57 protein-coding genes, 1 tRNA gene and 1 riboswitch (1 of these 59 only partly in view) are annotated in these 54,870 nt (G+C 71.1%); of the genes, 35 read left to right on the top strand and 23 right to left on the bottom strand.

What is annotated here, in order from left to right; genetic code table 11:
* Positions 1-411 precede the first annotated feature (411 nt).
* Together I4J89_RS38485 and I4J89_RS38480 are read right to left on the bottom strand one after the other, a co-directional pair.
* Positions 412-1,248 carry a DUF1206 domain-containing protein gene (locus I4J89_RS38485; protein ID WP_196419120.1) on the bottom strand — a complete coding sequence of 279 codons (837 nt, stop codon included), beginning with the start codon at positions 1,246-1,248 and terminating at the stop codon, positions 412-414.
* A 774-nt stretch (positions 1,249-2,022) separates the two neighbouring features.
* On the bottom strand, positions 2,023-2,490 hold the full coding sequence (locus I4J89_RS38480) for a hypothetical protein (protein WP_196419119.1): 468 nt from the start codon (positions 2,488-2,490) through the stop codon (positions 2,023-2,025).
* A 553-nt stretch (positions 2,491-3,043) separates the two neighbouring features.
* Between I4J89_RS38480 and I4J89_RS38475 the strand changes: the two genes are divergently transcribed.
* Positions 3,044-5,146, top strand: a complete 2,103-nt coding sequence (locus tag I4J89_RS38475) for a sensor histidine kinase (RefSeq protein WP_196419118.1) — start codon at positions 3,044-3,046, stop codon at positions 5,144-5,146.
* 214 nt (positions 5,147-5,360) lie between these two features.
* Here the strand turns inward: I4J89_RS38475 and I4J89_RS52085 are convergent, their stop codons facing one another.
* Positions 5,361-6,383, bottom strand: a complete 1,023-nt coding sequence (locus tag I4J89_RS52085) for an IS5 family transposase (protein WP_373688192.1) — start codon at positions 6,381-6,383, stop codon at positions 5,361-5,363.
* A gap of 138 nt (positions 6,384-6,521) precedes the next feature.
* Between I4J89_RS52085 and I4J89_RS38465 the strand changes: the two genes are divergently transcribed.
* The 3 genes from I4J89_RS38465 (at position 6,522) to I4J89_RS38455 (ending at position 8,470) form a co-directional block, all read left to right on the top strand.
* Positions 6,522-7,229, top strand: a complete 708-nt coding sequence (locus I4J89_RS38465) for a TRM11 family SAM-dependent methyltransferase (RefSeq protein WP_196419117.1) — start codon at positions 6,522-6,524, stop codon at positions 7,227-7,229.
* A 249-nt stretch (positions 7,230-7,478) separates the two neighbouring features.
* Complete coding sequence (locus I4J89_RS38460; protein WP_196419116.1) at positions 7,479-8,063, top strand: recombinase family protein; 585 nt, start codon at positions 7,479-7,481, stop codon at positions 8,061-8,063.
* Positions 8,012-8,470 (top strand): hypothetical protein, encoded by a 459-nt coding sequence (locus tag I4J89_RS38455; protein WP_196419115.1) that lies wholly within the window; start codon positions 8,012-8,014, stop codon positions 8,468-8,470. Before I4J89_RS38460 ends, I4J89_RS38455 begins: the two co-directional genes overlap by 52 nt.
* Here I4J89_RS38455 and I4J89_RS38450 read toward each other — a convergent pair.
* A tRNA-Leu gene (locus I4J89_RS38450) sits at positions 8,452-8,536 on the bottom strand. The genes I4J89_RS38455 and I4J89_RS38450 overlap by 19 nt on opposite strands.
* Before the next feature lie 189 nt (positions 8,537-8,725).
* Here I4J89_RS38450 and I4J89_RS38445 point away from each other — a divergent pair.
* The 5 genes from I4J89_RS38445 to I4J89_RS38425 all read left to right on the top strand — a co-directional run bounded on the left by I4J89_RS38445 (position 8,726) and on the right by I4J89_RS38425 (position 18,243).
* A complete protein-coding gene (locus tag I4J89_RS38445) occupies positions 8,726-10,720 on the top strand; it encodes a tetratricopeptide repeat protein (RefSeq protein ID WP_196419114.1) in 1,995 nt (664 codons plus the stop codon).
* A gap of 155 nt (positions 10,721-10,875) precedes the next feature.
* The gene (locus tag I4J89_RS38440) at positions 10,876-13,386 is read left to right on the top strand and encodes a fibronectin type III domain-containing protein (RefSeq protein WP_196419162.1); all 2,511 of its coding nucleotides are present in this window, start codon (positions 10,876-10,878) and stop codon (positions 13,384-13,386) included.
* Positions 13,380-14,357, top strand: coding sequence for an AAA family ATPase (locus I4J89_RS38435; protein ID WP_196419113.1), 978 nt, complete (start codon positions 13,380-13,382; stop codon positions 14,355-14,357). Before I4J89_RS38440 ends, I4J89_RS38435 begins: the two co-directional genes overlap by 7 nt.
* Complete coding sequence (locus tag I4J89_RS38430) at positions 14,354-15,463, top strand: DUF58 domain-containing protein (protein ID WP_309238660.1); 1,110 nt, start codon at positions 14,354-14,356, stop codon at positions 15,461-15,463. Before I4J89_RS38435 ends, I4J89_RS38430 begins: the two co-directional genes overlap by 4 nt.
* Before the next feature lie 161 nt (positions 15,464-15,624).
* Positions 15,625-18,243, top strand: coding sequence for a transglutaminase TgpA family protein (locus I4J89_RS38425; RefSeq protein ID WP_196419112.1), 2,619 nt, complete (start codon positions 15,625-15,627; stop codon positions 18,241-18,243).
* A gap of 388 nt (positions 18,244-18,631) precedes the next feature.
* Here I4J89_RS38425 and I4J89_RS38420 read toward each other — a convergent pair whose 3' ends face one another.
* From I4J89_RS38420 to I4J89_RS38405, 4 genes are all read right to left on the bottom strand, one after another.
* Positions 18,632-19,618, bottom strand: coding sequence for a hypothetical protein (locus I4J89_RS38420; protein ID WP_230860314.1), 987 nt, complete (start codon positions 19,616-19,618; stop codon positions 18,632-18,634).
* A 160-nt stretch (positions 19,619-19,778) separates the two neighbouring features.
* Entirely contained in the window at positions 19,779-20,804 is a 1,026-nt protein-coding gene (locus I4J89_RS38415) for a site-specific integrase (RefSeq protein WP_196419111.1), read from the bottom strand.
* Between the two features lie 2 nt (positions 20,805-20,806).
* Positions 20,807-21,040, bottom strand: coding sequence for a hypothetical protein (locus I4J89_RS38410; protein WP_196419110.1), 234 nt, complete (start codon positions 21,038-21,040; stop codon positions 20,807-20,809).
* 279 nt (positions 21,041-21,319) lie between these two features.
* Entirely contained in the window at positions 21,320-22,360 is a 1,041-nt protein-coding gene (locus tag I4J89_RS38405) for a LacI family DNA-binding transcriptional regulator (RefSeq protein ID WP_196419109.1), read from the bottom strand.
* A gap of 19 nt (positions 22,361-22,379) precedes the next feature.
* Here I4J89_RS38405 and I4J89_RS38400 point away from each other — a divergent pair, with 19 nt between their 5' ends.
* Positions 22,380-23,561 (top strand): MFS transporter, encoded by a 1,182-nt coding sequence (locus I4J89_RS38400; protein ID WP_196419108.1) that lies wholly within the window; start codon positions 22,380-22,382, stop codon positions 23,559-23,561.
* Here the strand turns inward: I4J89_RS38400 and I4J89_RS38395 are convergent.
* Positions 23,533-23,688 carry a hypothetical protein gene (locus tag I4J89_RS38395; RefSeq protein ID WP_196419107.1) on the bottom strand — a complete coding sequence of 52 codons (156 nt, stop codon included), beginning with the start codon at positions 23,686-23,688 and terminating at the stop codon, positions 23,533-23,535. The genes I4J89_RS38400 and I4J89_RS38395 overlap by 29 nt on opposite strands.
* Positions 23,689-23,878: 190 nt before the next feature.
* Between I4J89_RS38395 and I4J89_RS38390 the strand changes: the two genes are divergently transcribed.
* From I4J89_RS38390 to I4J89_RS38380, 3 genes are read left to right on the top strand one after another with little or no spacing between them, the layout of a single operon-like run.
* Entirely contained in the window at positions 23,879-25,267 is a 1,389-nt protein-coding gene (locus I4J89_RS38390) for an SGNH/GDSL hydrolase family protein (RefSeq protein ID WP_196419106.1), read from the top strand.
* 23 nt (positions 25,268-25,290) lie between these two features.
* A complete protein-coding gene (locus tag I4J89_RS38385) occupies positions 25,291-26,115 on the top strand; it encodes an inositol monophosphatase family protein (RefSeq protein ID WP_196419105.1) in 825 nt (274 codons plus the stop codon).
* Complete coding sequence (locus I4J89_RS38380; RefSeq protein ID WP_196419104.1) at positions 26,096-26,674, top strand: GNAT family N-acetyltransferase; 579 nt, start codon at positions 26,096-26,098, stop codon at positions 26,672-26,674. The genes I4J89_RS38385 and I4J89_RS38380 overlap by 20 nt, the downstream gene beginning before the upstream one ends.
* Here the strand turns inward: I4J89_RS38380 and I4J89_RS38375 are convergent.
* Entirely contained in the window at positions 26,626-27,036 is a 411-nt protein-coding gene (locus I4J89_RS38375; protein WP_196419103.1) for a MerR family transcriptional regulator, read from the bottom strand. The genes I4J89_RS38380 and I4J89_RS38375 overlap by 49 nt on opposite strands.
* Before the next feature lie 89 nt (positions 27,037-27,125).
* Between I4J89_RS38375 and I4J89_RS38370 the strand changes: the two genes are divergently transcribed.
* From I4J89_RS38370 to I4J89_RS38350, 5 genes are all read left to right on the top strand, one after another.
* On the top strand, positions 27,126-27,593 hold the full coding sequence (locus I4J89_RS38370) for a hypothetical protein (RefSeq protein WP_196419102.1): 468 nt from the start codon (positions 27,126-27,128) through the stop codon (positions 27,591-27,593).
* 122 nt (positions 27,594-27,715) lie between these two features.
* Positions 27,716-27,865, top strand: coding sequence for a hypothetical protein (locus tag I4J89_RS38365; RefSeq protein ID WP_196419164.1), 150 nt, complete (start codon positions 27,716-27,718; stop codon positions 27,863-27,865).
* Positions 27,865-28,296, top strand: coding sequence for a MerR family transcriptional regulator (locus tag I4J89_RS38360; protein WP_196419101.1), 432 nt, complete (start codon positions 27,865-27,867; stop codon positions 28,294-28,296). The genes I4J89_RS38365 and I4J89_RS38360 overlap by 1 nt, the downstream gene beginning before the upstream one ends.
* Entirely contained in the window at positions 28,293-28,589 is a 297-nt protein-coding gene (gene merT / locus I4J89_RS38355; protein ID WP_196419100.1) for a mercuric ion transporter MerT, read from the top strand. The genes I4J89_RS38360 and merT overlap by 4 nt, the downstream gene beginning before the upstream one ends.
* Before the next feature lie 54 nt (positions 28,590-28,643).
* A complete protein-coding gene (locus I4J89_RS38350; protein WP_196419099.1) occupies positions 28,644-29,063 on the top strand; it encodes a barstar family protein in 420 nt (139 codons plus the stop codon).
* Between the two features lie 11 nt (positions 29,064-29,074).
* Here the strand turns inward: I4J89_RS38350 and I4J89_RS38345 are convergent, their stop codons facing one another.
* Positions 29,075-30,499, bottom strand: coding sequence for an aminotransferase-like domain-containing protein (locus tag I4J89_RS38345; RefSeq protein WP_196419098.1), 1,425 nt, complete (start codon positions 30,497-30,499; stop codon positions 29,075-29,077).
* Between the two features lie 63 nt (positions 30,500-30,562).
* On the opposite strand from I4J89_RS38345, the gene I4J89_RS38340 reads away from it, so the two are divergent.
* Positions 30,563-31,654, top strand: a complete 1,092-nt coding sequence (locus tag I4J89_RS38340; protein WP_196419097.1) for a pyridoxal phosphate-dependent aminotransferase — start codon at positions 30,563-30,565, stop codon at positions 31,652-31,654.
* 5 nt (positions 31,655-31,659) lie between these two features.
* On the opposite strand, the gene I4J89_RS38335 is transcribed toward I4J89_RS38340, so the two are convergent.
* Together I4J89_RS38335 and I4J89_RS38330 are read right to left on the bottom strand one after the other, a co-directional pair.
* The gene (locus I4J89_RS38335; protein WP_196419096.1) at positions 31,660-32,202 is read right to left on the bottom strand and encodes a hypothetical protein; all 543 of its coding nucleotides are present in this window, start codon (positions 32,200-32,202) and stop codon (positions 31,660-31,662) included.
* Positions 32,199-32,486, bottom strand: coding sequence for a helix-turn-helix transcriptional regulator (locus tag I4J89_RS38330; RefSeq protein ID WP_196419095.1), 288 nt, complete (start codon positions 32,484-32,486; stop codon positions 32,199-32,201). Before I4J89_RS38330 ends, I4J89_RS38335 begins: the two co-directional genes overlap by 4 nt.
* Before the next feature lie 65 nt (positions 32,487-32,551).
* Between I4J89_RS38330 and I4J89_RS38325 the strand changes: the two genes are divergently transcribed.
* From I4J89_RS38325 to I4J89_RS38315, 3 genes are all read left to right on the top strand, one after another.
* Positions 32,552-33,427 carry a metallophosphoesterase gene (locus tag I4J89_RS38325; RefSeq protein ID WP_196419094.1) on the top strand — a complete coding sequence of 292 codons (876 nt, stop codon included), beginning with the start codon at positions 32,552-32,554 and terminating at the stop codon, positions 33,425-33,427.
* Positions 33,428-33,519: 92 nt separating this feature from the next.
* Positions 33,520-33,930 (top strand): hypothetical protein, encoded by a 411-nt coding sequence (locus I4J89_RS38320; RefSeq protein ID WP_196419093.1) that lies wholly within the window; start codon positions 33,520-33,522, stop codon positions 33,928-33,930.
* Between the two features lie 24 nt (positions 33,931-33,954).
* A complete protein-coding gene (locus I4J89_RS38315; RefSeq protein WP_196419092.1) occupies positions 33,955-34,482 on the top strand; it encodes a hypothetical protein in 528 nt (175 codons plus the stop codon).
* 118 nt (positions 34,483-34,600) lie between these two features.
* On the opposite strand, the gene I4J89_RS38310 is transcribed toward I4J89_RS38315, so the two are convergent.
* The 3 genes from I4J89_RS38310 to I4J89_RS38300 are packed head-to-tail and all read right to left on the bottom strand — an operon-like array spanning position 34,601 to position 37,040.
* Entirely contained in the window at positions 34,601-35,404 is an 804-nt protein-coding gene (locus tag I4J89_RS38310; RefSeq protein ID WP_196419091.1) for an SDR family oxidoreductase, read from the bottom strand.
* An 18-nt stretch (positions 35,405-35,422) separates the two neighbouring features.
* A complete protein-coding gene (locus tag I4J89_RS51760) occupies positions 35,423-36,802 on the bottom strand; it encodes an AAA family ATPase (protein ID WP_196419090.1) in 1,380 nt (459 codons plus the stop codon).
* Positions 36,795-37,040 carry a hypothetical protein gene (locus I4J89_RS38300; protein ID WP_196419089.1) on the bottom strand — a complete coding sequence of 82 codons (246 nt, stop codon included), beginning with the start codon at positions 37,038-37,040 and terminating at the stop codon, positions 36,795-36,797. Before I4J89_RS38300 ends, I4J89_RS51760 begins: the two co-directional genes overlap by 8 nt.
* A 314-nt stretch (positions 37,041-37,354) precedes the next feature.
* On the opposite strand from I4J89_RS38300, the gene I4J89_RS38295 reads away from it, so the two are divergent.
* Positions 37,355-38,101 carry a hypothetical protein gene (locus I4J89_RS38295; protein ID WP_196419088.1) on the top strand — a complete coding sequence of 249 codons (747 nt, stop codon included), beginning with the start codon at positions 37,355-37,357 and terminating at the stop codon, positions 38,099-38,101.
* 101 nt (positions 38,102-38,202) lie between these two features.
* Here the strand turns inward: I4J89_RS38295 and I4J89_RS38290 are convergent, their stop codons facing one another.
* Genes I4J89_RS38290 through I4J89_RS38280 form a run of 3 tightly spaced genes read right to left on the bottom strand, consistent with a single transcriptional unit; the run spans position 38,203 to position 39,610 of the window.
* Positions 38,203-38,424 carry a hypothetical protein gene (locus I4J89_RS38290; protein WP_196419087.1) on the bottom strand — a complete coding sequence of 74 codons (222 nt, stop codon included), beginning with the start codon at positions 38,422-38,424 and terminating at the stop codon, positions 38,203-38,205.
* 11 nt (positions 38,425-38,435) lie between these two features.
* On the bottom strand, positions 38,436-39,092 hold the full coding sequence (locus I4J89_RS38285; protein WP_196419086.1) for a cysteine hydrolase family protein: 657 nt from the start codon (positions 39,090-39,092) through the stop codon (positions 38,436-38,438).
* Positions 39,089-39,610 (bottom strand): GNAT family N-acetyltransferase, encoded by a 522-nt coding sequence (locus I4J89_RS38280; RefSeq protein ID WP_196419085.1) that lies wholly within the window; start codon positions 39,608-39,610, stop codon positions 39,089-39,091. The genes I4J89_RS38285 and I4J89_RS38280 overlap by 4 nt, the downstream gene beginning before the upstream one ends.
* A 141-nt stretch (positions 39,611-39,751) precedes the next feature.
* Between I4J89_RS38280 and I4J89_RS38275 the strand changes: the two genes are divergently transcribed.
* Positions 39,752-40,003, top strand: a complete 252-nt coding sequence (locus I4J89_RS38275) for a hypothetical protein (protein ID WP_196419084.1) — start codon at positions 39,752-39,754, stop codon at positions 40,001-40,003.
* A gap of 15 nt (positions 40,004-40,018) precedes the next feature.
* Here I4J89_RS38275 and I4J89_RS38270 read toward each other — a convergent pair whose 3' ends face one another.
* Positions 40,019-40,294, bottom strand: a complete 276-nt coding sequence (locus I4J89_RS38270; RefSeq protein WP_196419083.1) for a hypothetical protein — start codon at positions 40,292-40,294, stop codon at positions 40,019-40,021.
* 328 nt (positions 40,295-40,622) lie between these two features.
* Here I4J89_RS38270 and I4J89_RS38265 point away from each other — a divergent pair, with 328 nt between their 5' ends.
* Positions 40,623-41,159: a hypothetical protein gene (locus tag I4J89_RS38265; RefSeq protein ID WP_196419082.1), complete on the top strand. Its 537-nt coding sequence runs from the start codon at positions 40,623-40,625 to the stop codon at positions 41,157-41,159.
* Here the strand turns inward: I4J89_RS38265 and I4J89_RS38260 are convergent.
* Positions 41,137-41,586, bottom strand: a complete 450-nt coding sequence (locus I4J89_RS38260) for a peptidoglycan-binding domain-containing protein (RefSeq protein WP_196419081.1) — start codon at positions 41,584-41,586, stop codon at positions 41,137-41,139. The two genes, I4J89_RS38265 and I4J89_RS38260, sit on opposite strands and share 23 nt — an antisense overlap.
* A gap of 129 nt (positions 41,587-41,715) precedes the next feature.
* On the opposite strand from I4J89_RS38260, the gene I4J89_RS38255 reads away from it, so the two are divergent.
* The 7 genes from I4J89_RS38255 to I4J89_RS38225 all read left to right on the top strand — a co-directional run bounded on the left by I4J89_RS38255 (position 41,716) and on the right by I4J89_RS38225 (position 49,626).
* Positions 41,716-42,600 carry an ABC transporter ATP-binding protein gene (locus tag I4J89_RS38255; RefSeq protein WP_196419080.1) on the top strand — a complete coding sequence of 295 codons (885 nt, stop codon included), beginning with the start codon at positions 41,716-41,718 and terminating at the stop codon, positions 42,598-42,600.
* On the top strand, positions 42,597-44,174 hold the full coding sequence (locus tag I4J89_RS38250; RefSeq protein WP_196419079.1) for an ABC transporter permease: 1,578 nt from the start codon (positions 42,597-42,599) through the stop codon (positions 44,172-44,174). Before I4J89_RS38255 ends, I4J89_RS38250 begins: the two co-directional genes overlap by 4 nt.
* A gap of 42 nt (positions 44,175-44,216) precedes the next feature.
* Complete coding sequence (locus tag I4J89_RS38245; protein WP_196419078.1) at positions 44,217-44,696, top strand: MarR family winged helix-turn-helix transcriptional regulator; 480 nt, start codon at positions 44,217-44,219, stop codon at positions 44,694-44,696.
* Complete coding sequence (locus I4J89_RS38240) at positions 44,689-45,081, top strand: hypothetical protein (RefSeq protein ID WP_196419077.1); 393 nt, start codon at positions 44,689-44,691, stop codon at positions 45,079-45,081. The genes I4J89_RS38245 and I4J89_RS38240 overlap by 8 nt, the downstream gene beginning before the upstream one ends.
* 143 nt (positions 45,082-45,224) lie before the next feature.
* Entirely contained in the window at positions 45,225-46,847 is a 1,623-nt protein-coding gene (locus tag I4J89_RS38235) for a sensor histidine kinase (protein ID WP_196419076.1), read from the top strand.
* Positions 46,840-48,447, top strand: a complete 1,608-nt coding sequence (locus I4J89_RS38230; RefSeq protein ID WP_196419075.1) for a sensor histidine kinase — start codon at positions 46,840-46,842, stop codon at positions 48,445-48,447. Before I4J89_RS38235 ends, I4J89_RS38230 begins: the two co-directional genes overlap by 8 nt.
* A gap of 75 nt (positions 48,448-48,522) precedes the next feature.
* Positions 48,523-49,626 carry an endo-1,4-beta-xylanase gene (locus tag I4J89_RS38225; RefSeq protein ID WP_230860311.1) on the top strand — a complete coding sequence of 368 codons (1,104 nt, stop codon included), beginning with the start codon at positions 48,523-48,525 and terminating at the stop codon, positions 49,624-49,626.
* A 140-nt stretch (positions 49,627-49,766) separates the two neighbouring features.
* Here the strand turns inward: I4J89_RS38225 and I4J89_RS38220 are convergent, their stop codons facing one another.
* On the bottom strand, positions 49,767-51,389 hold the full coding sequence (locus I4J89_RS38220) for a glycoside hydrolase domain-containing protein (protein WP_196419074.1): 1,623 nt from the start codon (positions 51,387-51,389) through the stop codon (positions 49,767-49,769).
* A gap of 172 nt (positions 51,390-51,561) precedes the next feature.
* Here I4J89_RS38220 and I4J89_RS38215 point away from each other — a divergent pair, with 172 nt between their 5' ends.
* Positions 51,562-52,152, top strand: a complete 591-nt coding sequence (locus I4J89_RS38215) for an HD domain-containing protein (RefSeq protein ID WP_196419073.1) — start codon at positions 51,562-51,564, stop codon at positions 52,150-52,152.
* Here the strand turns inward: I4J89_RS38215 and I4J89_RS38210 are convergent.
* Positions 52,099-53,160 carry a M20 family metallopeptidase gene (locus I4J89_RS38210; protein ID WP_196419072.1) on the bottom strand — a complete coding sequence of 354 codons (1,062 nt, stop codon included), beginning with the start codon at positions 53,158-53,160 and terminating at the stop codon, positions 52,099-52,101. The genes I4J89_RS38215 and I4J89_RS38210 overlap by 54 nt on opposite strands.
* A 46-nt stretch (positions 53,161-53,206) precedes the next feature.
* Positions 53,207-53,321, top strand: a riboswitch (SAM riboswitch).
* Positions 53,322-53,338: 17 nt separating this feature from the next.
* On the opposite strand from I4J89_RS38210, the gene I4J89_RS38205 reads away from it, so the two are divergent.
* Positions 53,339-54,565 carry an aminotransferase class V-fold PLP-dependent enzyme gene (locus I4J89_RS38205; RefSeq protein WP_196419071.1) on the top strand — a complete coding sequence of 409 codons (1,227 nt, stop codon included), beginning with the start codon at positions 53,339-53,341 and terminating at the stop codon, positions 54,563-54,565.
* Positions 54,566-54,619: 54 nt separating this feature from the next.
* Positions 54,620-54,870: the beginning of a putative bifunctional diguanylate cyclase/phosphodiesterase gene (locus I4J89_RS38200; RefSeq protein WP_309238659.1), read on the top strand. The gene runs 2,008 nt beyond the window's last position; 251 of the gene's 2,259 nt are visible here — the first part of the coding sequence; its start codon is at positions 54,620-54,622; its stop codon lies beyond the right edge, outside the window.

Below are 54,870 nucleotides of genomic sequence, written 5' to 3'. Positions count from 1 at the left end.
AGGGTTCAAGCCCTCGTCCGGCTGGGCCAGGATGACTGGCCCAGCCGTTGCCCGACACTCAGCGGACTGACTTCGACGGCATGGCGTCGACCACCCTTTTGTCATTCAAAGGTTCCGCGCAGGTCAGGTACGTACCACCGGGCCGAGATGACTGTTACGCGATACCCATCGATGGCCTTCAGCGGATAGCACGACATCCCGAGGTCAGGGCAATGTGACGACCTGCGCCGCGTACGACAGGCCGGCACCGAAGCCCACGAGCAGCGCGAGACCCGTCGTATCGGGCAGGGCTGCCATTGCCTGGGGAATGGAGGCCGCGCCGCGCCTTCTTGGCGAGGACGCGGCATTGAGCTCATCCTCGCGGCCGGAGTGATGAACGATGCGCCTGGACTCGGTCCGAATTTCGAGGGTTCAGCCGCGGCGGTAGCGGGCGTCGAACAGGCAGTAGAGGCCGAAGCAGGCCAGTCCGGCGGCCACGAGCAGCAGCAGCGCAGTGCCGTACGGTTGCGCGGCGAGGGTGGTGAGGGCGGCGTCCAGGCCGACTGCTTTGTTTGGGCGGTAGGTCACTGCCATCGTGATGATCAACATGCCGATGGTGCCGTACGCGATGCCGAGGGCGGGGTAGCCAGCTTGTCCCAGCCGGATCGCGGCGGTGCGGGCGGTGGGGCTCGCGGTGGACAGGTCGAGGTCCTCGACGAACTTCTTCCGGATCCCGCGGTAGATCTCGTACGCCGCGAGCGCGAGAAGGGCGACGCCGACCGTGCCCACCAGAAGCTGCCCGAGCGGGAGCGCGAGCACGCGGGCGGTGAGGGCTTTCTGCTGGGCGTCCGAGCCTGCACCGCCGCCGGCGGCTAATTTCCCGGCGCTGACGGCCAGGAGCCCGAACACCACCGCGGTGAGCGCGCTTTCGATCCGTTTGCGGATGCGTTTGTGGTGTGGCTGCACCCATCGTAGGCCTACCGTCGCCTCGCCGAGCCGCCACAACACGAGCACGGCAAGCCCTACCGTGACTGCCCAGAGCAGCGCCCGCCCGCCGGGTTGGGCGGCGAGGGTCGCTAGTGCCCCGCCTTTGTCGGCTTTGGCGCCGCTGGCGCCGAGCGCCACTCGTACCGCGAGGTAGGCGATGGTGAAATGGACCAGCCCGTAGGCGGCGAGGCCTACGCGGCCGAGGAGTTGGAAGTACTTGTTGTCGGTCGTATCCCGGGCGGCGTCTACTGCGGCGTGACCGGCGTTGCCCGCTGTTGTCATCGGGTGCTCCCCTCGAGCGCGGCGTCCGTACGCCTGGTGGGGCGCGGCGACCGGATGTGGGCGCCCCCGGGCAGGCCGCAACGGTGGTGCGGGTGTAGGCGGGGTGGGGGCATGCTCGGTTGCGAGGGGTGCTTGATCTGGTGATTCAGTCTGGCGAAGGGGCTGTTGACCAGCCTTGCACTGCGCACGTGGCGGGCGGTGAGAACCTGTCGACGCAGGACATTGCTCTGGTCGTTCGCTGCGAGCAACGGCATGCGCTGGTGGTTGGCGGGCAGTGGGCAGCCCAGATAGATGCTGGCAGGTGTTGACGGTGCCGCCATTTTCCGACCTCCAGGTGCGCATCGTGATCGATGTCGGTGATGCGTCGCCCGGGGTCCGGGGGCTGACCGTTGATGTTGCGCCTACACGGCTGAGGGTGAGTGTGGCCTATTGGGCCGCGCTCACCAGTGACGCTATCACCGGGTGAATAGGCACGCGAGGCAGGCGAAATGCCACGGTGACAAGTCCATGTCGTCGCGTCTGCCAAGACAGCGTGGAGTGGCTTTGGTCGTCAGGAGCGGGCTCGGGCGCGAACTGTGTGATGGACGTCGGGCGATAAAGTCGCTGTCCGGCTTCGTGTAATCCTTGCCCTGCCACCTCATTACGCGGTACTGAGCGTCGACGCCGGTCGACGCACTCACATCGGCAGGTCCGTGCACCAGGGCAACAGGCGCGGTGTCACGGTGGGCAGCGAGCGGATCGCGGCATGTACGTGCGTTGACATGTCCCAGGCGACTACATCGCCGGCCAGAAGCGGATCAGGTATTCCTCGAGGACGTCGACTGCATCCATGGCTTTCCTGAACGCTGCCCCGTTCCAGTCGGCTTCGTCGAAACTTGCATAGACCGCAGCGCGGGCTTGTTTCTCGGCGTCGCCGTTCCGACGTGCCAGACGCACGTGATAGCGACCGGGATGGCTGAGGGAGAATCCGGTCGTCGCCCATCCTGCGGAGATCTGGTTGAGACCGATGCTGCCCCCGTTTCCGAAGCAGTCCATGCTGACGGTGACCACGTCGTCTTGCCACGGTCCGCGGGAGTCCTCTGGTTCAGGGCCGGGCTCGCCGTCCCACTCCTCCAACCGCAGAATGGCCTGGTAGTGGTCAAACGGGGTCACAACTAGGATCGCGGACCATCCAGCGGTCACCCAATCGGCGTCGCCATGCCCGGCTGGGACGAGCCCTTCCCCGAGGTCCTCGTTGACCACCGCGAAACATGCGGTGGTCGAGCAGGGTCGTGGTCGTGACCTCGGACAGACGTCGGCTCACGAAGGAGACCTTCCGGTTCGGCGGGAACCGTTACGGGCGATGCCCCCCGGTTCAGCGACCGGTCTCAGAAAGTCAAACAGGCCGCATCGGTCGCTGTCCGCGCTTTGACTCATCAGCCCACCCTCGTCTACAAGCGTGCGCCGCCGACCCGGCATCCCGCCACGGACAGTAACGACGGCCAGCGTCCATTCGCATGCTGTGCGGCAAATCCGTGCACGCGGGACTTGAGTTCGGCGACCTGTCAGGATCGGGCCCGGTAGTTCGAGGTTGACATGATGGCTGCCCGTTTCAGGCAGCGTTGATGTTGGTGTTGCCGTGTCACCAAGGCGGTTCGAGTCAGCAGTTGGTCGTTGATCGCGGCAATGTCGCAGTGGTGCAGCAGCCGGTCGAGGATGGTCGCTTCATCGGAACACACAGTGATGGTAATCTGACAATATGCTCGATTCGCCGAAAAGTGTCCGAGCGGCGGGTGTCGATGCGACCGATACCCGAGTGAACTTCCAGAAGCTGTTCGAGTCGGCGCCCGGACTCTACCTGGTGCTCGATCCAGAGCTCCGGATCGCCGCTGTCAGCGACAACTACTTGCGTGCCACCATGACGGAACGCCGGGAAATCCTCGGACGGAACCTGTTCGAGGTGTTCCCGGACAACCCCGAGGACCTGGAGGCGACCGGGGTAGCGAACCTGCGCGCCTCGCTGGAGCGGGTCATACGCCGTCAGGTGCCCGACACGATGGCGGTGCAGAAGTACGACGTATCCCGGCCGGCCGGGGGCGGGTTCGAGGTGCGCTACTGGAGCCCACGCAACACCCCGATCCTCGGCCCTGACGGGCAGCTCACCCACATCATCCATCAGGTCGAGGACGTCACCGAGCTGGTGCTGCTCCAGCAGCAAGACGACCAAGTGCAGCAGCAAACCGCCGAGCTACAGGCGCGGACCGAGCACATGCAGGCGGAGATCTTGCGCCGCTCCGACGAGTTGCACCAAGCTAACCGGTTCCTCGCCGCACTGTTGGAAAACCTGGACGTAGGCGTCGCCGCCATGAGCGCGCAGGGCGACTGGACGGTCTTCAACCAGGCACTGCGCGAGCTGTACGACGTCCCGGAGGACTGGGCCCCACAACTGGTCGCTCAAAGGCTCGCCGGCATGACCTTCAAACCGGGCGGCGCACCGATGCCGTTAGAGCAGAGTCCTCTGATGCGGGCACTGCGCGGGGAGCACGTGCGCGCCGCTGACGTGATCGTCCAGGCTCCCGACCAGCGCGAGCGAACCTTCGTCGCCCATGCCCAACCGATCACGACCAGCGACGGACGGCGGCTCGGGGCGGTGGCGGCGCTGCACGACGTCACCGCGGTGCGCCGCGCCGAACGCTTCCGCGCCTGCGAGCAGCAGGTCATGCGGATCCTCTCCACCGCGCCCACTATCGAGGACGCGGCTCCGGACGTACTGCACGCGGTAGCCGACTCGTTGGGCTGGCCGCACGCCGAGCTGTGGCTCATCGATTCCCTCACCGACACCCTGCACGTGGTCGCGGAATGGAGCGCCCCGCGACTACGACTCGACGATCCGGTGGGCGGCAGTGTCGACAAGGGCGTCGGTATCACTGGCACCGTGTGGGCTACCGGACAACCGCTGTGGGTGCCAGACCTCACCGACAGCGCGCACCTGGCCACCGAGGAGTCCCTGGCCCGGGCGCAAGCCTGCGATCACCAGGGCATCCGTACGGTGTTGGCCGTCCCGGTACGCGACGGCGAGACCGTGTTGGGAGTGCTCACCTGTTACGCCAACACCCCCGAGTACGACAAGGACCTGCTCGCTGTGCTCCTGGGCAGCATCGCCTCCCAGATCGGCCTGTTCGTGGCGACCCACCGGGCCGCCGACCTCAGGGGGCAGCTGAGCCGAACTCGCGACGACTTCCTCACCCTTGTCGGCCACCAGCTGCGCACCCCATTGGCAATCATCGCCAGTAACGCCGCCCTGCTCACCGACGACCCCGATTTCTCGGCCGACGACGTCCGGCTGATGCTCCAGGCAATCGACCGCAACGCCGGCTCGCTGTGTGACCTCGTCGACGACCTCCTCGAGCTGGCCGGGCTGGAGTCCGGCCATCTGAAGCTCACCGTCACCGCGCTCGATCTCGCCGACGTCGTCGCCGCCGCGGTCGCCGCCGCCGAGCAGGCCGCCACCGCCAACGCTGTGCGCATGCACACCGACCTGCCCGACCACCTTGCCATGCACGGCGACGCCGCCCGGCTACGGCAACTCGTGGATAACCTGATCTCCAACGCAATCAAATACAGCCCCGACGGCGGCGACGTCCACATTCAACTAAGCGACCAGGCCGGCGTCGCCGAGCTACGAATCAGCGACCGTGGTATCGGCATCCCACCGGCCGACCACCACCAACTGTTCGGCCGCTTCTACCGGGCCAGCAACGTCGCCCACCAGGGCATCCCCGGGCTCGGCCTCGGCCTCGCCCTGGCCCGTACCATCGCCGAACTGCACCACGGCACCATCACCCTCCACACCGCCCACCAGCCCGGCACCAGCCTGCTGCTCCGCCTCCCCGGCTACCCCGCCGTCCCCGAACGTTGAGCGACGACCTATCAGAAACCATCCCAGAAGGTTCTCACCTCGCCATTTCAGCCGGGAGGGACCACCCGCGCCCATCTCCCTCGCCGGTGATGACATCGCCGAAATGCGCGTGATCCTCACCGGCTCCAGAAACATGCCGAAACCCCGCGTACGCACGGCGATCAATGCCGACGACACCTGGTCGAGACGTCGGTCGCACCGGTGCGACCAGTCGTTACCGAGGATCAATTCGTACGCGAACTGCCCGTCCGAAATTGACCGGCTCAACGTCCCAGGGCGTCACTGCCGACATGCCTGGTAGTGGCCAGGGTGGTAGCCGCCGCCAACGAGGATAAACAAACGCAACTAAGCGACGCCAGCGGCGGATGCCCCACCGATGACGGCGGCCAGCCGGGCGAAGGAACGCGAACTCACCACAACGAAGAGGCTCCCAGGCGTGGCTCCTAAAGGCCGAATCGCCCGCAAGTACGCCGCCGTGCTTGCCGATGCCGCTTGAGGAAAGAAGGTCACCGTCGTATTCCTGTCGACGATTATTCTCCCTGAAATTTGCCGATGGAAACGCACTCAACTCGGCAGATCCGGACACTAGCCATGCGGCAAAGTTGCGCAGAGTAGCGAACGTCTGCTCACGTCGAAGTAGTCCGGTTAAGAGGGCATCTGATCCTCTAAGAGGGCATCTGATTGGGTAGCGTTGTGGCAATGCCTCATAGTCGCGCGCCAGACGCCGGTGCTGCATCAACCAGCCCAGGGTTCGTTCGACGACCCATCGTCGCGGCAAGACGTGAAAGCCCTTTACCGACGACGGTCGGAGCACAACCTCCACGTCGATACCGAGCCGGGCGCCGTGACGCAGGACGGAGTTCTGGTAACCGCCGTCGACCCAGACCTCGCTCACTGCCGGATGGTCGGCCGCCAGCATGGTCAACAGCCCCTTGCCGGCGGCAGAATCCGACACCGACGCTGCGGTCACCACCACGGCCAGCAGCAGCCCCAATACGTCGGTGGCGATGTGCCGGTTACGCCCTTTGATCTTCTTCGCCGCATCGATGCCCTGCTCGGATTCCCTAACGTTGCATGACGTTTTGACACTCTGAGCATCCAACACCGCCGCGCTCGGCTCGGCATCTCGACCCAGCGTCTCGCGCACCCGCGACCGTAGAAGATCGTGGATGCGCGCCGTGGTGCCGTCTCTCTCCCACTTGGCGTGGCTCTGTTGCGTTGCGAGATGTGCGGACACCCTGAGGGAACCGGACGGGGGTGTCAGATCGCTTGGGCGAGTTCGGTGAACGCCGCGGCGACTTCCTCATCTTCGTGGTGCGCCATGAGTAGGCCGCGACCGACGCACGCCGGTTGCGACGCGAACTGCGTCGCAAGCATGCACACGATGCTGGTCGGGCAGCGCAGCCTCGCCACTCAGCGGCGGGGTCGCCACGTCTCCGGCTCGAGCGCCCACCCGGATCGCATGGCGCCCGATCTGGCCGTCGCCCTGATATACGACTACACGCAGCCCGGCGACCTGGCCGTCGATCCCTTCGCCGGCGTCGGCACGACCCTGGCCGAGGCTGTGCGCGGTGGTCGCGACGCATACGGCGTTGAGTACGACCCGGGATGGGTCGCCCTCGCCCGAGCCAACCTCGCCCTGGCCCGCCGACAGAGCGGCATCGGCCACGGCCAGATCGTGCGTGGCGACGTCACCCGCCTGCCGGCCGCCCCCAGGCGAGAACTGCGAGGGCGGGCCAGCCTGGTCCTCACCGCGCCACCGTCCTCCGCGACCATGCCGGTGTCGCCTCGCAGTTCAGCGCGCCACAATCGCGTCGACCTGATGGACGGCATCACGGCCGCGCTGGAGGAATGCGTGCCGCTACTCAACCCGAACGGCCTGATCGTCGTCGTGTCGCGGTCGTCCAGGCGCACCCCGGTCCTCCTCGACGCCGTCGCCGCCGACCTGAGCCTTCTCGCCGTGCGCCACGCCGCCTACGCGACGATGCGCGCCGGCCGCCTCGTGGCGGGCCGCCACCACGTCGACGGCATCCGGTACGACGACATCCTCGTCCTGCGCCCTCGACGCGGAAGGCGTCCTTGACCGAGTCGTCGCGCAACGAACAGAGCGTGCTGAATACGCGCAGCTCAGATGCGGTATTGTCGGATCAGTCCACCGGCCCGGACCCAGCCTCCGGCGTGCCAATTCAGGTGAGCCTGCCCGTGACTCTCCCAACCTGACTCCCGCCGCAGCACGGATGCTGTTACGCATCCCTGCTGCGCGCAGCCCGTGAGCAAGGCCTCGCCACCGCCGACCACCTGAGCGTCGGCGAAGCGCCCGAGGAGTAGACACATGGACTTCGCGTTCTACGGCCGAGTCTCGACCGAAGACCAGCAAGGCCCACAAGCGTCCCGCGCCTGGCGGCTGTCCCACGCCGCAACGCTGATCGCGGCCACCGGCGGCCGGATCACGCATGAGTTCTTCGACATCGGATCGTCCCGCTCACTGCCCTGGAAACGCCGCCCTGAAGCCGCGCTCCTGCTCGCTGCGCTCAAGGCTCCGGACAGGGGTTTCCAAGCCGTCGTCATCGGTGAACCGGAGCGGGCTTTCTACGGCCACCAGTACGGACTCACCTTCCCGCTGTTCGTGCATTACGGCGTCCAACTGTGGGTCCCTGAAGTAGGCGGCCCCATTGACCCGGACAGCGAAGCCCATGACCTCGTCATGTCCGTCTTCGGCGGCATGAGCAAAGGCGAACGCACCCGGATTCGCGTCCGCGTGCGTGCCGCGATGAACTCGCAGACGGTCATGGGGCCAACCACGTCGAACACCCCCGCGCGGTATACCTACGCGAGAACCAGGTTGTGCCGATCCTGGACCGGTGGTTGGCCACCACGTTTAACCCCACTCGCATCGAAGACACGCTCGACAAGCTGACCGACGCCCAACCGGACAGCGACGCCGACACCGCGGCAGACAGCCAGATCATCACCGCATGCGACCGCAAGCTCGCCGGGTACCGCGCGGTCCTTGACACCGGAGGCGATCCGGCGGTGGTCAGCGAGTGGATCGCGCAGACGCAGGCCGAGAAGTCGCTCGCCGAAGCCCGCCTACGTCAACGCGGCAGTGGCAAGCGGCGGCTCAGCCGCGAACAGATCCGCCACATCGTGACCACGCTGACCGACATCATCGGAGTGATCCATGACGCCGACCCGGCAGACAAGGCCGCGATCTACGGGCCAGCTCGGGCTGCGACTGACCTACCATCCAGGAAAAGCAAAAGTGCTGGCCGAATCAAGGCCAGCACCGGCGTGCTTACAGTCTGTGTCCGGAGGGGGACTTGAACCCCCACGCCCGATAAAGGGCACTAGCACCTCAAGCTAGCGCGTCTGCCATTCCGCCACCCGGACCTGCTCAGTACAGCTTAGCGGAGCCGTCGTCCTGGCTTTCACCTGGGTTTCGGCTGCCCCGCGGGCCGCACAGCTGAGAACTGTACACGGCCCCAGCCGGCCCACTAAGAAGGGGTGGGGGTCGGACATTCCGGGACATAAAACCGCCCGACCTGGCGGACTGGGGACGAACCGGGCAGCATGGCGGGGGTGTCGCAGCCCTCCCCGCTGACCCCGGCTCTCGAACGCGCGCACGCGCTGATCGCTGCCGGTGACCTGGCGGGAGCGCGGGCGCTGCTGGAGCGTGCGGCGGAGCTGGGCCGGGCGAACCTGGGCGAGGACGATCCGGACGTGCTCGCCACGCTGCGGGAGCTCGCCGCGGTGTATCAGCGGGCGGACGACCCGGCGGCGGCGCGGCGGGTCTTGGAGGAGGCCTACGCGGCGGGGCAGTGGCGGCTCGGCGACAGCGACCCGCTGCTGCTGCAGATCTCCTACGACCTCGGCCTGGTGGCCCAGGGGCTGGGCAACCGGCACGAGGCGCGAAGGGCTTTCAGCCGCGTGGCCGGCCACGGGCCGGCGGTGCTGGGCGCGCAGCACTGGGCGGTCACCCGGGCGCAGGCCTATCTCCACCAAGACCAAAACCCATCTTCGGTACGCGAAACAGCACAGTCCCCACCGGCGCCGCCGACCGAACTGTTCCCGCCGTCCGGCCCGGGCCGGCTTTCGTCACCTCCAGTCGCAGGCCGTCCTCCACCGGGCTCGTCCGCAGACTTGCCGCCGCATTTCAGGTCAGGCCCAACGCACCCTGTCCCGGACGCGACGGGCCAGCTGCACTCGCCTGCGATCTCGGCGTCGCATTCCACGTCGGGCGCGGAGCAAGCCTCCCCGGGCACAGCGAGCCAGCGGCCTCCGGGGCCACCCGAGCGGTCCACCAGTGGAGACCGGACGCGGACCCCGGCGCAACCATCCTCGGAGGCCGCGACTCATCTGTTTCCGCCCGGCTCGGGAACGTCTCCGGCCGGCGCGGATATTGGGCAGCTGCGGCCAGATCGGCCTCCTGGGACTGGCTCGTCACCAGGCTCGGCGAGGCCCGCCACCGAACCACCGCCGCAGGACGTGATGAACGTCCCGACCAGGGTGTTCCCGACGGCTCAGAACCCGGAAGGCGGATCCGGGCGAGGAGGCGCGACTGGACCGTGGGCCGCCCCGCCGGAGCGGAACGGGCCGTGGGCCGCCCCGCCGGCGAAGGAACCGCCGGCGTTCAATCCGTGGCCGGGTGAGCAGCAGCTCGCGAAGCCGCCCGGCCCGGGCGGTCAGCAGGGCAGTGCGGGTCCTCCGTGGCCCGGCCAGCAGGCTGCGGTGCCACCTTCGCCCGGTGGGCAGCAGGCTGCGGCGCCATCGTGGCCCAGCGAGCAGCAGGCCGCGGTGCCATCGTGGCCCAGCGAGCAGCAGGCTGCGGTGCCATCGTGGCCCAGTGAGCAGCAGGCTGCGGCGCCGTCATTGCCCGGCGGCGAGCAGCAGGCTGCGGCGCCATTTTGGCCTGGTGAGCAGCACGGCGCCGGAGGGCTGTGGCCGGGTGAATCGCAGCAGGCTTCGGTGCAGCCGGGGGAGGGCGGAACCGAAGGCGACCGATGGCCCGAGGAGGAGCCCGACGAGCGGCGGGACGCGGGCGGGGTGGCTGTCTGGCTGGGGGCGCCGGGCGTGGAATCGGGGCGGGGAGCCGACCTCTTACCCGGCAGTGGCATGGGTGGCGCGTACCAGAAAATGGGGGAAAGCCGGCGGCGCGGTATGGCGCTGTTTGCGGTGGTGGCGGCGATGGTCGCTGCCGTGCTTGCGGTAGCGGCGCTGGTTTTTGTGCTTGCGGATCGGGCTACCGAGCCGGTGCCGGCTCCGACGAGTTCGCCCGCCGCGTCGAGTGTGCCAACTCTGGCGGGCGAAGCGCCCGGGAGCGTGCTTCTGGATGACCGGGGCTCGAGTGTCGGGGTGGGGTGGAGCGACCCGGCCGGTGGGCGGGCGCCGTTCGTGGTGATGATGGGCCGGCCGGGGGAGCGGCTGAAGCCGGTTTCGCAGGTGGGAGCTGGGCAGACGTCGTTTCGGATGAGTGGGTTGAACGAGGGGCTGGACTACTGCTTCGCGGTGGTCGTGGTCTATGCGACCGACCGGTTCGCCAGCTCTGAGCAGGTCTGTACCCGCCGGTCCCGGTGACTGTCCACAGGCGCGCGAAGCGGGTATCGACAGGCGCCGAATCTTCCCTATGATGGCTCGGTCCTGACCGGCTGTGACGAGGGGATCACGGTGTGAGCAGTTCCGACGCCTCCAGGGCGCGCCGTGGTCATCTGGTTACGCTGGGTGTCGTCGTGATGCTCGCGACCGCGCTGGGGCTGACCGTTCGAGGGTTGGGGTCGGCGGATGAGGCGCTGGCCAGCTTCGACGCGGCGTCGTGGATGTGGAGCCGGGAGCGGGGCGAGATGGCCCGGGTCAACGGGGTCACCGCCAAGATTGACACCCGGGTGGACGTGGGGCCGGCGCGTGGGCACGGTCTTGAGGTCAGTCAGAGCGATCGGTTCGTGATCCTGCGCGATGTGGACACCGGCGCCATCGGGTCGATGGATCTCGCCGATCTGCGGGCGTTCTGGCACGGCGAGTCGACGCCCGGCGCGGGCATCAGTGTGGCGCTGCACGAGGACGCGGCGTTCGTGGTGGATGCGGTGCAGGGCAAGGTTCAGCAGGTCGATCCGCGATCGCTGCAACCGGTGGGGGAGCCGCTGCGGTTTCCGCCGGGCATCACCGGCGGGGTCTTCGACGGTACGGGGCGGTTGTGGATCGCCTCGCCGAGCGAAGGCACGGTCACGGCGATCGCGCCCGCGCCGGCCGGTGCGGCGGCGACCCGGGAGCGGACCGAGGCGGTCGGCGGGCCCAGCCATGACCTGGCATTGACCAGCATGGACGACGGGGTGGCGGTGCTCAACCGCACTACCGGCCAGCTCACCCGCATCGGGACCGGCAAGAGCACCACCGAGCTGCCGCTGACCGGGCCTGGCGTGCTGCCGCCGCACACCGACGGCGACACCGTGGCGGTCACGGTTCCGGCCGAGCGGCGTGTCGTCGCGGTCGACGAGCAGGGCGTGCGCACCGACGTCACGGTGCCGGGCGAGGGCGGCGAACTGCGGCCGGCGGTGGCCTGGCAGGGCTTCCTCTATGTCCCCGAGGGCGACACGGTGCACGTCTTCGACGCGAGCGGCAAGGCGCGCGAGGGCATCCGCGTCGCGCGGCCGGGCGGCGATCTGGAGCTTGAGGTACGCGAGAACTACCTGTTCATCAACGCTCCCGGTGCCTCGACCGCGCGCGTCGTCGACGACAAGCACACGGTCCGGACCGTTGACAAGTACGACGATCGCGTCCTCGGCGGCGACCCGCCACCGGTGACCACCCCGCCCGCCCCACCCGAACGCAAACGCAAACCGCCGAAACCGGCCGTCACCAAGCCGGGCGCGCCGCGCAACGTGCGGGCCGCGGCTGGTAACGCCGAGGCGCGGGTGAGCTGGCAGGCGGCCGCCGCCAACGGCGCCCCGGTCAGCAGGTATGTGGTCTCCGGTGCCGGGCGGACCTTTCAGGTCGGCGCCGACCAGCGCTCCCTGGTCGTCGGTGGGCTGACCAACGGCGAGACGTACCGGTTCCAGGTGCACGCGGTCAACCGCAAGGGTGACGGCCCGGCCCGTGCCAGCAACGCGGTCCGGCCCACCGCCGAGGTGCCGGATCCGCCCGGTGCCCCGACCGCCGAGGCGAAACCCGACGGGTCGGTGACGGTCCGCTGGCCCGCCGCGAACGGGCAGGGCCGCAAGATCCAGCGATACACGGTGACTGCGGTCGCCGCGGGTGGCACCACCGCGCTCGGCGACGCCACCGGCACCTCACTCACCGTCCCCGGCCTGGAGTACGGCAAGCAGTACGCGTTCACCGTCGTCGCGGTCAACCAGCGGGGTGCCGGGTCGAAGGCGTCGGCGATCAGTAACAGCGTCGTCCCGTTCACCAAGCCCGGTCGTCCGGAGAACGCGTCGGCCGTGACGGTCGGCAACCAGGCCGGCGCGATCAAGATCAGCTGGGCGGCGGCGGCCGGCAACGGGCGGCCGATCAGCAAGTACGTGGTCACCGCGGGCGGCAAGTCCACCGACGTCACGGGCGGCACCACGGTCACCGTGACCGGGCTGGGCAACGGGCAGAACGTGCCGGTGAAGATCGTCGCGGTCAACGAGGCCGGCGAAGGGGAGGCGGCGAGCACGTCCGCGCGTACCGTCGCGCCGCCCAAGATCACCGTCACCGGCGTGAAACCGGCACACAACGCGGCCACCGTGACCTTCAGCGCCGACACCGGCGGAGGCGGCACCACCTGCACGCTCACCGTCTCCGGCGGTGGCAAGGGCTCCTCCGGCAAATGCTCCAGCCTGGTCGCGACCGGGCTCAAGCCGAGCACCAGCTACATGCTCACCGTCACCGTGCGCAACGCCGCCGGCGTCGCCATCGACGCGATCAGCACGACCACGGCCGCCCTCTACGGAACAGCCACCTGCGTCAACGGCGGCAGCGGAGCGCAGAAGACCTACTGCGACAAGGACGTCGACGGGCGCAACGGCAACGAGATCTTCGAGATCACCCAGCAGGTCAACGCCCGCCAGGCCGGCTGGGCTAAACCCGGGACCCGGCTCAAGACGTACTGCAAGAAGAGCGGCGAACAGGTCTACGCCTTCGTCTACAACAAGCACAAGCGCAGCACCTGGTGGATCCAGGTCGACTACAAGGGGAAGACCTACATTCCCTGGGCCTGGCTCAACCTCGACTCCGGCGACAACCTGAAGGACCTGCCCGCGTGCTGACCCCCGCCCACGTCCAAGGATTCGCCCAGGTCGCCGAGCAGCTCGCCGGCAGCATCGGCACGGTCGTGCTCGGCAAGCCCGAGGTGGTCCGGCTCGCACTTACCGCACTGTTCGCCCAGGGCCATGTGCTGCTGGAGGACGTACCCGGCGTCGGCAAGACCACCCTGGCCCGCGCCCTCGCCGCGTCGGTGCGCGGGCAGTGGCGGCGCATCCAGTTCACGCCGGACCTGCTGCCCTCCGACGTCTCCGGCGTGACCATCTTCAACCAGGCCAGCCGCGGGTTCGAGTTCCATCCGGGGCCGGTCTTCGCCAACATCGTGATCGCCGACGAGATCAACCGGGCGTCGCCGAAGACGCAGTCGGCGCTGCTCGAGGTGATGGAGGAGCGGCGGGTCACGGTGGACGGCGTGCCGCATCCGGTACCGCAACCGTTCCTCGTGGTGGCCACCCAGAACCCGGTGGAGATGGACGGAACCTACCGGCTGCCGGAGGCCCAGCTCGACCGGTTCCTGGTGAAGCTCGCCGTCGGCTATCCCGACGAGGAAGCGGAGATCGAGGTGCTGCGGGGTGCGGCCGGGCGGTCACCGGACGCCCTGGAGCCGGTCACCGACACCACCACCATCGGGGAGATGGTGCGGATGGCGCACGGTGTGCACATCGCCGAACCCCTTTATGCGTACGCCGTACGGCTGGCCGCCGCGACCCGTGACCATCCGCAGGTCCGGGTCGGGGTCAGTCCACGTGGCGTGATCGCTCTGACCCGTGCGGCAAGTGCCTACGCGCTCATCCACGGCCGCGGCTATGTGCTGCCCGAGGACTTCAAGGAGCTGATCACGCCGGTCTTCGCCCACCGGGTCCTGCTGTCGGCCGACGCGCAGCTGCGTGGCGTCACCGCGGCCGAGGTGCTGGCGGACGCGGTGCGGTCGGTGGCCGTACCCTTGCCCGACCAGCGCGTCCCCGCCGCACCGTGACCGCTCGCGGCATCGCCCTGCTGGTCGCCGCCGTGCTGCTGCTCGCCACCGGCTTCCACTACGGCTACCCCGACCTCGCCCTGCTCGGCGCCGCCGCCGGTCTCGCGGTGACCGGCGCGCTCGCCTTCGCGGCCTGGCGTCCACGGCTGGGTGTCGAGCGTGTCGCCGAGCCGGAACGGGTGGCCCGCGGCGATCCGGCGACCATCACGCTCACCATCCGCAACAGCAGCCGGATGCGGGCGGCCACCCTGCTCGCCGTCGACCGGTGCGGGCCGGCGACGGTTCCGGTGCCACTGCTGCGGTTGCGGCCGGGGCGGGACACCAGCACGTCGTATCCGGTTCCTACCCATCGGCGTGGGCTCGTGCCGGTGGGGCCGCTCGGCGTGACCCGGCGGGATCCGTTGGGGCTGGTGAGAGTGAGGCGTGCCTACGGCGGGACGGTTACGGTGCGCGTACACCCGCGGATCCATCCGCTGCGTGCGGTGCCGGCCGGGCTGACGCGCAGCCTTGACGGGCAGGTCGACAAGGTGCCGCACGGCAGCATCACGTTCGACTCGCTGCGCGAGTACGTGCCCGGCGACGAGCTGCGCCGGATCCACTGGCGAAGCAGCGCCAAGGTGGGCGAGCTGATGGTGCGCGAGCAGGTGGATACGGCCGAGCCGACCGTGCTGGTTCTTCTTGATGATCGGGTGGGGGCGCATACGCCCGACTCGTTCGAGTACGCCTGTGAGGCGGCGGCGTCGGTGGTCACCGCGACGGTACGGGAGGGGCTGCCGGTCAGCCTGCATCTGGTTTCGTCCGCGTCGTCCGGGCCGTTTTTCGATGTGTTGACCGAGGCCGGGCTGGGGGACGGGGATCTGGGGGCCGGCCTGCGGCGGCTGCGGGCGCAGCGGCTCGGGGACACGCTGGTCTTTCTCACCGGGCCTGGCGGGCGGGCGGATCTGGGGGCGGTCAGCGGGCTGCGCGGGGCGTATCCGGTGGTGGTCGCCGCGATCTTCGGCGATCGGGACGCTGCTCCGGAGCTGGGCGTGGCCGGCATGATCGTCATCGAGGCCGCCGATGGCGCCGAGTTCGCCACCGCATGGGACGGCGTGCGCGGATGGTGAGCCGTGGCGATGCCGGTGGTTCTGCTCGGGGTGGGCGGATGGATTCCGTTCGCTCTGCTCAGGGTGAGCCCATGGTGAGCCGTGGCGATGCCGGTGGCTCTGCTCGGGATGAGCCCGTGGTGAGCCGTGGTGATGCCGGTCGCTCTGCCTGGGGTGGACGGATGGTGCGCTGGGCGCGCGCCGCAATCCTGCCGGTCGCCCTGGCCGGACTGCTCGCCCTGGCCGGTGCGGTGCTCGGCCGGATTTACTCGGACGGCTTGCTTCTGCCACTTTGCGCGGGTGCCGCGGCGGGCTCGGTTGCTACCGGTGTCGCGGCCCGGCGCCTGCCATCGTGGACCGCCGCGCCGATCTCCGCGCTGCTGCTCGCCGGCTACACCGTCCTCGCCCTGCACCTCGCCGCCCCCGCCGGGCTGACCGCGGCCGTACTTCGCGACGCCCTCGCGAACGGCATCCCCCGTCTGCTCACCGCGTTGATCCCGGTCGAACCGGAGCCGGACACCGTGCTCGCCCCGATCGTCGCGGTCTGGCTCACCGGGCTGGCCGCGACCGAGATCGCCGTTCGCGGAGGCCGGGTGCTGTTCGGCTGCCTTCCGCCGGTGCTGCTCTACGTGGCCGCGCTCTACGTGGTCGGCCCGAACGCCGGGCCGGCAACCGGGCCGACGTTGGCGTTCGCCGCGCTGGTGGCGGCGGCCCTATTGGGCGGTGATCCGGCCTCGGCGAGACTTCCAGCTCGGGTACGCGCACACGCGCTCGCCACCGCGGCGGCCGGCCTGCTGACCCTGCTCGCGCTGGTCGCGGTGGCCGGGCCGTGGGTCAGCCGCCAGGTCTCCGCGACCCCGGCCGACCCTCGGCGGTACGTGGAACCGCCCCGCGTGGACAGTTTGGACGAGAGTCCGCTGAACCGGATCTCGGGATGGGCTCTGTCTCCGGCGCAGCCACTGCTCGAGTTCCGCCCCGGCCCGGATCCCGCCCGCGCCGGCGGTGAGGTGCGGCTGCGGCTTGCCGTGTTGCCCGACTACGACGGGGTGACCTGGCGGGTCGGTGGCGTCTACCGCAACGCCGGCCGGGTGCTCCCGGAACAACCCGTGCTGCCCGGAGCGACCGTCGCCGACGCCCGGCAGGAGATCACCGTGACCGGGCTGACCGGCCGGCTGTTGCCCGCGATCCCCGCGCCGGCCACGGTTTCCGGGGCCCGGGTCGCCTACGACGCCGGGACCGGCACCCTGATCCGGCCGGAAGGACTCAGCCACGGTCTGCGCTACACGGCCACCTCACGCGTGCAGACCCCGGACCTCAACCTGCTGCCGATCGCCGAGGCGCCCTCCGGCGACGCGGTCGCCCGCTACCTCAGCGTCGGCTCGGGCGTGCCCGAGCAGATCCAGCGACTCGCCGAACACCTCGCCGACGGCAACGGAGGCGCGTACGACCGGGCCGTCGCGATCGAGGAATTCCTCGCCGAGCACTACCGGGCCGTGGGCGACGCGCCGAGCGGGCACGCGTACCCGAACCTCGCCCACTTCCTGTTCGGCCGGGCGGAGCAGGGCGGACGGGTGGGGACCTCGGAGCAGTTCGCGGCCGCGTACGCCCTGCTCGCCCGCCTGATCGGCCTGCCAAGCCGCATCGTCGTCGGTTTCACCGCGCCCGCCGCAGGCGGCGAAGTCACCGGCGGTGACGCGCTGGCCTGGCCGGAGGTGCTGTTCGATGGGCTCGGCTGGGTCGCGTTCGATCCGATGCCGAAGAGCGACGAAGCGCGCCCGGTCGAGGAGGACCTCGCGCCGCGGCCGACCACGCCGCCGCCCACCCCGTCGGAGCCCGCCCCGAGTGACACGCCCTCCGCCGCGTCCTCCGCGCTACTCGCTGCTCCATCGCTGGATGCGGGCCCGCCGGCGTTCGCGGTCGCCGGGGGAGCGGGTGGATCAGTGCTCGTTGTGGCCGTGATCGGCGGGCTGGCCGTGGTCCAGATGCGGCGCGCTCAGCGTCGCCGGCGGCTGTTCACCGGCGGGCCGGGGGAGCGGATCGCCGGAGCCTGGCTGGAGCTCACCGACGCGTTGCGGCTGGCGGGCCGTCCCATCCCAGCTCACCTGTCGGCGACCGAGGCCGCCGAGTACGCCGCGATGCCGCCGCCTGCGGCCCGGCGGTTCATCCGCTTGCGGCGTGCCACGCCTTCCGCCGAAGCCGCCGCCAGGCTGCCGAGTGTTGGGCACGAAGGGTCCGCTGCGCCATCGTCCGCGTCCGGTGCTGGAGCGCCGCGTGGCGAGAGCCGGGAAGTGGTGGATCCGGCCAGTGATGCTGCGGACGGCCCATACGCAGGCTGGGAGTCGCCGCCGCTGCCCGATCAGGGCGCAGGTCCGGAGCCAGTGCCGTCGTTGGCCGAGCTGGCGGCTGGGCGGGAGGCAGTGTCGCCGTTGCCCAATATGGGCGCTGGCCGGAAGGCAGTGTCCCCGTCGGCTGATATGGCCGCTGGGCGGGAGGCTATGTCGCGGTTGGGTGATCTGGCGGCTGGCCGGGAGCCGGTGGCGCCGTTGGGTGATCTGGCGGCGCGTCAAGAGTCACTGCCGCCGTCGGCTTCCGGCCGGCAGTCACTGCCGCCGCTGGACGACCTGGTCGCGGCCGTCAACGTCGTCGGCTTCGCGCCGGATCAAGCGGACGCCACCCAAGCCGACCGCGCCGCGACCCAGGTGCTGGCCTTCTCTGCCGCGTTGCGCCGCGATCGGCCCAGGTGGGCGCGGATCTGGTGGAGCCTCCGGCCCGGCCCGCTGCGCTGGCATCGCGACGACTGACTCGCGAATCGCGCTACCACGACATGATCGCGAGGACGAGCAGCAGCGCGGCGACGGCCAGGATCAGCGTCGCTGCCAGTACCTGAAATGTCTTCATCGCATCGCCGGAGTTTGTCGTGGCCGCTGGCGCCGATCCGGTATCAGCCGCCTCGTGCCGTTATCGGCCCGTCGGAAGGGGCTCAATCTACTCCTGTACCGAGACGGATGTCGATCTATTCGGGTCGACTGTCTCGCGGCCAACGCCAGTGAGCGGGCGGGGGCCGGCCTGACCAAGGCCAGACGCGCCAGCCGCGGTCGCGGTCGCGGAGTCGACGCGGCGTTGGTGTGGGCATGAGGGCCTCCAGCAGCTCCACTGCACCGTTGGAGGCCTTCAATGAAGTGGTCACACCTAGTCGATGTTGTTCAGGTCGAAGATACCGAGGATGTTGGTGCCGTACGTCTTGGCGGCGAGTGATGCCTCGACCATGATCAGCCCGCGGAAAGTGCCGTTGTCGTCGAGGATCTGCAACGCCGCCTTGAGGTGGCCGCGCGCCGGGCACGGACCCGAGTTGACGGTCTTCAGCTCGTGGTTGTAGAACATCCGCCGGTCGGTGCCGGTGCCGCCGATGTAGGCCTTGTTCTCCGGCTTGTCGCCGATCGCCGGAGTGGTGACGTTGATGCAGTGGTCGTTGCCCGGATTGCCGTCGTTGTTGTCGCACAGGTGCACGGGCAACGTTCCGTTCGCGGTCATCTGGAGCTGCGTGATGCCGCCTAGGACCTCTCCCCAGTTGTTCTGACTCCACGGGCCGCTCAGCGGCAGGATGTTCGACTCGAAGATCGTCCGGGCCGGCACCCCGGTGTTGAAGCCGATCCGGCTGCCCCAGCCCCAACCGGTGTTGGCGGTCGGGTGACTGGCCAGCGTCAGCTGAGTAGCCGTCGCCAGGTTCGCGAACTTCCAGCGCTCCACCCCGGAACTACCGCTGGTCCAGGTGATGGACAGGTCGTCGGTACTGGTCAGCGACCAGGTGCCGTAGAGCTGCTTCGGTGCGCTCTGGAAGCCGTTGGGGGTCCAGATGTCACAGGTGTTCGCGCATCCCAAGGTCCTCAGCCCGGAGGAGACGTTGGGCTGGGTCTGCTGGGCGTTCCACGCCCAGTAGTCGGCCCGGATGGTGCCGTCGGCGCGGAGGCTGTACTGCGCGAGCCGTACGAATGACTCGGTGCCGACGTTGCGCATCAGGGCGACCGTGTAGTTCGCCCGGCCGCCGGGCGGCTCCTGCGCCGCTTCGGCCGAACCCGGAAGGGCGACGATCGCAGCCACGACCATCAACGCCGTCACCAACACCCCGTGGCGCAGCCGCTGGAGGACTCCACCGGCTGCATGTCCATGCTGATTCATGGCGATCAACGTACCGGCCGCGGCAGGTGGGCTTCGACCCCGCGAACCCGTGCCGGCAAGGCCCGCTGGCAAGGCCCGCCGGCCCACGGCCGCTGGCGGCCAGCGAGGGGCGGCGCTGGCGGCCAGCGAGGGCGGCGCTGAATCCCGATGCACTTGAGGCTCAGCGATCCGGACCGCCATGCGTCGCCGCCCTGCCGTCCGTCAAGGACAGCACCGGCGTGGCAACGCCGAGCCTGGTGGGTTCCACCTGCTCGAACGCCTCCGCCGCCGCGGCCTCGATGATCGTGGCGACGGCCCGGCCGGTGAGTCGGGTCGCGATGAGCCTTCCTCTGGCGTCGAGGCGTGGGAAGAGTGCTCCGCTCCGGTGCCCCGCGGCCGCCAGGTGACGAGCCCAGGCGAGCACGGCGGCCGCGGGGCAGATCGTCTCCTCTTTGGCCGGGATGGTGACGTAGCGGGTCGGCAGGGCCGATCGCCGGTGGAGGCGCACCTCCGCCCCGGCGGCGGTCCGGACCACGTCGTCGACGTCGAGCGCGGCGATGTCCGCCGGAGTCAGCGCGACGCTGCAGGAGAATCCGAGCAGTACGACGGCACGGTCCCTCAACCGCGTCTCCGGCTGCCACCAGCGAAGGGCGTCGCGGCCGGGGTGGATCGGCCGCGCTCCCTGGTCGATCGGTGCCACCAACCTGCTCAACATCTCGTCCGGCACGCTGGGTGTGACCGCCGGCGCGGGGAGGGCCGCCCGCGCGGTGGTGACCGGCCGGTGCCCGCGGAAGCGCCGGAGCCGGCACCTGCCGCTGCAGGTCTTGCGCCGGCGGCCTCGCTCGGACTGGACCATGAGCCGCCCGCATTGCGCGCAGAACCAATCCTGCAAGCCCACCTGATAGGCGAGGGCCAGATAGTTCTCTGCCCGCCCGGCGCGGCGGAAGTCGTGAAGCTTGTCCGCCATCTCCTGGTCCTCGCGCAAGGTGGAGAGGGCCCTGTCGATACGGGCGGTCAGGTCGGCTATGTCCATGTTGAGGGCCAGCGACAGGTTCCGTTCGGAGATGTCGAGGCCGACGCCGGCGAAGATCAGAATCCGATCGGTCTCGTCGTCGATCCGCGACAACACCTCGGCGTAGAGGTAGGCGCCGGCCACTTCACCGAGGGCGGCCTCACCGGTGTCGTCGGTGGGCTTTCTGTCTCCCATGCTCATTTCCGATCCTTGTCCGACCGCGCCGAGCTGTCTCGTCGCGACCAGGGCAGGAACAGGCGAAGCGGATGGATCAGCGCGCCGAGCGCCCGGACGACCGATTCGACCTCGTCGGGGGCCGTCTTGTCGAGCGCCCGCCGGGCGATCTGAAGAACCAGCCACGCGGTGATGGCCATAGCGGCGAGCGCGACTCCGGCGATCAATGCGGCCATGACGACTGGCGAGGGCAGCATGGGACGACCTCCTGGCGTGAAACGAAAAGGCCCCGCTCGCGATGGCGAGCGGGGCCTTTCCGGACCAATGAAAAAGCCTCGATGAGAATCGAGGCTTGTGCGGGCATAGAACACCTGCAGTCGCACTCTACGACAAGATTGCTTTTGGGGCAAACATGCACGTCAATGGCGTTCAAAGAGAGGCGCGGCTCCCGAATCCATTTTGTTTCAGTCAGCGTGCTCTATGCATCGAGTCCAGTACTTCTTGTCCAATGTTCGGAGTGCTTGCCTTGAGCTCGCTCAGTGGGGAGGGCGAGTGCTGGCTCGGCGTACGATCGACCACGATTTTTTATGGTTTCTCGGCTTGCGGCCGAGCGCGGCGTGCGCGCAATCAGCGCCCTGCTCGCGCAGTGATTGCGCGACCGTGGTGAGCCCGAGCTCCGCGGCGATCGCCGAGTCGTCCCAGCCGGTCACGGCCACGTCGGCGGGGACGATGCGACCGGCGGCGCGCACCGCCCGGATCACGCCGGCGGCCTGCTGGTCGCTCATCGCGGCGATCGCGTCAGGTGGCTGGGTGGAGTCGAGCAGGGCGGCGGCCATCTGCTCGGCCTCGGCCGGGTCGTTGCGAGCGCACACCGCGACGGTCACGTCCTGCCACGCGAAGCCGGCGTCCTCGGCGGCGTCCCGGTAGCCCGCCAGCCGCTCACGGGTCACCGGGAACAGCGCCTCGGCAATTTCCGCGCCGCGCGTGATCGTGCTGATCCGGTCGCGGGACAGCGGCTGGCTCACGATCGCCGGGCGTTTCGCGCCCGCGAACGCGACCGCGCCCACCGCGCGGGCCGCGGCCCGGTTGTCGATGGTGACGAGGTGCAAGCCGGGGACCGCCGGTCCGCCGTGGATCACCGCGGGGCGCTTCATCGCCTGGACGGCGTCCAGGATCGGGTCGTCGTCGGCCGTGGTCCAGACGATGAACCCGTCGACGGCGGCGCTGGTGATGCGGGCGACGTCGTCGGCGGCTCCGGAGATCGGCAGGATGGTCATGCCATATCCCTGATCGGCGCAGACCTCGGCGATGCCGGCCAGGAAGGACACCGCCTGCGGATCGTCGAACGCGTAGGTCAGGTGCTCGCCCAGCACCACGCCCAGCGTCTGGGTGCTGCCGCGCCGCAGTGACCGGGCGCTCGGGTCGGGGCCGGGATAGCCGAGCTCGGCCGCGGCGGCGAGCACTTTCGCGCGGGCCTCGGCGGAGACGCGTTCCGGCTGGTTGTACGTGTAGGAGGCGGTCATCACCGACACCCCGGCCAATTTCGCTACCTGCGCAAGGGTCGCACGTTTCGCCATGCTGTGTATCGTTACACAGATGAGGGACTTCACGCGAGACCGACTCACCTGGATCGCCTACGTGATGGTCGCCTGGTTCGCCTACCTCCAGGCCGCACCGGGACTCGTCATTCCGCACCTGCGCGACGAGCTCGACCTGAGTTATTCGACCGCGGGGCTGCATGTCACCGCCTTCGCCGCCGGCAGCCTGGTCGCGGGAGTGATCTCACCGCGGCTGGAACGGGCGCTCGGCCGGCGTACGCTGCTCTGGTCCTCCGCCGCGACGCTGAGCGCGGCCGCCCTCGCCTTGACGGCCGGGCGCACTCCTGCCGTGACCGTCGGCTCGGTCCTGGTCATGGGCATCGGCGGCGGGCTGCTGCTCGCCACCGTCCAAGCGACCCTCGCCGACCACCACGGCGAACGCCGAGCCGTCGCGCTGGCCGAGGCGAACGTGGCGGCAAGCGTCGCCTACGTCCTGCTGATCGGCCTGTTGACGCTGACCGCCAGCCTGCACATCGGCTGGCGGATCGCGGTCCTTGCCTCGCTCGCAGTCCCGGCGCTGGCGTGGTGGAGCAACCGGCGCCTGACGATCGACGCGGCCCCGCTGCCGGACTCGGCGCAGGGCAGCCTGCCGGGCGTGTTCTGGATCGCCGCCGCGATGCTCTTCTGCACCACCGCGGCCGAGTGGTGCATCTCCGCCTGGGGCGCGACCTATGTCCAGGAAGCCGCCGGAGTGCCGGCCGACTCCGCGGTGCTGCTGATGGCCGGGTTCTACGGCGGTGTCCTGGCCGGGCGGTTGCTCGGCAGCCGGCTGGCGCGCCGGCGCGACCCGGCGCAGCTGCTGGGTTACGCGCTCGCCGTCGCCGCCGCCGGCTTCGCCGTCCTGTGGCCCGCGCGGGAACCCGTGCAGGCGCTGATCGGTCTGTCGATGCTCGGGATCGGGCTCGGCAACCTGTTCCCGATGGCGGTGTCCGTGCTGGTCGCGCTGGTGCCGGAGCAGGCGGTGCTGGCCAGCGGGCGGGCCGTGACGATCAGCTCGTTCGCGGTGGTCCTGCTGCCCTTCACGGTCGGCGCGCTGGCGGATGTGACCTCGCTGAAGGCGGCTCTCGTGGTGGTGCCGGGCATCCTGGCGCTCGCGGCCGTGAGCCTCATGCTGGTCCGCCGGGCACGTGCCCGGCTGGCCGGCGCGACCGTCAGTGGAACAGGTGCACGTCGACGTTAGTCGTCTCCTTGTCCCGGCCGCAGCGGGCGCACGCCTTCCACCGGTTGCCGTCCTCGGTGCTGCGGGTCCGCCACTGATGCCGCAGGTTGAGCCGGCAGGTGAGCGGGATTCTCCGGTCGGTCGCCATGTCGCCCCCATGAAAGTCGGCAGTGCGATCAGGGTTCCACGACGGCCGATCCCCCGCAGCCCCGTTCCGAGCCGAGGTTTGCGCCGGCCGGGAAGACCGGTCGGCCGGCGTTGAGCGTGCCAGGTCCGCATGGTAACGATGGTCGTCGATGTAAGGCTGCACCGTCGCTCGACGTCCACGAGGGAGTGACATGCGAGTTAAACGTCCGAGTAGAGCCGTCGTCGCCGCCTTCGCGTGGGTGATTCTCACGCCGGTGGCCGCCGTGGCGCAGGAACCGATCACGACCGCCGGCGGCTCGCCGGCCGCCTGGATCGACGCATGGACCGGGTCGGCCCAAGGTGTCTACCCGGTCGGATATTCGGTCGCTCAGCCCGGACCGGTCGGGCCGGCCGGCCCCGGCAACCAGGCGCCCCTGCTGACCGCCGCGTTCCCGGACAACCAGGCGCGCAACCAGACCCTGCGCATGATCGTGCATCCGAGTGTCGAGGGCACGAGCTGGCGCATCCGGCTGACCAACGAGTTCGGCACCCGGCCGGTGATCTTCGAGCGGGCGTACGCCGGACTGCAGTCCAGCGGCGGCAACGTCAAAGCCGGCACGAACCGGGCGCTCACCTTCGCCGGCCGGCGATCGGTCACCGTCCCGGCGGGCCGGACGGTCCTGAGTGACCCGGTGTCCGTCCGGGTCACCGACGCGCAGTCGCAGCACCTCGCGGTGAGTCTGCACGTCGCCGGGGCGAGCGGGCCGATGACCTGGCACGCGGCGGCGTTCACCACGTCGTACCTGTCCGATCCGAACGCCGGTGACCACACCGCGGACATCGCCGACACGGCGTTCCCGCACTCCACCACCTCCTGGTTCTTCGTCTCCGAGGTGCAGGCACAGCGCCGCGACACCGCCACCGTCGTGGCGTTCGGCGACTCGATCACCGACGGCTTCTTCTCGACGCTGAACGAGGACGACCGGTGGCCCGACGCCCTGCAGCGCCGGCTGGCACATCGCCCGATCTCGGTCGTCACCGAGGCGATCGGCGGCAACATGGTCACCCGGATCGGGCGTACGCCCGGCGGCTGCACCCCCTGCGACGGGCCGCCCGCGCTCGACCGGCTGGACCGCGACGTCCTCGACCGGCCCGGCGTGCGGGCCGTCATCCTGCTCGAAGGGATTAATGACCTGGGCGGTGGCGGTGCCACCGCGGAACAGGTGATCGCCGGCTACCGGGAGATCATCCGGCGGGTGCACGCCCGCGGCATAAAGATCATCGGCGGGACGCTGACCCCGTCCGCGGGCACCGCGTTCGGCCTGTACGGCACCCCGGAGACCGACGCCAAACGCCGGGCGATCAACGACTTCATCCGTACCAGCGGGCTGTTCGACGGGGTCGCCGACTTCGCGGCGGCGACCGAGGACCCGGCGAACCCGGGGCGTCTGCTGCCGGCGTACGACACCAACAGCACCGCCGGCGGTCCCGGCGACCACCTGCACCCGAACCGCGCCGGCTTCCTGGCGATGGCCGCCGCCGTCGACGTGGCGCAGCTGGAGCGCCTCGTGCGGGAACCGGCCGGCAAGCGAGCCGCCTGACCGGGGCGGTCTATCGTTCCCCTATGTCGATCATGGACCAGACGTTGGCCGTCGCGGCGGCGGAAGCCGGAGCCGAGGTCGTCCGCTCCCACTACGGGTCGTCGCTGACGCGATTCGAGAAGGGCGCGGGCGACTTCGCCACGACGGCCGACGTCGAGGCCGAGAAGGCCATCCTCGAGGTGTTGCGCGCGGCGCGTCCGCACGACGCCGTACTGGGCGAGGAGAGCGGGCGCACGGGCACCGGCCAGAACGGGCGCACGTGGCTGGTCGACCCGCTGTGCGGCACGCTGAACTACGCCGTACGCAACATGCTGGCCTCGGCGAACGTGGCCCTGCGGGAGGGCACGCGGGTCACCGTGGCCGCTTGCGCGGACCCGTTCAACCAGGAGACCTTCTGGACCGACGGGGTCACCGCATTCAAACGCCACGACGGTACGGACGAGCCGCTCACCCCGTCCGCCGAGTCACGGCTGATCGACCTCAACCTCGACCCGCCGTTCCCCAACCGGGACACCTTCCTGGCCGCCCGGATGCTGGCCGACGCCGGCTTCATGGACCGGTTCCGCCCCCGCGTCGTCTCCACCACCCTGGCCGTGGCCTGGGTCGCCGCCGGCCGCCGCGCCGGATACGTCACCGACGGCGACCTGCGCGACAGCGTCCACTTCGCGGCCGGCATCGCCCTCTGCCAAGCCGCCGGGTGCGTCGTCACCGGCATCGAGGGCCAGCCGGTCCACACCGGCGTCGGTGGCCTCGTCGCGGCCGCCGACGAGCAGACGCACGCGGCCTTGCTGGCGCTCATCCGCAATCAGCGAGCAGTATCGTCGCCGGATGGACCCGATCCGGCCTGAGCCGCTCGCCGACCGCGACCCCCGGGCTGGCCGGCAAGATCGCTTCACCGATCGCTTACGCCTGGAGCCCATCGGGCCCCAGCACGCCACCGACCTGTACGAGTTGTACACCGACCCCGCCGTCGCCGAATGGTACGGCCGGTGGACCCCCGCCGAGGCGGCCGCCGAAGCAGCGCGGATGGGCCGGCACTGGCAGGCCGACGGAGTCCACAAGTGGATGGCTTATCACCGGAGTACCGGCGCCCGGATCGGTCGCGGTGGACTGTCCCGCGCTCACGTCGACGGACGGAACTGCCTCGAACTGGGCTGGGCGCTGCACGGCGAGTTCTGGGGCAACGGATACGCCACCGAGATCGGCCGGGCCGGCTTGGACTTCGCCTTCGGCGAGCTCGGTGCCACCGAGGTGGTGTCCTTCACGGAGACCCGGAACCACCGCTCCCGGGCCGTCATGGAACGCCTCGATTTCCGCTACGCCAAGGACATCTCGATCGGCGGCGAAGCCTTCGCCCTTTACCAGCGGTCGGCCGAGCGGTTGACGGACGGGCTTCCGTCGAGCTGAGCCGTGAAACGGCACTGTCCGGTGCGGCATTCCTGCATCGTGGCGGTGATCAGCCGACGGGTGCGGCGCAGCTCGGCGATCTTTGTGTCGATGCGGTCGAGGGCGCCTTCGAGCCGCCACTGTTCGCTGTCGCAGCTGGTGGTGCCGGCGTCGTGGGCGTGCAGCATTTCGATGATCTCGTCGAGGGTGAAGCCGAGGTTCTGGAGCATGCGGGCCATCCGGATCCGCTCCACGGTCGAGGCCGGGTACTCCCGGAAGCCCGAGGGCCGACGGGCCGGCTCGGGCACGACGCCGCGGCGTTCGTAGAACCGGACGGTGTCGATGGTCACCTCGGCCTCGGATGCCACCTGCCCGATCTTCATGCCCTCACCTCTTGACTCTGGACCCGAGTCCAGATTTTACGGTCGTAGGTGAACCAGGCGCCATACGAACCGAGCAAGGGAGTAACGAGATGCCGAGTGATCCGAGCGTGGCACCGATTCCGATCGTGTGTGACCTGACCAACGCGCGGGACACCGCGGAGGAGCGGATGGCCGAGTACGGTCGGCTGTTCGCGCAATCGCTGGCCGGGCGGGAGCGGACCGGGCAGCGGGTCCGGTTGCGGTTCCGCGCCGACGACGGCGTCGAGGCATGGGTGCGTGACCTGGCCGCCCGGGAGAAGGCGTGCTGCCCGTTCTACGACTTCCGGATCAGCGCTGCCGACGGCGAGGTTCGGTGGGACATCGGCCTGGTCGACGGCGTCGCCGACAGCGACGAAGAGGTGGCCCGCGCGATGCTGGACGAGTTCTACGATGCGCCGGACAACGTCGCCGGCGGTGTGGCCGGCATGAAGCAGCGGCTCGCTGAGGACGGGATCGCGGTCACCACGAGCGAGTCCGGGACGGTCATGCGGTTCAATCGCACGGGCGCCAGCGCCTGAGCCAGGCGTGGTCCACCCGGCTGTCTCCGCCGGGTGGACTCGCCTTAGGTTGCATCCGGTACCCAGGTACAGGCTTACCGTCAACGGGCGGCGCCGATGGCGCCCCGTTCGAGGAGGCCGGTATGTGTTTCGTGGTCCCGGACGCCTGCGCGCTGCCGACGGCGGAGCGGCCGTCTCGGCTGGCGGAGTCCGATGAGCTGTTGACAACCGCCGACTGGGCTCAGGCCGGGCTGCCGCTTGAGGGCGCCCGATCGGCGGCGCGGGCGTCGTGATGGACGGGTTGCGCACCGGTGAGGTCGCCGAGCAGGCCGGCGTCAACATCCAGACGCTGCGCTACTACGAGCGCCGCGGCCTGCTCGCCGAACCGGTCCGGTCGAACGGCGGGCACCGCCTCTACCCGGCCGACACCATCGCCCTACTCAACGTCATCAAAGCGGCGCAGCGGCTCGGGTTCACCCTCGACGAGGTCGCCGAACTCCTCGACGCCGGCGGACGTCGACACCCGAGCGCGGATCTACGGCAACGCGCACTCGACAAGATCGCCGAGATCGACCGGAAGATCGCCGACCTGACCGCTATCCGCGGCACGCTCACCGAGGTCGTCGACGCGCGCTGCGACAGCCTGACCAACTGCACCTGCACCGACTGCCCGATCCCTTACCTGACCATCGGCACCACCCGACCTGACGGAGAGCCCGCATGAGCCAGCCCGCCACGCCGATCCCGGTAGAGATCGACAACGCACCCCCGCGGCGCAGCAAGGTCACCGGCGGGCTTGCCGCCCTCGCCTGCGCCGCCTGCTGCGCCCTGCCGCTGTTCATCGCCGCCGGCGTGCTTACCGGCGCGGGCGCCGCGATCCTGGAGAAGATGCTGCTCGCCGTCGCCGCCGGCCTCGTCGTGCTGGCGCTGGGCATGTGGTGGTTGCACCGGCGTCGCTCCGCCCAGCACGCCGCCGGTGCGGGCTGCGGGTGCGGCGGCAGCGGATGCGGTTGCTGACCAGCGAGGCAGTGCGGCACCCGCACGCCTCGGTGATGACGTCATACTCAGGCCGTGATCGATCAGAGCGACGCCCTTCCCGTGCTGGTCGTCGACGGCGCCTGCTTCGCCGACCTCGACGGTTTCGCCCGCGAGTTCTCCAAGCTGCTGCGCCACCACACCTGGAACGGGAATCTGGACGCCTTCAACGACATCCTCCACGGGGGTTTCGGCACTCCCGAGACCAGGTGGGTGTTCCGGTGGGCCCACTCCGAGCTGTCCCGGACCGCGCTCGGCCACGACGCGACGGTCCGCTGGCTGGAACAGATCCTGCGGACCTGCCACCCGTCGAACCGCGCGAGCGTCGAAGCGCGGATCAGCGAGGCCCGGCGCGGCGAGGGCCAGACCCTGTTCGACATGATCGTGGAGATCATCCGCGACCACGGCCCGGATGGTGAGGAGTCCGAGGACGGCGTACTCCTCGAACTGCTCTGAAGACCGGCCGGTCAGACGGCCATCGCCGGTGGGTAGGTGGCGCGGCTCGGCCGCGCCTCGTACTCCTGCCAGGCCGCCGCCAGCCGGCGCACGGCTTCGCTCAGCTCCGCCGGTGCGGCCAGGAAGTGCACCCGCAAGTGATCGTCGCCGGCGCCGGACGGGTCGAGGCCGGCGCCGGGCAGCACCGCCACGCCGTGCCGCAGCGCCTGCTGGGCGAACGAGCGGCCGTCGCCGTGCGGCAGACGCACCCACAGGGTCTGGCCGCCGGGAACGGCCGGTGCCTGCCAGGACGGCAGATGGCGGGCCAGCTCGGCGCGCAGGTGGTCGTGCCGGGCCTTTCGTTCCACCGCGATGCGGCGCAACAACGGCTCGAGCCGGGGCATCAAGAACGCGGCGGCCAGCTGGGCGGGCACGTTGCCGCCGAGATCGAGGACGGTACGCATGCGGGCCAGCCGGGCGATGACGGCCGCCGGCGCGCGCACCCAGCCGACCCGCAGACCGCCCCACACCACCTTGCTCAGCGAGCCGATCGTGATCACCTCGTCGTGGTGCGCGGCGATCGGGGCCGGCACCGGCTGGTCCGGAAAGCCCAGCTCGGTGAGGGCCTCGTCCTCGATCAGGGGCACGCCGGCCGCGGCGGCCGCTTGCGCGATCCGGCGCCGGGCCGGGGACGGCAGGACGGTTCCGGTGGGATTGTGGAAGGTGCTCATCGCGTACGCGAAGACGGGTTTTTGATCCTCGATGGCGCGCGTGAAGCCACTCAGGGTGACCGGCAGCGTGCGCAGCACGGCGCCCTCCTCGCGGAACGCCTCCAGCGCCCCGAAGTAGGTCGGCGCCTGCACCAGGACGCGGTCGCCGGGCCGGATCATGGCCCTGGCCAGCAGGGTCAGCGCCTGCTGGCCGCCGGTGGTGACCAGCACCCGGTCGGGCGTGGTGGGCAGGCCGCGGGCCGTGAAGCGGGCGGCGATGGCCTCACGCAGGGCGAGATGCCCCATCGGGTGGTAGCCGATGTCGCCGGCGATGCCGGCCAGCTGCGGGACGGTACGCGCATACGCCTCCACCAGCTCCGCCGGAGGCGCGTCCGGCGCCGCACAGGCCAGCATGATCACCCCGTCGCGGGGTTCGAGCAGGTGCAGGAAGGCCGGCGCCTCGGTGGTCGGCCGCGACGTCGCCGCCGCCGGCCCGGCGACCCGGGTCCCGCTGCCCTGCCGGCGGACGATGCGCCCCTCGCCGCACAGCAGGTCATAGGCCGCGACCACCGTGCTGCGCCCCACCGACAGGGCGGACGCCAGGACGCGGTCCGGCGGCAGCGGCGCGCCCGGCGGCAGCTCGCCCTCGTCGATCAGCGTGCGGATCCGGGCCGCCAGCAGCAGATACAGCGCGCCGCGCCCGGACGACCAGCGGCCGAGACGCTCCACCAACCCGATTGGCTCCATTGGCAGACCAATCTAGCGGCATTGGCTCTGCCCCGCGAGACCGGCCACGCCGACGATGACGACATGACCGCCTTCACGCCGACCGCCATGACCTCGCTGATCGACGACCACGTCCGCTACGACCTGGCCGAGAGCACCAGCCCGCCGCTGTCGCTCGCCGACCTCGCCGACCCGGCCGAGCTCGCCGCGATCCCGCTCGGCTACGGCACCACCCGCGGCTCCGCCGACCTGCGCGAGCTCATCGCGGCCGACGCCGGCGTCAGCGCCGAGCAGGTCCTGGTCACCGTCGGCGCGATCGAGGCGATGTTCCTGATCGCCCAGGCCACCTGCGGTCCCGGCGACCGGGTGCTGCTGGTGACACCGTGCTTCCCACCGGCCCGCACCGTGCCGGAGGGACTGGGCGCGCACCTCGACCTGGTGGCGGCGACCTTCGACGACGGGTACCGGCTGCCGCTGGACCGGGTCGTGGCGGCGCTCGGACCGCGTACCCGTCTGGTGTCTCTCGCCTCGCCGCAGAATCCCTCCGGCGTCCGGATCACCGAGAGCGAGCTGCGCGAGCTTCTCGCCGCGGTGCGCGAACGCGCACCGCGGGCGGTGGTCCTGGTGGACGAGACCTACCGAGAATCGGCGTACGCCGACAGCCCGGTCCCGCCGTCCGCGGCCACCCTGCCCGGCGTGCTCACCTGCTCGTCGGTCTCCAAGGCACACGGCGCGCCCGGCCTGCGCCTCGGCTGGCTGACCACCACCGACCCGGCCCGGTACGCCCGCCTGCGCGAAGCCAAGTTCGTCTCCACGATCGCGTGCTCCGGCGTGGACGAGTTCCTCGCGACCCGGGTGCTGTCCCGGCGTGCCGAGATCCTCGCACCGCGCGCCAAATTCCTCGGCGAGCAACTCGGCGAACTGCGCGCCTGGGTGGCCGGGCAGCCGATCGAGATGGTGGTGCCGCACGGCGGTCCACTCTGCTGCCTGCGGCTGCGGCCGGAGGTGGACGTCGCCGGCTTCTACGCCCGGCTCACCGAACTGGAGACGCGGGTGGCGCCCGGCTCCTGGTTCGGCGAGGACGACCGGGTGTTCCGGCTCGGCTTCGGGCATCTGCCCGCGGCTGAGCTGGGGGAGGCACTCGGCCGCCTCGCCGACGCGCTGCGCACCCGATGACCGGGTCAGCCGTCGAGGTCGTCGAGCGGCTCGCTGCCCCGCCAGGTCAGCACGGCAGCCGGCATCATGGCGCCGACCAGCATGGCGGTCAGCGTCACGTTGATCCAGCCATCACCGTCGATCAGCGATGAGCCGCCGGTCTTGCGCATGACGCCGTCCGCGATCGCCACCAGCACCAGCACGGTCAGAAGCCCGACGGTCAGCGCGTGGGCGCGACGGTGCGCGTTGTCCCGTTCGCCGACCTCGCGCTCGTCGAGCATCCGATCCGGCACGGCGTCGAGCATCCGGGAGGCCTGCCGCAGCAGCAGAAGCAGCCCGACGCAGAGCGTCACGACGACCACCATCACGGTGGTGCGCGCCAGGCTGTCGGCCATGGTTCCGGCGACCAGCCCGCCGGCAAGCGGCAGCACCGGCAGCACCGCGATCGCGCGGCGAGTGCCGCGGCCGGCCAGCCAGGCCGGCAGCGGGCGCTGCCGGTGATCCTGCACCCGAGCGTCCTTGTCGGCGACCAGCCGGCTCATCCGCGCGGCGCGATTCTCGGTGCTCACGTCGGCTCTCCACTCCTCGTCGGGTACAGCTGTGCGGACATCGGGACGAACGGAGCCAGCGAGAACACCGCTTCGATCGGCAGCTCGAAGTAGGCGCAGATCCGCAGCGCCAGCTCCAGGGAAGGCCCGTAGTCGCCACGCTCCACGAAACCGATGGTCTGCGCGTTGACCCCGACCGCCTGCGCCAGCTCGCTGCGCGAGACACCGCGCTCGGCGCGCAGCACCGGTAGCCGGTTGTGCACGCCAGTGCGGCGGCGACCGTCCTTCGAGTCATTGCCCGCCATGCACGAAGTATTGCGTATACGCAACGACAGTCGCAATCGTTGATCTCGGTCGATAGCGTCGCGGCATGCGGATATTGCACCTGTCGGACACGCACCTCACTAGAGCGCCGGGCCCCAACAGCTCCGGCATCGACCCCCGCGAGTCGCTGCGCCGCATCCTGGACGAGTGCCGCGAGCTGCCGGATCTCGACGCCGTGGTGATCACCGGCGACGTGGCCGACGACGGTTCAACCGAGGCGTACACCGACGCGCGCGACCTCATCGGCGCCTTCGCCGGGCAGCGCCGGATCCCGGCGATCCTCAGTACCGGCAACCACGACGAGCGTGCCGCGTTCACCGGCGTGCTGGGCAGCGGCCACCTCGACGGAGCGGAACACCAGCTGGACGCCGCCGACGGCGCCCGGGCGGCGGTGACCACGGTCGACGGATGGCGGATCATCACGCTCGACTCCCTGGTGCCCGGCAAGGGCTACGGGCACCTCAGCACCGAGCAACTGGCCTGGCTGCGCGACGTCCTGGCGGTACCCGCCCCGCACGGCAGCGTCCTGGGCTTCCACCACCCGCCGGTCATGGTCCCCGGCGTGGCCGTGCAGCACGCTCTCGGCCTGAGCAACGGCGACGACCTGGCCGAGGCGATCCGCGGCAGCGACGTGCGGATCGTGCTCTGCGGCCACTTCCACCTGCAACTGTCCGGGATGCTCGCGGGCGTACCGGTCTGGGTCACGCCGGGCGTGGTCAACCGCATCGACCTGACCGCCACCCCGGGCACCGAACGGGCGGTCAGAGGCGCCTCCGCCTCCCTGATCGACCTCGGCGGCCCGCACTCGCCGGTCTGCCACACCCTGCACGCCCGCGACCCGCGGCTCGGCCAGACCGCGTACGAGCTCGGCGCCGCGGAATTGGCCGCCGTCATCACCGCACTGGGCCCACCGGTGCCCTGAGCTCGCCGAACCGCACTCGGACGCGCCGGACAGCGCCGGTGTCGGGCTGTCGACACAATCACTCACGGTCGTTCCCGGTCGATATTCTGGCCGTGATCCCGGGGGGTCGACATGGGGCCCGGAGCCGCCGCGGAAAGCTGCATCTCGACACCACTCGGATGCCCGGCGGGGTGCTGCGCTTCAACGTCAGCGCCCTGTCCGAGCGGGCGGCCCGCGCGTTGGCCGAAGGCACCAGGTTCGTGGAGCTGACCGAGGACACCGCCCGTGACTGGGGTTACGTGGGCATGGCATACCCGCTTTCCCACCTGGACGTGGATGCGGCCCTGTCCGTTCCGCGCGTCCGCGCATCCACGCGCGGACGTCGGCGCGAGCCCGCGGACACGGAGGACGCGGAAGAGGTAGGCGACGCGGAAGAGGTGGAGGTAGAGCCCGCGGAAGAGGCAGGCGACCAGGCCTCGGCGGCTCTGCCCACGTCTCCCCGCCGGTCCCGCCGGCGGGAATAGCCTCGATCAAGGTGGGAGGTCACCATGGCCATGGACAACCGGGTCGTGGAGGCCCTGGGCCTGGCCTACTACGCGCGCGCGACGGCCGCCCCCGACCAGGCCCGCGCCCAGGCGCAGAGCGGATTCGCCATCGCCAGTTTCCTGGCGGGAGGCATCGTCGGCGCCGGGATCCTGAGCGGAGCCGGGACCCTGCCGATCGCCGTGCGTGTCGCGGCGGCGGTCGCGGTAGCACTGTGGATCGTCACGGCGCTGCTGTACGCCCGCGCGGTCGGCGAACCGATCCGGCTCGACGCGGCGGAACAGCCGGACGCCGAGGCGTTCGTCAGAAAGGTGCTGGAGAACGCGGCAGCCGAACGCGACGCGGTCGACGCTAAGCGCCGCCGGGCGTACCTGGTCAGCGTGGCGGCCGCGGCGTTCACCGCACTCGCCGCCGTGCTCGGGCTGCTCATCCGCGACGGGGAGAAACACGCGACCATCCTGCTGACACCGGCCGGCAGCGCGTCGGTCGAAGCCCTGTGCGGATCGCGCGTGACCGAGCTGACGGCATCGTGAAGGTCGCCGACATCGGCCGCGAGTACCTGACGGTGCGCCCCCGCGATCCGGCCTGCGCCGACCACGATCTGCACATCCGCAGAGCGGACGTGCTCCAGGTCGCCGTACCGCGATAGCGTCAGCGCGGTAGATCGTGCTTGCGGTGGGTGACCTTCTCCACCAGCGTGGCCGGCAGCAACCGGCGCAGGGTGAACACCAGCGGGGCGTTGCTGCCGACCGCGTATCGCGGCTTCGGCCGGTCCGCCTCGATGGCGCCGACGATCGTGGTGGCCACCCGTTCGGCGCTGACCCCGGCGCGTTCGTTGCGGTCCAGCGCGGCCAGCATCTTCTCGAACTCGGCCCGGTGTGGTGAGCCGGCACCGATGTACTTGGTGCGCCGCTCGCTGATGCCGGTGGCGATCGAGCCCGGCTCGACCGTGGTCAGCCAGACCCCGTACGGCGAGAACTCGTGCCGGGCGCCGTTGCTGAAGCCCTTGAGTGCCGCCTTGGTCGCCACGTAGGACGAGCGGTAGGCGAGCGGGAACGACGCCAGCATCGAGCCGATCATCACGACCCGGCCGTAGCCGCGCTCGCGCATCCCGGGCAGGGCTAGTTGCGCCAGCCGGACCGGGCCGAGCACGTTGACCTGGAACAGCCGGCGCAGCGCGTCGAGCGGCAGCTCTTCGAACGGGCCGGACTGGCTCTCCCCGGCGTTGTTGACCAGCACGTCCACCCGGGCGAGGCGGCCGGCGAGGGCTTCGATCGAGGCGTCGTCGGTGAGGTCGAGCGCGACGTACTCCACGCCGGGCGCCCGTTGGTCCGCGGACAGCGCCTCGGGTTTGCGACTGGTTCCGATCACCCGGTAGCCGCGCGCGGCGAGGGCGGCCGCCGTCGCCTTGCCGATGCCGGACGAGGCGCCGGTGACCAATGCGGTGCGTTCCATCGGCGCACGATACCGGTCCTACCCGTGGGAGCCCAGCAGCGACCGGGTGATCGACTCGCCCTCGGCGAGCATCTCGTCCAGAGCCCGCTCCAGGTCGGCGTCGCCCGGCTGGTGGCCGGACTCGGCGGCCACCAGCACCGCCCGGCGTACCAGCTCCTTGGCGAACGAGGCGGTGATCCCCGCCGACCGTCCCGCGGCCCGGTCCAGCGTCGCCGCCCCGAACGGCAGCCCGCGGGCGTAGAGCTCGATCAGCCGGCGCCGCGCTTCCGCGTCCGGCAGCGGCACCTCCACGGCCAGGTCGACCCGGCCGGGCCGCTGCGCCAGTGCCGGCTCCAGAATGTCGACCCGGTTCGTGGTGAGCAGGAACGCGACGTCCGCGTCGTCGGCGAGCCCGTCCAGCGCTTCGAGGACGGCGAACAGCAGCGGCTGCGGCCCGGCGTGATGGTCGCGGCTCTCGGCCACCAGGTCGCAGTCCTCCAGGACCACGAGCGCGGGCTGCAACGCCCGCGCCATCTGGGTGGCCTCGGCGACGTACGCGATCGACGGGCCGGCCAGCAGGATCACCGTGACCTCCGGCAGCGCCCCCAGCAGGTAGCGCACCGTGTGCGTCTTGCCGGTGCCGGGTGGCCCGTACAGCAGCAGCCCCCGCTTGAGGTGCTGGCCGGCGGCGCGCAGCCGGTCCCGGTGGGTGGCCACCCCGGCCACGTGCCGCCCGATCCGGTCCAGTACGCCCGGCGGCAGGATGATCTGGTCGGCGGTGAGCGCCGGCCGCCGGTGGAAGACGATGCGACCCACCCCGGGCTCGTAGTCGGAGCCGCCCAGCGACAGCACCTGCCCGCGCAGCACCGAGCGGCGCAGCATCAGGTCCCGCACCGCGGCGATCAGCGCGGCGGCCACGTCGCCGGCCGCGGTGAGGATCTCCATCTGGGCGGTGGTCTGCCCGAACCGGGGTTCGGCGGTGCGCTGCAGCACCGCGACCGGCGCGCCGTCGAAGGTGAACAGCCGCAACCCGAACGAGATCGCCTGCCGGACGGTGTCCGGCCCGGTCGCGATGCTGCGGTAGTCGACGGCGCCGACCGGGAAGTTGCCGTGCCGTTCGGCGTTCTCCAGGATCTCGGAGAGCGAGTTGTGCCGGCGCTGCTGGCCGCCGCCGACGCCGAGCAGCCGGTGCTCCGGCGCGGCGTCCTGCACCTCGGCGAGGGCCACGTCCAGGTCGACGAACAGGTGCGCCGGGATCTCCTCGGTCACCACCGGCAGCCCGCGCGGGTCGGTGCCGAGGTGCTCGGTCAGGACCGCGACGAGGCTGGGCCCGTCGCCACGGTTGCGCCGCTGGGCGTAGACGACCTCGTCGAGGAACGCCTGGAAGCTGGTCACGAACTCGTTCGTACGCTCATCCACGCGCCCTATCTTCACGGATGTCGCGCAGCCACGCGGCCCCGCGAAACACGGTCTGGTGGACGAGCACACCCGCGCCGGTGTTGACGACGGCGAGCAAGAACACGGGGAGCAGCCCTGCGCCGGGCCGCACGATGTCCTGGGCCAGCAGGAGGATCGGCCAGCCGAGCGTGCCGGCGAGCAGCGTGGTGCGCCACCAGCGGCCCGCGACTAGTCCGAACAAGATCAGGGTGGGAATCATGAAGACACCGGCCTCTGTGTGCGTACGGTGATCGTCACTCCTGTCGATGCCCGCGTCAAGACGCTGCCGCAGCACCCGGCCGCGTGAATTTCCGGCTTTTTGTTCAAGGCTCTGAGCTGGCCTTTCGTGGAAACCGCGGCGAGTTGCGGGGAATTAGGTTGAACCGCTCGCGACCCGCCGCCCGTACTGGCCCCCGACCGGGCACACCGAAAGTCCAACGACGAGGAGTGAGCATGAGGGCGCGCGCGTATCGAGGCGACCAGAGCAGTCGGCGGAAGACGATCGGCGCGGTGGCTGTCGCGGGAGTGTTGCTGGTGACCGGGGTGACCGGGGTGCAGCTGGCGTCGGCGGGCACCGAGGCCAAGGCCGCCGACGTGATCAACGTCGATGGTCAGCAGTTCGACGTCTCCCAGTGCACCGAGCTGGCGATCGACGGCGGCACCGTGGTCTGTGACGGCGAGGAGCTCGCACCGGTCGAGGAGCAGGCGCCCGGCGACGCCGCGGCGGCATCGGCGCTGGCCCTGGAGGAGTCGTGCGACCAGTTCGCGGCCGACATCGCCGCCGCCGAGGGTGAGCAGGCCGGTGAAGAGGCCGGCGAGCAGGCCGGTGAAGAGGGCGCCGCGGCGGCCAAGAAGCAGCGCAAGGCCCTGGCCAAGAAGTGGGCGAAGGCGCTGAAGGCCGCCGAGAAGGGCAAGGCCGAGAAGGGCAAGGCCGGCAAGGGCGCGGCCGAGGAAGGCGCGGCCGAGGAAGGCGCGGCCGAGGAAGGCGCGGCCGAGGAAGGCGCGGCTGAGGAAGGCGCCGCCGGCGAAGAGGGCGCGGCTGAGGAAGACGCCGTCGCAGCCGCTCAGCAGGGCCTGCTGCAGGCCTGCCTGGCACTGGCCGACGCCAAGGCGGCCGCAGGCGACGCCGGCGCGGGCGAAGACGCGGGTGCCGGGGAAGACGCCGGCGCGGGCGAGGACGCCGGTGCCGGGGAAGACGCGGGCCAGGAAGAGGCCGGCGCGGGCGAGGACGCCGGCGAGCAGGCCGGCCAGGAGGAAGAGGCCGGTACGGCCGGCAAGTAACCCGCCATCACGGCCCGGGTGACGGTGAACGCGCCCATCGGGTGCTGGCGGATCAGCACGCTGTGACAGATCGGCGCGGGGCGGAAACGCTCCGCGCCGGTTCAGTCCCCGCCGCCGCCACCGCCGCCCCCGCCGTCACCCGCACCGCTGTCCCCGTTCCAGGCCAAGTCGGCGTGCCGGTTCGCGTCCGTCTCGCAAGCACCGCCTCCGCCCGGGTCATCAGTGCGGGTCCGGGCACGGCGCCGATCACGCAGGTAACCGATCCCGACGACCAGGGCGAGCCCGGACATCGCGACGACGAAGACGATCACCGGCAGTTCCATGCGCGGCAGTATCAGCCGGTGACCGGCGGTCCGGCCACCTCCGCCAGGACCGTCCCGGTCGACGACAGGGTGACACCGATACCCGCCAGATCGGCCAATCTCTCCGCGCTGACCTGCGACACCGCGTCCTCCACCAGCACGGTACGGAAGTCCCGCTCGCTCGCCTCGAACAGCGTGGCCCGCGGACAGTTCGGCAGATTGCACCCCGCGACCACCACGGTGTCCACCTGCCGCTCGCGCAGCCACTGCTCCAGCTCGGTGCGGTAGAAGGCGCCCCAGCGCGGCTTGAACAGCACGATCTCGTGCTCCCCGAGCACCTGCGGCTTACCGGCCAGCAGCACGCCGGCGTCGACCGGCAGCGGACCGCCCGGCCCGGCGATCCCCGCGATCACCGCCGACCCCGGCGTATCGGGAGCACCGAGTACCGCGCCCGCCTCGACCGCCGCGCGCCGCGGCAGGTCCACGTCCGAGGAGCCCGGCGGATAGAGCCGCACGATGTGCACGATCGGCCGTCCCGCCCGCCGGAAGCCCTCGGCCAGCCGCCGCACGTTCGGCGTCACCGCGTCGGTGCCGGCGACCGGCAGCATCCCGCCCTCGGCGAAGTCGACCTGCATGTCGATGACCACCAGCCCCGACGCCGCCCAGTGCGGCTCGGTGTATCCACTCATTCATGTCCTCCCAGGTGGCGCCGGTAGCGGATCTCGTTGAGCGTGAGGCCGAGCGACTCGTCGACCTGCGACGCTCCGTCGGCCGTCCACCCGCCGATCTCGTAGAAGCGCTGCGCCCGCCGGTTGGTGTCGAGGGTCCACAGCACCGCCTGCCGGAAACCGGCCGCCCGCAGGTGGTCCAGCCCGGCGTCCATCAGCAGCCGGCCGCAGCCGCGCCCCCACCGCTCCGGGAGCAGGTAGATGGCGTTGACCTGGCCGGTGCCGGGCTCCGGAGCGGCCGACACGACCACGTAGCCGGCCACGCCCCCGTCGTCCAGCACCAGGATCGCCGTGGGCGGCCGGGCGTCGCGGATCCACTGCCGCCATCCGGGCACCTGCGCGGCCGGATCGAGGCCGTCCAGGTGGTCCTGCGGCACCAGTCCCCGGTACGCCGCCTGCCAGGTGCGCACCCGTATCTCGGCGAGCGCCTCGGCGTCGGCCAGGCTCGCCGGACGCACCCTCGGCGTGGACATCGGCATGCCGTCACGATTGTCGCGCCCGGCTGTCACGTCCACCGATTTCCGTGCCCCGCTCAGCGAACGGCCAGCGAACGCACAGGTCAGCCTGGACATGGCCGCGTACCGTTGAGGAAACCCCAGCAGACAGAGGAGACGGTGCCGGTGAGCGGCTTCATCAAGCGGTTCGTTCTCTCGATGGTCGCGTCGAAGCTTCAGCGGGCGTCCCAGAAACACCACAACCCGGCCGTCGACGGCCTCCTGCGGGAGGTCAACCACCGCATCGCGCGCAGCCAGGGCTACGGATACCACCACCCGGGCGCTTACGGCCATCCGGGTGCCTACGGCCATCACGGTCATTACCGCCATCACGGCCACTACCGGCACCACGGTCATTACCGCCGCAGGTGGTTCTGACCCTGCCGGAGAGGCTCAGACGTGGCCGCGGCCGTGCCCGGACGCCAGGACCCAGCCGGTCGCCGAGTCCACCACCTTGACGTCGGCCGGGTCGCCCTCCAGCACGTACACGATCACCTGACCCGGCACGCTGTCGATCCGGAACTGCCGGTCGCCGCCGGAACCCACCACGATGAACGTCTCACCCGGCCGTAGCCAGTAATCCGACCCGGCCGGCTCCAGCAACAGACACAGCGGCTCCGCGCCGAAGTTACCCACCGGCAGCCGCTGTGCCGGCGCGGGCGTGCCCACGTGCCTGTCTGTCCGGACGGCGGGCTTTTCCCTGCCTCTCCGGGTCGGAAGATCCATGCCCCGACTATCGCACGCCCACCCCCGGCAGGCACAGACCGAAAAGATCAGCGTTCGGCGGCCGATGCGTAACGCTCACGCAGCGATATCGGTACGCGTCACCGGCCGTTCCCACCCATCGGGACCGTCCCGCCGCGACCGCGCGAGGCCGCACCGGTGTGCGGCCCCAGCGCGACCGCCGGGCCCAGGCGGGTGGTCACCGCGAGCGGGGAACCGGCGGCCATCGGTACCCGTCTCAGCCGGTGACGTACGCGCCGACTGCGGGGGAGCCATGAACAACCGGACGGTGATATCGGTCATCGTGCTGGCGCTGGCCCTCAGTGCCTGCTCCCACTCGCGCACGGACGGGCCCCCGGAGGTGCAGGAGGCCTGGGAGTCGTGTGCGGCCGTCGTCGCGGCGGACGACCTGATGCTCACCGACGTCGGCCAGGAGCCGCTGGTCCTGCCCCGGCTCGACCACGACTTCCAGCCGGTCGCCACGGTGATCTGCGGCGTCGGCCCGCGAGAGCGCCCGGACGGCGGCACCGACCTGGTGGCCACCGAGAAACGCGCGGTGGACATCGCCGCGCTCGTCGAGTCGCTGCGCCTGCCGGACGAGACCCCGACGCTCGACGCCTGCACCCAGGAACTGCCGTTCGTGCCGTGGCTGGCGCTGCTCGACGAACAGGGCCGGTGGATCCGCCCGGGCGTGCCGGTCGACGAATGCCGCAAGCCGCGTACCGAGTTCGGCGCCGCGGTCCACCAGCTGCGCACCGAGCAGGTCTCCGCCACCGTGGTCCGCTCGCTCAGTGCGAAAGCATCCCGCTGACCATCGCCTGCCAGGTCATCGGCCCGACGATGCCGTCGACCGCCATCTCCGGCGTGCCGGCGCGCACACCCTCCTGGAAGGCGCGGACGCCCGCCTCGGTCTCCGTCCCGAAGTCGCCGTCCACGACGAGCTGCGGATCGCCCGACTGGTCCCGGCCGCGCAGCTCCTCCTGCACCGCCCGGACCGCGTCACCGGTCGAACCGCGCCGTACCGTGACGATCAGCGCCGACCAGGTGAGCTGCCCGGCGATCCCGTCCACCGCCAGCTGGTTCGCCTGCTGGAAGGCGCGTACCGCGGTCTCGGTCTTCGGGCCGAAGTCGCCGTCCACGGTCACCGTCTGACCGCGCTGCCGCAACAGGTACTGCAAGGTGAAGACCGGGTGCCCCTTGTCGCCTTCGCGGGTGTTCGGCCAAGGCTGCAATGCCATGCTCGTTCCCTTTCCTCGTGGGCGATCTGTCGCTCCGCTCCACCATCGCCCCGGGCGTCAAGTGATTCAACCGGGTCGATGACTGGCGAGCCGGGAGCACTCTTGAGGTGAGTGAGGAAGGACGATGCGATGACCGCGATTGCGATCTCCGGCCTGACCAAGACGTTCGGCCGGACCACCGCGCTGGACGGGCTCGATCTGACCGTGCAGAAGGGCGAGGTGCACGGCTTCCTGGGGCCCAACGGCAGCGGCAAGACCACCACCATCCGGATCCTGCTCGGCCTGTTGCGCGCCGACGCCGGACAGGTACGACTGCTCGACGGCGACCCATGGGCCGACGCGGTCGCCCTGCACCGGCGGCTGGCGTACGTGCCGGGCGACGTGATCCTCTGGCCGGGCATCACCGGCGGCGATGTGATCGACCTGCTCGGCCGGCTGCGCGGCGGCCTCGACCGGCGGCGCCGCGACGAACTGCTCGAACGCTTCGACCTGGACCCGTCGAAGAAGGCCCGCGCCTACTCCAAGGGCAACCGGCAGAAGGTCGCGCTGGTCGCCGCGCTCGCCTCGGACGCCGAGCTGCTGTTGCTCGACGAGCCGACCAGCGGCCTCGATCCGCTGATGGAGTCCGAGTTCCAGCGGTGCGTACGGCAGGTCAAGCAGGAGGGCCGCACCGTGCTGCTGTCCAGCCACATCCTGGCCGAGGTGGAGGCGCTGTGCGACCGGGTCAGCATCATCCGGCTCGGCCGCACCGTGGAGTCCGGCACGCTCAGCGAGCTGCGGCACCTCACCCGGACCTCGATCTCGGTGGAGACCTCCCGGCCGGTCACCGGGCTGGACGGGCTGCCCGGCGTGCACGACGCCGTCGTGGAGGACCATCACGCCCGGTTCGACGTGGACACCCAGGGCCTGGAACCGGTCATGCGGCAGCTCGCCACGCTGGGCGTACGCAGCATCACCAGCACACCGCCCACCTTGGAGGAGATGTTCCTGCGCCACTACGGGGAGGAGTCATGACCGGGACCGGGACGCTGCTCGCCTTCAACCTGCGCCGGGACCGGGTCGCGCTGCCGCTGTGGATCGGCGGCGCCGGGCTGCTCTTCCTGGTCCAGTCCACCCAGAGCCAGAACCTGTACGGCACCCCCGAGGAACTCGCCGCGCTGCGCGCCACGCTCGGCGGCAACACCGCGGTGATCGCCATGAGCGGCCCGGTCGAGCTGCTGGACAGCATCGGCGGCGAGATCGTCTTCGAGATCTTCGCGTTCGCCGCGATCGTGGTCGCCCTGATGAACATGTTCCTGGTCGGCCGGCACACCCGCGGTGACGAGGAGACCGGCCGGGCCGAGCTGATCCGCTCCGCGCGGGTCGGCCGCCGCTCACCGGTGTACGCCGCACTGGCACTGGCCGCGCTCGCCGACCTGGCCGTCGGCGCCGGGGTCTTCGCGGTGGCCGCCGGCACCGGTCTGCCGGTCGGCGGATCGCTGCTGGTCGCGGCCGCACTCGCCGGGGTCGGACTGGTCTTCGCGGCGCTCACCGCGGTCGCCGCGCAGGTCTTCGAGCACGGCCGGGGCGTCTACGGCGCGGTCGGCCTGGGCATCGGCGCGGCGTACATGCTGCGGGCCGCCGGGGACGCCGGCAATCCCGCGCTGTCCTGGGCCTCGCCGATCGGCTGGGGCCAGCGCACCTTCCCGTACGGCCAGGAGCGCTGGTGGCCGGTGCTGCTGCTGCTCGGTACGGCGCTCGCGCTGACCGGGATCGCGCTGCTGGCCCTGGACCGGCGCGACTTCGGGGCTGGGCTGGTCCGGTCCCGGCCGGGCCGGCCACGGGCGTCGTGGGCCCTCGGATCGCCGGCCGGGCTGGCCTGGCGGCTGCACCGGGGCGCGGTGATCGGCTGGGTGATCGGGGTCGGCATGCTCGGGGCGGCGTACGGGTCGCTCGGCGACAGCATCGAGCAGTACATCGCCGAGAACCCGGAGGTCGCCGAGTTCCTGCCGGGCGGGGCGGCGGACGTCGTCGACTCGTACCTCGCCCTCACCGTCACCATGGGCGCCCTGCTGGCGGCGGCGTTCGGGGTGGCTGCCGCGCTGCGGGCCCGGGCCGAGGAGACGGCCGGGCGCGCCGAACCGCTGCTGGCCACCGCGGTCAGCCGCACAGCCTGGCTGGGCAGCCACCTCGGTGTCGCCCTGCTGGGCAGCGCGCTGGTGCTCATCGCCGCCGGCTTCGGCGAGGGCCTGGCGTACGGGCTGACCGTCGGCGAGCCCGGCCAGGCGATACGCATGACCGGCGTGGCCCTGGCCTACCTGCCCGCGGTGTGGGCGGTGGTGGCCGTCGCGGCGCTCGGCCTGGGATGGTGGGCCCGGGCCGCCGCGGTCGCCGGCTGGGTGGCGCTCGGCTACTGCGTGGTCGTCGAGCTGTTCGCCGACTCGTTCAACCTGCCGGAGTGGGCCCAGCAGGCGTCGCCGTTCGTCCACGCGCCCGAGGCGCCCCTGGAATCCGTGACGGCCGCACCGCTGATCGCTCTCGGCGTGGTCGCCGCCGCCCTGGTCGCGGCCGGCCTGGCCGGCTTCCGCCGCCGCGACGTCGGCTACTGATGACAGTTGTAGCGTCGAACTAATTGGTTGTATGGTCGAACTATGCCGGAGGATGATCTCGACCTGGCGCTGCTGCTGCAGGGCCGGATCACCACGTTCGTGCGCGCGTTCGGCCTGCACCAGCCGGACCGCACCCCCTGCGGGACACCGGTGCCGGTCTCCGAGGCCCACGCGATCGGCGAGCTGGACCGCGACGGGCCGCTGACGCAGAGCGCCCTGGCCAGACGGCTCCGGCTGGAGAAGAGCACGGTCAGCCGCCTGGTGGCCCAGCTGATCGGCCGTGGCTGGGTGCGGCGCGCCGAGCGTGACGGTGACGCCCGGCTGGTCTGGCTGGAGCTGACCCCGGACGGCAGCCGGGCCGCCGGCGAGCTGGCGGTGGCCCGGGCCGCCCGGTTCACCGAGTTGCTGCGCAACATCCCCGCCGAGCAGCGACCGGCGGTCATCGACGCGCTGACGACGCTGGTCGAGGCCGCCACCGGGCAGCCGACGCCGGCGGACGCGGGCGTGGTCACCCGTGGTTGACCAGCGGACCGGCTCGCGCCCCGCGACGACCCGCCGCCGCGGCCGATGGCGTGCCGGTGCGGTATTCGGCGCCGCGCTGGGCCTGGCCCCGCACCTGCTGCACCACGCCGGCCTGCTCGCCGGCACGGCGCTGCTGGCGGGAACCGGCGGGACCGTGCTGTTCGGCGTGCTGGGCCTGGCCGCGATGCTGCCCATGCTGCGGAACCTACGCCGCCGGTTCGGCACCTGGTGGGCGCCGGGCATCGCGGTGACCTCGTTCGCCGTCCTGTTCGCCGTGTCGGCGTTGCTGATCGGCCCGGCACTGCGCACCGCCCTGGACGGCCCGCCCCAGCCTGACCCGGCGCCCTCGGCGCCGGCCGGCGAGCACACCCGTCATCACCGCTGACACCCGCTATTTCCCGGTGGTCGCGCTGGGGCCCGGGTGTGATGCCGGGCTCGCGCGGCGCGGCGGGACGGACCGATCCGGCGGGACGGGCGGTGCCCGTACCCGATAAGGGGTGCCGTCCGGGTGCCGATAGGTAACACGTGATGGGGGAGCGGGAGCAGCGGCGGCTTGCCGAACTGCACGAGTACCAGCTGCTCGACACCCCGCCGCAGGAGGAACTGGAGACGGTCGTCCGGGTGGCGGCCGCGGTGGCCGGAGTGCCGACCGCGACCCTCAACCTGATCGACGCCCAGCGGCAGTACCAGCTGACCACGGTCGGATTCCCCGGCAAGGACTGCGACCGCTCCGACTCGATGTGCGCGGTACGCCTCGACACCGGCCGCTTCGTGAACCTGCCGGACGCCCGCCGCGAACCGGACTATCAGCGCAACCCGTGGGTGACCGGGGTGCTCGGCTCGATCGTCTTCTACGCCTCCGCGCCGCTGGTCACGCCCGGCGGGTTCGCGCTCGGCACGCTCTGCGTCTTCGACACCGAGCCGCACGAACTGACCGCCGAGCAGGTCAGCCGCATCGAGGACCTGGCCGCCATCGTCGTCGCGTTCTTCGAGTGCCGCCGGCACGTCCGGCTCACCGCGGCGCTGGCCACCCAGACCGAGGCCCGCAAGCAGTGGGCCGAGGCGGTGATGGACACCATCGACGTCGCGGTGATCGCGATCGACCCGGCCTACCGGGTCACCGAGTTCAACCGGGCCGCGCGGGGCTACCACGAGCCGGACGTGGACCTGGAGGCCGCGCCGGTCGAGGTCGCCGCCCGCTTCACGCTGTACGAGCCGGACGGCCGCACTCCGGTCCCGGACGACCAGGTGCCGCTGGTGGTGGCGCTGACCGGGGGAGGGCCGGTCACCGGCCGGGAGATGATGATCCGGCGGCCGGACGCCGAGCCGCGGCGGGTCCGCGCGAACGCGCGGGCGTTGCACTCCGCGGACGGCGCGGTGCTCGGCGCGGTGGTGGCCCTGCAGGACGTGACCGCGGAGTGGTCCCGGCGCGGTTTCATCGACCAGGCCCGCCGGCGGCTGGCCGCGGCCAACGCGGACCTGCGCCGCTCCAACGCCGACCTGACCAACTTCGCCGGCGCGGTCAGCCACGACCTGGTCGCCCCGCTCGCCGCGGTGGGCGGCTATCTGGAACTGCTCGCCGACGAGGTGGACGGCCGGGCCCGCGGCTGGGTGGACGCGGCCGCGCGGGCCGTCGCCCGGATGCGGGACCTGATCGCGGCGTTGCTCGACTACGCCCGGGCCGGCAGCGCACCGGTGCGGCGCGTGCGCGTACCACTGGGCAACCTGCTCGACCAGGTGCTGCTCGACATGCGGGCCGAGATCGAGGCGGCGGGGGCACGCGTACGCGTACCCGGCCCTCTGCCGGTGATCTGCTGCGACCCGGTGCTGGCCCGGCAGCTGCTGCAGAACCTGATCGCGAACGCCATCAAATACCGGCATCCCGACCGGCCGTGCCGGGTCACCGTGACCGCCGCCGCGGGCCGGGTGTCGGTCGCCGACAATGGCGTCGGCGTCCCCGCCGAGCAGCGGCACCGGGTGTTCGACATGTTCACCCGGCTGGAGCCGGGCGCGGCCGCCGCCGGACAGGGCATCGGCCTGTCCACCTGCCTGCGGATCGTCGACCGGCACGGCGGATCCATCCGGATGGAGGAGAACGCGGACGGCGGGGTGACCGTGGTCTTCGCCCTGCCGGAGCCGGCCGATGACTGATCTGCGGGAGCGGCGGCGACTCGCCGCGCTGCACGAGTACCGCCTGCTCGACTGCCCGGCCGGCGACGAACTGGAGGCCGTGGTCCGGGTGGCCGCCACGGTCGCCCGGGTGCCCACCGCCAGCCTGAACCTGATCGACGAGAACCGGCAGTGCCAGCTCACCTCGGTCGGTTTCCAGGGCGCCGACTCGGCCCGCGCCGATTCGATGTGCGCGATCCGCTTCGAGACCGGACGGTTCACCTACGTGCCGGACGCCAGCCTCGACCCCGCCTACCGGGACAGCCCGTGGGTCACCGGTGTCCTCGCCGGCGTGCGGCTCTACGCCTCGGCGCCGCTGGTCACCTCGGCCGGGCACGCGCTGGGCACGCTGTGCGTCTTCCACGACCAGCCCGGGACCCTGGACGAGCAGCAGATCGCCCGGCTCAAGGACCTCGCCGCGATCGTCCTGGCGCTGTTCGAGCGGCGCCGGCAGGCCCGCCTCAACGCCGAGCTCGCGGTCGTCGCCGAGACCCGCAAGCGGTGGACCGACACCCTGCTGGAAACCATCGACGTGGCCGTGGTGGCCTGCGACGAGCAGGGCCGGCTCATCCTGTTCAACCGGGCCGCCCGGGACTGGCACGGGCTGGACGCGGATCCGAGCGTCGACCCGTGGGACTTCTCCGACCGGTACCACCTGTACGAGACCGACGGCGTCACCCTGCTGAGCCCGGACCGGGTCCCGCTGCTGCGCGCCCTGCGGGAGGGGGTCGTCACCGACGCCGAGTTGATCATCAAGCGGACTACCGGCGACCCGGTGCACGTCAGCGCCGGGGGCCGCGCCCTGGTCGCGGCGGACGGCTCCCCGATGGGCGCCGTCGTCGCGATGAACGACGTGACCGGCGACCGGATCCAGCAGCGGGCGATCGAACAGGCCCGCCGTGAACTGGCCCGGGCGAACGAGGAACTGCGCCGCTCCAACGCCGACCTGAGCAACTTCGCCGGTGCGGTCAGCCACGACCTGGTCGCCCCGCTCGGCGCGGTCGGCGGCTACCTGGAGCTGCTGGAGGACGCGGTCACCGGCGACGCCCGGCAGTGGGTGGGCGCGGCGGGCCGGGCGGTGACCCGGATGCGCGACCTGATCCGCTCGCTGCTCGGGTACGCCCAGGCCGGCAGCGCCCCGGTACGCCTGTCCCGGGTCGACCTCGGCGAGATCCTCGATCAAGTGCTGGCCGACCTGCGCGAGGCGATCGACGAGGCGGCCGCCCTGGTCAGCGCGCCCGAACCGCTCCCGGTCGTCTCCTGCGACCCGGTGCTGGCCCGTCAGTTGCTGCAGAACCTGGTCGGCAACGCGGTCAAGTACCGGCATCCCGAGCGTCCCTGCCGGATCACCGTCACCGCCGCCGGCGACGAGATCCGGGTCGCCGACAACGGGCTCGGCATCCCGGCCGAGCAGCGCGACCGGGTTTTCGACATGTTCACCCGGCTCGACGACGCACCGGCCAAGGGGCACGGCATCGGCCTGTCCACCTGCCTGCGGATCGTCGAACGGCACGGCGGCGCGATCCGGGTCGAGGACAACCCGGGCGGCGGAACAGCGTTCCTCTTCACGCTGCCTCATTGACGGGCATCGGTGCTCCGCATAACTTACGAGGGACCACCGAAAGTTACGCGCTTCGTCTCCCTCGAAGGAGTCACGTTGAGAAAGACCTCCCGTGCCGCCGTGGCCGTCCTCGCCACCTCGGCACTGCTCGCGATCGTGGGCCCGGCCGCGCCGGCCAGTGCGGGTGACCGGCACGACGGCAAGACACTACGTTCGGCCGCACCCCGAGACTTGCGGATCGGCACGGCGGTCGCCGGCGGCGGCCACCACGTCGACCAGCCCTATCCCGACCCGTTCTTCCACGACAAGCCCTACCGCAAGGTCCTGGCCCGCGAGTTCAGCTCGGTCTCGCCGGAGAACCAGATGAAGTGGGAGTTCATCCACCCCGAGCGGCACCGGTACAACTTCGGCGCGGCCGACGCGATCGTCCGCTTCGCCCGGCAGAACGGGCAGGCCGTGCGCGGGCACACTCTGCTCTGGCACAGCCAGAACCCGGCCTGGCTCAACGAGGGCACCTTCACCAAGGCCGAGCTGCGCTCCATCCTGAAGAGCCACATCTACACCGTGGTCGGCCGCTACCGCGGGCAGATCCACCAGTGGGACGTGGCCAACGAGATCTTCAACGAGAACGGTGAGTACCGGCAGGAGAACATCTTCATCCGCGAGCTCGGCCCCGGCATCGTGGCCGACGCGTTCCGCTGGGCGCACCAGGCCGACCCGAAGGCGCAGCTGTTCCTCAACGACTACGGCGTCGACTGGCCGGGTGCCAAGGTGGACGCGTACGAAGCCCTGGCCAAGGAGCTGCTCGCGGCCCGGGTGCCGCTGCACGGTTTCGCCTCCCAGGCGCACCTGTCGATGCGCTACGGCGCGCCGGACCAGCTGGCGAGCGTCCTGCAGCGCTTCGACGACCTCGGCCTCTACACCGCGATCACCGAGCTGGACGTGCGGATGGACCTGCCCGAGGGCGGCGTGCCGACCGCCGAGCAGCTGCAGACCCAGGCCCGCTACTACCGGACCGTCCTGGACGCCTGTCTGGCCGTCGACGACTGCAACTCGTTCACCATCTGGGGCTTCACCGACAAGTACTCGTGGGTGCCGGTGTTCTTCCCGTCCGAGGGCGCCGCGACGGTGATGTGGGACGACTTCAGCCGCAAGCCGGCCTACTACGCCCTGCTCGAGGGGCTGCGCCAAGCCCGGTGATCGCCGCCGGCGTGACCGGCCGGCGTTTCCCGGCGGTCGCGCTGGGGCGCGCCGAACCGACGTGCCCGCGTGCGAAAGCGGGGACGGGGAAAACGAAACGGCCGTCCGCTCGAAGCGGACGGCCGTTTACGCGTACCGATCTAGAACAGCGGCGTGCGGCCCTTGTAGCCGGTGGAAATGCGCACGCTGGTGGCAATGATCTTGCCGTTGCCGCGCAGCAGCATCAGATAGCCGGTGGAGGCGTGCACGGCGACCAGGTCGGTGAAGCCGTCCCGGTCGAAGTCGCCGATGCCGGTCACGTCCCGCAGACCCCGGCCCGAGCCGATCTTGACGCGGGTCTTGAAGCCGCCCGACTTGCCCGGGTACAGGTACAGGTCGCCGGTGCTGTTCAGCTTCACCACCAGGTCCTGGTAGCCGTCCCGGTTGAAGTCGCCGGCCCCGGTGAACTCGCTGCGGTTGTTCCAGTTGCCCTTCGCCAGCAGCTTGCGCGTGCCGAACTTGGCGCCCTTCTTGCCCGGGTACAGGTAGACGTTGCCGTTGCTGGTCTGTGAGGCCAGCATGTCCGGGTAGCCGTCCCGGTTGAAGTCGCCGATCGCGGTGATCTCCCGCAGGTGCTTCATGTTGCTGTAGATCTTGGTGCGCGAGCCGGCCTTGCCGGTGCTGCGGCCGGGGTGGAAATACATCGCCCCGGAACCGGTACGGGTGATCACGTCCTGCATGCCGTCGCGGTTGAGGTCCATCCGCACGATCGCGTTCGCGCTGCTGAACCCGCCGGCGACCTTCGTGCGGGCGCCCTCGGTGACGACCGTGCCGTTGCCCGGGTAGGTGTACAGGTTGCCCGTGCTCTTGGTCCGCGCCAGCACGTCCGACCAGCCGTTCCGGGTCCAGTCGCCGAGCTTGGCCGAGGGCAGCCGGGCGAAGTCCACGTAGTTGCTGTCGATGTTGATGGTGTGCCCGTCCCAGGTCTCCTTGTGCGGGCCGCCGTACTGCTTCATCCGCCGCTGCGGCATCCAGTACGCCGCCGGGATCGCCTTGTCGGCGACCGTGACCTTGTTGTCCCAGCGGGCGAAGTCCACATAGTCGGGCCGCGCGTAGCCGGCCTTGTTGTAGACCGCCACCTGGTCGGCGACGCCGGAACCGGTGCTGCTGTAGAAGCCGGAGAAGTAACCGTGGTCGTGCAGCCGCGCGGTCCAGGCGTGCATGAACGCCAGCACCCCGGCCTTGCAGGCGGCGTCGCTTGACCGGTACGCCTCCATGTCGTAGACCAGCACGCTCTCCGGCGACAGGCCGAGCTTCTTGGCCTGGGTGACCGCGTCGTCCGCGGTGGCCCGGCCCTGCGCCCCGGCCCGCGCGTTGTCGATGAAGTGCTTCTTCGTGACCGTGGTGCACGTCGCCTGCGGGCCCACGTAGATCGGGATCAGCCGCCAGCCGCGGCTGATCTGCTCCTTCACCCAGGCCGCGGTCAGGTTCGCCTGGGTGCAGCCCCGGGCGACACCGCCGAAGTAGATGCCGATCGCCCGGTACGGCGACTTGAGCCAGGCCTTCATCGCGTCGCTCGACGGGGCGGTGCACGCGTCGAACGCGTACCCCCGGAAGTTGCCCGGCTGCGGCGGCAGCGCGGTTGCCGCGGTCGCGTTCCCGTTCACCAGGGCGAGCGGAGCGACGCACAGTGCGGCGACGAACACGCCCAGTAGTCGCTTCCGGTACCTGAAGAGCCGGCGGGGATGGAGCCGGTGACGCCCGGGCTTGGGCGTGTCATTCATTTGTCGGACCTATCGTCGGTGACCGGGAGCCCATAGAGGGAAGCAAACGTTCGGGCTGCCGCACATCGTCCGAACGGCCAGCATGATCGCGAAGCCCATGCCTGCGGTGGATTCAATGACCGGCCATCGCGCGTTCGTCCGCCGTTCACCGAGGCCGGTCTAGCCTTCGGCCATGACCGCCCTGCTGCTCACCCGGGCCGCTGCCGCACGACACCTCGCCGAATCCCTGCTGGGCGACAGCGGCGACCGGTGGCGGCACAGCGCCGGCGTCGCCGAACGCGCCGCCGGCCTCGCCGACCGGCTCGGCCTGGACCCGGACGTGCTGGTCGCGGCGGCCTGGCTGCACGACATCGGGTACGCCAAACCGATCGCCCACACCGGTTTCCACCCGCTCGACGGCGCCGCCCACCTGACCGCCGAGGGCTGGCCGGCCCGCGTCGCCGGCCTGGTCGCCCACCACTCCGGCGCGCGGTTCGTCGCCGCCGCCCGCGGTCTCGCCGGCGAGCTGGCCGCCTTCCCCGACGAGCACAGCCTGCTGGCCGACGCCCTCACCTACGCCGACCAGACGGTCGGCCCGCGCGGCGACCGGGTCGGCACCGAGCAGCGGTACGCCGAGATGCTGCACCGCCACGGCCCCTGCTCACTGAACGCCCTGGTCGACGCGGACCGCGGCCCTCACCTGCGTGCCATCGCCGCCCGGGTCGGGGCGCTACTGGGCGAGGGAACGCAGGAACCCGGTCAGCGCGTCGTGGTACGGCCGTAACGTCCGCAGGTCCACGTACTCGGCCGGCCCGTGCTGGCCGTCCCCGCCCGGCCCGAAGATCACCGCGTCCACACCGTGCGCCGAGTAGAACCGGCCGTCCGCCGAGCCGTGCTTGCGCAGCGGTGAAGCGTCGTACCCCACCGACTCGGCGGCCCGCCGCAGCGCCCGCACCGCACGACTGTCCGGGTCGGCGTGATGCGGCGCGCCCACCGCGTCGACGTGCACTCGCACACCCGGACCGGCGATCGTGTGCAGGTCGGCGATCAGCTCGCTGTCCGAAGACGGGAACCGGATGTCCAGCCAGGCGCACGCGTCGGCGGGCACCATGTTCACCGCCTGATTGCCGGTCTCGATCCGGGCCACGTTCACCGTGGTGACCCACTCCTCGGCCGCCGGCACCGGATACCGGTCCAGCAGCCGGCCGATCGCGCCGGTCACCGCGAGAAGCGCGTTCGACCCGAGCCAGGGGTAGGCGGCGTGCGCGGTGCGCCCGGTGGCGGTGAGCCGGACCCGCAGGATGCCCTTGGACTCGGTGACGATCCGCAGATTGCTCTGCTCACCGATGATCACGAAGCCGGCCCGGACGCCCTGGGCCACCTGGTGCCCGGTGCCGTCGAAGCCGCCCACCTCCTCGTCGGTGACCAGCTGCAACGCGATCGGGAACGGCAGCCGCGGCGCCAGGTCGCGGAAGACCGTGGCGAGCACCAGGGCGGCGCACTTCATGTCGTGGGCGCCCCGGCCGTACAGCAGGTGGCCGTCGCGGCGGGCGGTGAACTGATGGGGTTCGCCGGGGACGACGTCCAGATGGGCGTTGAGGATCACGGACGGTTCGCCGGCCGAGACCGAGACCAGCGCGCTGGGCTTGCCACCGGAGGAGAACCGGCGCACCTCGAAGCCGGGACCGACCAGCTCCAGCACCAGGCCGAGCGCGCGGTGCAGGTCGTCCGGGCGGTCCGCGGTGGAGCGGATGCCGATCAGTTCCACCGCGGGCGCGACCAGTTCCTCCATGCGATGAGAAACTACAGCGGCAAGTCAGGCTGCTATCTTGCTGGCAGGTCATGAGTGCCAGCGCGTAGCCCCGGCTTGCTGGCCGGCAACCCTTGCGTTCGCGATGGGGTGCCCCGGGTGAGGACCGGGCCGGTGTCGCCCGACACCGGCAAAACGGCGAACCCGTGGAGGCGCGGTCATGCCATCTCTCGACATCATCGGCGACGATCTCAAGGTCACCCTTCCGCACGGGGAGACCGTGCGCTTCGCGCACCTGGACTACGCGGCGTCGGCGCCCTGCGCGCAGGCCGCGGCCGATGCGGTGGCCGACCTGCTGCCGCGCTACGGCAGCGTCCATCGCGGCACGGGGGTACGCTCCCAGGCGTCCACCGTCGCGTACGAGCTGGCCCGCGACGTGGTGGCCGAGTTCGTCGGCGCCCGACCCGGCGACGGCGTGATCTTCACCCGGAACACCACCGACGCGCTCAACCTGCTCGCCCGAGCCCTGCCGCCGGGCACCACCACCATCGGCTTCGACGGCGAGCACCACGCCAACCTGCTGCCCTGGCCGAACGTGTTGCGCCTGCCCACCCCGGCGTCGCCGGACGAGGCCGTCGAGGCGCTGCACCGCGCGCTGCGCGAGCACACCGGCCCGGCCGTCCTCACGGTCACCGGGGCGAGCAACGTGACCGGTGAGGTGTGGCCGGTGCGGCGCCTGGCCGACGTGGCGCACGCGTACGGCGTACGCGTCATCGTCGACGCCGCCCAGCTCGCCCCGCACCACCCGGTCTCGCTCGCCGAACTCGGTGCCGACTACCTCGCCTTCTCCGGCCACAAGCTGTACGCCCCGTTCGGCGCCGGCGTGCTCGCCGGCCGCACCGACTGGCTCGACGCCGCCGCGCCCTACCTCGCCGGCGGCGGCGCCAGCGTCGCGGTCGGTGACCGACCCGGCGAGCTGACCTGGGCCCACGGGCCCGCCCGGCACGAGGGCGGCACCCCGAACCTGCTCGGCGCCGTCGCCCTCGCCGCCGTCTGCGCGGCCCTGATCACCGCCGACCGCACCGCCCTGCACCAGCACGAACAGGCCCTGCTCACCCGGCTGCGCGACGGGCTGCGCGACCTGCCCGAGGCGACCGAGGTCAGCGTCTTCGGCCCGGACCACCCCCGGGTCGGCATCGTCTCGCTGCACCTGCCCGCACACGACCCGGCCGGGATCGCCCAGCGCCTCGGCCGCGAACACGGCATCGGCGTGCGGGCCGGCCAGTTCTGCGCCCACCCCCTGGTCCGGCGGCTGACCGGAGCCACCACCGGCGGCGCGTGCGGCACCGGATCCACCGGCCTGCTGCGCGCCAGTTTCGGCCTCGGCAGCACCACCGACGACGTGGATCGCCTGCTCGCCGGGCTCACCGCGGCACTTCGCACCTGAGCCGCTACCCGCGAGAACCTGTCCCGGTCGCGTCGTACGCCGATCCTGGCATCCGTGGGGACCTGGATGACGTGGCTGCGCGACCGGCTTCCGGCCGGTGGCGGGCTGCGCGACGAGGACTGGGCGGGCCGGCACCGCCTGCTGACGGTGCTGCTCGCCGTCGTCATGGTGGTCCTCACCGTGTTCGGGGTCTTCCAGGGCGAGCACCACGCGGTCACCCTGCTGCTCACCGACGGGCTGATCCTGCCGGCCGTGGCGGCCGCCGCCCTGCTGCGCTCCCGGCGGCTGCGCTCGGTCGCCGTGGC

Source organism: Actinoplanes aureus (assembly GCF_015704865.1).
Classification (GTDB): domain Bacteria; phylum Actinomycetota; class Actinomycetes; order Mycobacteriales; family Micromonosporaceae; genus Actinoplanes; species Actinoplanes aureus.
The sequence above is the reverse complement of the archived record's forward strand: the minus strand, read 5'-3'. Positions and strand labels throughout refer to the sequence as shown.

What these genes read in the sequence shown, in the direction of transcription:
- I4J89_RS38485 (WP_196419120.1), bottom strand. Translation starts at nt 1,248, where the DNA reads ATGACAACAGCGGGCAACGCCGGTCACGCCGCAGTAGACGCCGCCCGG.
- I4J89_RS38465 (WP_196419117.1), top strand. Translation starts at nt 6,522, where the DNA reads ATGCACACGATGCTGGTCGGGCAGCGCAGCCTCGCCACTCAGCGGCGG.
- I4J89_RS38460 (WP_196419116.1), top strand. Translation starts at nt 7,479, where the DNA reads ATGGACTTCGCGTTCTACGGCCGAGTCTCGACCGAAGACCAGCAAGGC.
- I4J89_RS38440 (WP_196419162.1), top strand. Translation starts at nt 10,876, where the DNA reads ATGCTCGCGACCGCGCTGGGGCTGACCGTTCGAGGGTTGGGGTCGGCG.
- I4J89_RS38425 (WP_196419112.1), top strand. Translation starts at nt 15,625, where the DNA reads ATGGTGCGCTGGGCGCGCGCCGCAATCCTGCCGGTCGCCCTGGCCGGA.
- I4J89_RS38420 (WP_230860314.1), bottom strand. Translation starts at nt 19,618, where the DNA reads ATGAATCAGCATGGACATGCAGCCGGTGGAGTCCTCCAGCGGCTGCGC.
- I4J89_RS38415 (WP_196419111.1), bottom strand. Translation starts at nt 20,804, where the DNA reads ATGGGAGACAGAAAGCCCACCGACGACACCGGTGAGGCCGCCCTCGGT.
- I4J89_RS38410 (WP_196419110.1), bottom strand. Translation starts at nt 21,040, where the DNA reads ATGCTGCCCTCGCCAGTCGTCATGGCCGCATTGATCGCCGGAGTCGCG.
- I4J89_RS38405 (WP_196419109.1), bottom strand. Translation starts at nt 22,360, where the DNA reads ATGGCGAAACGTGCGACCCTTGCGCAGGTAGCGAAATTGGCCGGGGTG.
- I4J89_RS38400 (WP_196419108.1), top strand. Translation starts at nt 22,380, where the DNA reads ATGAGGGACTTCACGCGAGACCGACTCACCTGGATCGCCTACGTGATG.
- I4J89_RS38395 (WP_196419107.1), bottom strand. Translation starts at nt 23,688, where the DNA reads ATGGCGACCGACCGGAGAATCCCGCTCACCTGCCGGCTCAACCTGCGG.
- I4J89_RS38390 (WP_196419106.1), top strand. Translation starts at nt 23,879, where the DNA reads ATGCGAGTTAAACGTCCGAGTAGAGCCGTCGTCGCCGCCTTCGCGTGG.
- I4J89_RS38385 (WP_196419105.1), top strand. Translation starts at nt 25,291, where the DNA reads ATGTCGATCATGGACCAGACGTTGGCCGTCGCGGCGGCGGAAGCCGGA.
- I4J89_RS38380 (WP_196419104.1), top strand. Translation starts at nt 26,096, where the DNA reads ATGGACCCGATCCGGCCTGAGCCGCTCGCCGACCGCGACCCCCGGGCT.
- I4J89_RS38375 (WP_196419103.1), bottom strand. Translation starts at nt 27,036, where the DNA reads ATGAAGATCGGGCAGGTGGCATCCGAGGCCGAGGTGACCATCGACACC.
- I4J89_RS38370 (WP_196419102.1), top strand. Translation starts at nt 27,126, where the DNA reads ATGCCGAGTGATCCGAGCGTGGCACCGATTCCGATCGTGTGTGACCTG.
- I4J89_RS38365 (WP_196419164.1), top strand. Translation starts at nt 27,716, where the DNA reads ATGTGTTTCGTGGTCCCGGACGCCTGCGCGCTGCCGACGGCGGAGCGG.
- I4J89_RS38360 (WP_196419101.1), top strand. Translation starts at nt 27,865, where the DNA reads ATGGACGGGTTGCGCACCGGTGAGGTCGCCGAGCAGGCCGGCGTCAAC.
- merT (WP_196419100.1), top strand. Translation starts at nt 28,293, where the DNA reads ATGAGCCAGCCCGCCACGCCGATCCCGGTAGAGATCGACAACGCACCC.
- I4J89_RS38345 (WP_196419098.1), bottom strand. Translation starts at nt 30,499, where the DNA reads ATGGAGCCAATCGGGTTGGTGGAGCGTCTCGGCCGCTGGTCGTCCGGG.
- I4J89_RS38340 (WP_196419097.1), top strand. Translation starts at nt 30,563, where the DNA reads ATGACCGCCTTCACGCCGACCGCCATGACCTCGCTGATCGACGACCAC.
- I4J89_RS38330 (WP_196419095.1), bottom strand. Translation starts at nt 32,486, where the DNA reads ATGGCGGGCAATGACTCGAAGGACGGTCGCCGCCGCACTGGCGTGCAC.
- I4J89_RS38325 (WP_196419094.1), top strand. Translation starts at nt 32,552, where the DNA reads ATGCGGATATTGCACCTGTCGGACACGCACCTCACTAGAGCGCCGGGC.
- I4J89_RS38315 (WP_196419092.1), top strand. Translation starts at nt 33,955, where the DNA reads ATGGCCATGGACAACCGGGTCGTGGAGGCCCTGGGCCTGGCCTACTAC.
- I4J89_RS38310 (WP_196419091.1), bottom strand. Translation starts at nt 35,404, where the DNA reads ATGGAACGCACCGCATTGGTCACCGGCGCCTCGTCCGGCATCGGCAAG.
- I4J89_RS38300 (WP_196419089.1), bottom strand. Translation starts at nt 37,040, where the DNA reads ATGATTCCCACCCTGATCTTGTTCGGACTAGTCGCGGGCCGCTGGTGG.
- I4J89_RS38290 (WP_196419087.1), bottom strand. Translation starts at nt 38,424, where the DNA reads ATGGAACTGCCGGTGATCGTCTTCGTCGTCGCGATGTCCGGGCTCGCC.
- I4J89_RS38285 (WP_196419086.1), bottom strand. Translation starts at nt 39,092, where the DNA reads ATGAGTGGATACACCGAGCCGCACTGGGCGGCGTCGGGGCTGGTGGTC.
- I4J89_RS38280 (WP_196419085.1), bottom strand. Translation starts at nt 39,610, where the DNA reads ATGCCGATGTCCACGCCGAGGGTGCGTCCGGCGAGCCTGGCCGACGCC.
- I4J89_RS38265 (WP_196419082.1), top strand. Translation starts at nt 40,623, where the DNA reads ATGAACAACCGGACGGTGATATCGGTCATCGTGCTGGCGCTGGCCCTC.
- I4J89_RS38260 (WP_196419081.1), bottom strand. Translation starts at nt 41,586, where the DNA reads ATGGCATTGCAGCCTTGGCCGAACACCCGCGAAGGCGACAAGGGGCAC.
- I4J89_RS38255 (WP_196419080.1), top strand. Translation starts at nt 41,716, where the DNA reads ATGACCGCGATTGCGATCTCCGGCCTGACCAAGACGTTCGGCCGGACC.
- I4J89_RS38250 (WP_196419079.1), top strand. Translation starts at nt 42,597, where the DNA reads ATGACCGGGACCGGGACGCTGCTCGCCTTCAACCTGCGCCGGGACCGG.
- I4J89_RS38245 (WP_196419078.1), top strand. Translation starts at nt 44,217, where the DNA reads ATGCCGGAGGATGATCTCGACCTGGCGCTGCTGCTGCAGGGCCGGATC.
- I4J89_RS38235 (WP_196419076.1), top strand. Translation starts at nt 45,225, where the DNA reads ATGGGGGAGCGGGAGCAGCGGCGGCTTGCCGAACTGCACGAGTACCAG.
- I4J89_RS38230 (WP_196419075.1), top strand. Translation starts at nt 46,840, where the DNA reads ATGACTGATCTGCGGGAGCGGCGGCGACTCGCCGCGCTGCACGAGTAC.
- I4J89_RS38220 (WP_196419074.1), bottom strand. Translation starts at nt 51,389, where the DNA reads ATGAATGACACGCCCAAGCCCGGGCGTCACCGGCTCCATCCCCGCCGG.
- I4J89_RS38215 (WP_196419073.1), top strand. Translation starts at nt 51,562, where the DNA reads ATGACCGCCCTGCTGCTCACCCGGGCCGCTGCCGCACGACACCTCGCC.
- I4J89_RS38210 (WP_196419072.1), bottom strand. Translation starts at nt 53,160, where the DNA reads ATGGAGGAACTGGTCGCGCCCGCGGTGGAACTGATCGGCATCCGCTCC.
- I4J89_RS38205 (WP_196419071.1), top strand. Translation starts at nt 53,339, where the DNA reads ATGCCATCTCTCGACATCATCGGCGACGATCTCAAGGTCACCCTTCCG.